70 protein-coding genes and 1 riboswitch are annotated in these 55399 nt (G+C 38.3%); of the genes, 63 read left to right on the forward strand and 7 right to left on the reverse strand.

All coding sequences use genetic code 11. The annotated features are described in order from the left end of the window. Nucleotides 1-400 precede the first annotated feature (400 nt). The 4 genes from CWR48_RS15455 to CWR48_RS15470 all read left to right on the forward strand — a co-directional run bounded on the left by CWR48_RS15455 (nt 401) and on the right by CWR48_RS15470 (nt 3127). Nucleotides 401-1570 carry an MDR family MFS transporter gene (locus CWR48_RS15455; protein WP_115774220.1) on the forward strand — a complete coding sequence of 390 codons (1170 nt, stop codon included), beginning with the start codon at nt 401-403 and terminating at the stop codon, nt 1568-1570. A gap of 20 nt (nt 1571-1590) precedes the next feature. After that, nucleotides 1591-2322, forward strand: coding sequence for a Cof-type HAD-IIB family hydrolase (locus CWR48_RS15460; protein ID WP_115774221.1), 732 nt, complete (start codon nt 1591-1593; stop codon nt 2320-2322). 145 nt (nt 2323-2467) lie between these two features. Next, entirely contained in the window at nt 2468-2782 is a 315-nt protein-coding gene (locus CWR48_RS15465; protein WP_115774222.1) for a LysR substrate-binding domain-containing protein, read from the forward strand. Nucleotides 2783-2944: 162 nt separating this feature from the next. Then, nucleotides 2945-3127: a cold-shock protein gene (locus CWR48_RS15470; protein ID WP_115774223.1), complete on the forward strand. Its 183-nt coding sequence runs from the start codon at nt 2945-2947 to the stop codon at nt 3125-3127. A gap of 201 nt (nt 3128-3328) precedes the next feature. On the opposite strand, the gene pflA is transcribed toward CWR48_RS15470, so the two are convergent. Next, complete coding sequence (pflA, locus tag CWR48_RS15475) at nt 3329-4081, reverse strand: pyruvate formate-lyase-activating protein (protein WP_115774224.1); 753 nt, start codon at nt 4079-4081, stop codon at nt 3329-3331. A 52-nt stretch (nt 4082-4133) separates the two neighbouring features. Continuing rightward, complete coding sequence (pflB, locus tag CWR48_RS15480; RefSeq protein WP_115774225.1) at nt 4134-6377, reverse strand: formate C-acetyltransferase; 2244 nt, start codon at nt 6375-6377, stop codon at nt 4134-4136. Nucleotides 6378-6650: 273 nt separating this feature from the next. On the opposite strand from pflB, the gene CWR48_RS15485 reads away from it, so the two are divergent. The 6 genes from CWR48_RS15485 (at nt 6651) to CWR48_RS15510 (ending at nt 11824) form a co-directional block, all read left to right on the forward strand. After that, a complete protein-coding gene (locus CWR48_RS15485; RefSeq protein ID WP_115774226.1) occupies nt 6651-7691 on the forward strand; it encodes an AAA family ATPase in 1041 nt (346 codons plus the stop codon). Between the two features lie 293 nt (nt 7692-7984). Continuing rightward, complete coding sequence (locus CWR48_RS15490; RefSeq protein ID WP_115774227.1) at nt 7985-8431, forward strand: IDEAL domain-containing protein; 447 nt, start codon at nt 7985-7987, stop codon at nt 8429-8431. 305 nt (nt 8432-8736) lie between these two features. Then, nucleotides 8737-9339 (forward strand): ECF transporter S component, encoded by a 603-nt coding sequence (locus CWR48_RS15495; protein ID WP_115774228.1) that lies wholly within the window; start codon nt 8737-8739, stop codon nt 9337-9339. 78 nt (nt 9340-9417) lie between these two features. Next, entirely contained in the window at nt 9418-10185 is a 768-nt protein-coding gene (locus CWR48_RS15500) for an energy-coupling factor transporter transmembrane component T family protein (protein ID WP_115774229.1), read from the forward strand. After that, entirely contained in the window at nt 10182-11012 is an 831-nt protein-coding gene (locus CWR48_RS15505) for an energy-coupling factor ABC transporter ATP-binding protein (protein WP_115774230.1), read from the forward strand. Before CWR48_RS15500 ends, CWR48_RS15505 begins: the two co-directional genes overlap by 4 nt. Beyond that, nucleotides 11009-11824 (forward strand): energy-coupling factor ABC transporter ATP-binding protein, encoded by an 816-nt coding sequence (locus CWR48_RS15510; RefSeq protein WP_170140779.1) that lies wholly within the window; start codon nt 11009-11011, stop codon nt 11822-11824. Before CWR48_RS15505 ends, CWR48_RS15510 begins: the two co-directional genes overlap by 4 nt. A gap of 228 nt (nt 11825-12052) precedes the next feature. On the opposite strand, the gene CWR48_RS15515 is transcribed toward CWR48_RS15510, so the two are convergent. Continuing rightward, nucleotides 12053-14059, reverse strand: a complete 2007-nt coding sequence (locus tag CWR48_RS15515; RefSeq protein WP_115774232.1) for a penicillin-binding transpeptidase domain-containing protein — start codon at nt 14057-14059, stop codon at nt 12053-12055. 178 nt (nt 14060-14237) lie between these two features. After that, nucleotides 14238-15182 carry an LCP family glycopolymer transferase gene (locus CWR48_RS15520; protein ID WP_115774233.1) on the reverse strand — a complete coding sequence of 315 codons (945 nt, stop codon included), beginning with the start codon at nt 15180-15182 and terminating at the stop codon, nt 14238-14240. A 741-nt stretch (nt 15183-15923) separates the two neighbouring features. Further along, nucleotides 15924-16007: riboswitch (cyclic di-GMP riboswitch) on the forward strand. Nucleotides 16008-16028: 21 nt separating this feature from the next. Between CWR48_RS15520 and CWR48_RS15525 the strand changes: the two genes are divergently transcribed. From CWR48_RS15525 to CWR48_RS20475, 4 genes are all read left to right on the forward strand, one after another. Further along, a complete protein-coding gene (locus CWR48_RS15525) occupies nt 16029-16157 on the forward strand; it encodes an anti-repressor SinI family protein (protein WP_115774234.1) in 129 nt (42 codons plus the stop codon). A gap of 80 nt (nt 16158-16237) precedes the next feature. Beyond that, nucleotides 16238-16567, forward strand: a complete 330-nt coding sequence (locus CWR48_RS15530; protein ID WP_115774235.1) for a helix-turn-helix domain-containing protein — start codon at nt 16238-16240, stop codon at nt 16565-16567. Between the two features lie 191 nt (nt 16568-16758). Then, the gene (locus CWR48_RS15535) at nt 16759-17259 is read left to right on the forward strand and encodes a VanZ family protein (RefSeq protein ID WP_115774236.1); all 501 of its coding nucleotides are present in this window, start codon (nt 16759-16761) and stop codon (nt 17257-17259) included. 195 nt (nt 17260-17454) lie between these two features. Continuing rightward, nucleotides 17455-17610: a hypothetical protein gene (locus CWR48_RS20475; RefSeq protein ID WP_170140780.1), complete on the forward strand. Its 156-nt coding sequence runs from the start codon at nt 17455-17457 to the stop codon at nt 17608-17610. Between the two features lie 45 nt (nt 17611-17655). Here CWR48_RS20475 and CWR48_RS15540 read toward each other — a convergent pair whose 3' ends face one another. Next, on the reverse strand, nt 17656-18312 hold the full coding sequence (locus CWR48_RS15540) for a YigZ family protein (protein ID WP_115774237.1): 657 nt from the start codon (nt 18310-18312) through the stop codon (nt 17656-17658). 165 nt (nt 18313-18477) lie between these two features. On the opposite strand from CWR48_RS15540, the gene CWR48_RS15545 reads away from it, so the two are divergent. The 4 genes from CWR48_RS15545 to CWR48_RS15560 all read left to right on the forward strand — a co-directional run bounded on the left by CWR48_RS15545 (nt 18478) and on the right by CWR48_RS15560 (nt 22387). Then, nucleotides 18478-19617, forward strand: coding sequence for a sensor histidine kinase (locus tag CWR48_RS15545; protein ID WP_115774238.1), 1140 nt, complete (start codon nt 18478-18480; stop codon nt 19615-19617). Between the two features lie 114 nt (nt 19618-19731). Continuing rightward, nucleotides 19732-20427 carry a response regulator gene (locus CWR48_RS15550; RefSeq protein WP_115774239.1) on the forward strand — a complete coding sequence of 232 codons (696 nt, stop codon included), beginning with the start codon at nt 19732-19734 and terminating at the stop codon, nt 20425-20427. Between the two features lie 188 nt (nt 20428-20615). After that, nucleotides 20616-21458, forward strand: coding sequence for a DegV family protein (locus CWR48_RS15555; RefSeq protein ID WP_115774240.1), 843 nt, complete (start codon nt 20616-20618; stop codon nt 21456-21458). A 470-nt stretch (nt 21459-21928) separates the two neighbouring features. Further along, a complete protein-coding gene (locus CWR48_RS15560) occupies nt 21929-22387 on the forward strand; it encodes a hypothetical protein (protein ID WP_115774241.1) in 459 nt (152 codons plus the stop codon). Nucleotides 22388-22418: 31 nt separating this feature from the next. On the opposite strand, the gene CWR48_RS15565 is transcribed toward CWR48_RS15560, so the two are convergent. Both CWR48_RS15565 and CWR48_RS15570 read right to left on the reverse strand, forming a co-directional pair. Further along, the gene (locus CWR48_RS15565; RefSeq protein ID WP_115774242.1) at nt 22419-23771 is read right to left on the reverse strand and encodes a recombinase family protein; all 1353 of its coding nucleotides are present in this window, start codon (nt 23769-23771) and stop codon (nt 22419-22421) included. 13 nt (nt 23772-23784) lie between these two features. After that, nucleotides 23785-24414 carry a helix-turn-helix domain-containing protein gene (locus tag CWR48_RS15570; protein WP_115774243.1) on the reverse strand — a complete coding sequence of 210 codons (630 nt, stop codon included), beginning with the start codon at nt 24412-24414 and terminating at the stop codon, nt 23785-23787. Between the two features lie 609 nt (nt 24415-25023). Here CWR48_RS15570 and CWR48_RS15585 point away from each other — a divergent pair. The 45 genes from CWR48_RS15585 to CWR48_RS15790 all read left to right on the forward strand — a co-directional run. Next, nucleotides 25024-25296 (forward strand): hypothetical protein, encoded by a 273-nt coding sequence (locus CWR48_RS15585; RefSeq protein WP_115774246.1) that lies wholly within the window; start codon nt 25024-25026, stop codon nt 25294-25296. Between the two features lie 108 nt (nt 25297-25404). Next, on the forward strand, nt 25405-25791 hold the full coding sequence (locus tag CWR48_RS15590; protein WP_115774247.1) for a DUF3797 domain-containing protein: 387 nt from the start codon (nt 25405-25407) through the stop codon (nt 25789-25791). Nucleotides 25792-25830: 39 nt separating this feature from the next. Further along, the gene (locus CWR48_RS15595; RefSeq protein ID WP_115774248.1) at nt 25831-26052 is read left to right on the forward strand and encodes a hypothetical protein; all 222 of its coding nucleotides are present in this window, start codon (nt 25831-25833) and stop codon (nt 26050-26052) included. Between the two features lie 158 nt (nt 26053-26210). Then, entirely contained in the window at nt 26211-26675 is a 465-nt protein-coding gene (locus CWR48_RS15600; RefSeq protein ID WP_115774249.1) for a hypothetical protein, read from the forward strand. Next, nucleotides 26672-27847 (forward strand): DUF2800 domain-containing protein, encoded by a 1176-nt coding sequence (locus CWR48_RS15605; protein ID WP_115774250.1) that lies wholly within the window; start codon nt 26672-26674, stop codon nt 27845-27847. Before CWR48_RS15600 ends, CWR48_RS15605 begins: the two co-directional genes overlap by 4 nt. Next, on the forward strand, nt 27847-28101 hold the full coding sequence (locus CWR48_RS15610; RefSeq protein ID WP_115774251.1) for a hypothetical protein: 255 nt from the start codon (nt 27847-27849) through the stop codon (nt 28099-28101). Before CWR48_RS15605 ends, CWR48_RS15610 begins: the two co-directional genes overlap by 1 nt. After that, the gene (locus tag CWR48_RS21035; protein ID WP_115774252.1) at nt 28077-28889 is read left to right on the forward strand and encodes a DUF2815 family protein; all 813 of its coding nucleotides are present in this window, start codon (nt 28077-28079) and stop codon (nt 28887-28889) included. Before CWR48_RS15610 ends, CWR48_RS21035 begins: the two co-directional genes overlap by 25 nt. After that, nucleotides 28889-30856: a DNA polymerase gene (locus CWR48_RS15620; RefSeq protein ID WP_115774292.1), complete on the forward strand. Its 1968-nt coding sequence runs from the start codon at nt 28889-28891 to the stop codon at nt 30854-30856. Before CWR48_RS21035 ends, CWR48_RS15620 begins: the two co-directional genes overlap by 1 nt. Before the next feature lie 12 nt (nt 30857-30868). Beyond that, a complete protein-coding gene (locus CWR48_RS20480; RefSeq protein ID WP_170140781.1) occupies nt 30869-31033 on the forward strand; it encodes a hypothetical protein in 165 nt (54 codons plus the stop codon). Next, nucleotides 31033-31275 (forward strand): DNA-entry nuclease, encoded by a 243-nt coding sequence (locus CWR48_RS15625; RefSeq protein WP_115774253.1) that lies wholly within the window; start codon nt 31033-31035, stop codon nt 31273-31275. The genes CWR48_RS20480 and CWR48_RS15625 overlap by 1 nt, the downstream gene beginning before the upstream one ends. Nucleotides 31276-31291: 16 nt before the next feature. Further along, complete coding sequence (locus tag CWR48_RS20485) at nt 31292-31438, forward strand: hypothetical protein (RefSeq protein WP_170140782.1); 147 nt, start codon at nt 31292-31294, stop codon at nt 31436-31438. Further along, nucleotides 31435-31671, forward strand: a complete 237-nt coding sequence (locus CWR48_RS15630) for a hypothetical protein (RefSeq protein WP_115774254.1) — start codon at nt 31435-31437, stop codon at nt 31669-31671. Before CWR48_RS20485 ends, CWR48_RS15630 begins: the two co-directional genes overlap by 4 nt. Further along, complete coding sequence (locus CWR48_RS15635; protein ID WP_115774255.1) at nt 31671-32471, forward strand: HNH endonuclease signature motif containing protein; 801 nt, start codon at nt 31671-31673, stop codon at nt 32469-32471. Before CWR48_RS15630 ends, CWR48_RS15635 begins: the two co-directional genes overlap by 1 nt. Then, nucleotides 32468-32764, forward strand: a complete 297-nt coding sequence (locus tag CWR48_RS15640; protein WP_211316762.1) for a MazG-like family protein — start codon at nt 32468-32470, stop codon at nt 32762-32764. Before CWR48_RS15635 ends, CWR48_RS15640 begins: the two co-directional genes overlap by 4 nt. Beyond that, entirely contained in the window at nt 32757-33386 is a 630-nt protein-coding gene (locus CWR48_RS15645) for a hypothetical protein (RefSeq protein ID WP_115774256.1), read from the forward strand. The genes CWR48_RS15640 and CWR48_RS15645 overlap by 8 nt, the downstream gene beginning before the upstream one ends. After that, a complete protein-coding gene (locus tag CWR48_RS15650) occupies nt 33379-33687 on the forward strand; it encodes a hypothetical protein (RefSeq protein ID WP_115774257.1) in 309 nt (102 codons plus the stop codon). The genes CWR48_RS15645 and CWR48_RS15650 overlap by 8 nt, the downstream gene beginning before the upstream one ends. Continuing rightward, on the forward strand, nt 33680-34252 hold the full coding sequence (locus tag CWR48_RS15655) for a hypothetical protein (RefSeq protein WP_115774258.1): 573 nt from the start codon (nt 33680-33682) through the stop codon (nt 34250-34252). The genes CWR48_RS15650 and CWR48_RS15655 overlap by 8 nt, the downstream gene beginning before the upstream one ends. Nucleotide 34253: 1 nt before the next feature. After that, nucleotides 34254-34661 (forward strand): hypothetical protein, encoded by a 408-nt coding sequence (locus tag CWR48_RS15660; protein WP_115774259.1) that lies wholly within the window; start codon nt 34254-34256, stop codon nt 34659-34661. Nucleotides 34662-34794: 133 nt separating this feature from the next. After that, complete coding sequence (locus tag CWR48_RS15665) at nt 34795-35748, forward strand: AAA family ATPase (RefSeq protein ID WP_115774260.1); 954 nt, start codon at nt 34795-34797, stop codon at nt 35746-35748. A gap of 38 nt (nt 35749-35786) precedes the next feature. Beyond that, complete coding sequence (locus CWR48_RS15670) at nt 35787-38228, forward strand: virulence-associated E family protein (protein WP_245976834.1); 2442 nt, start codon at nt 35787-35789, stop codon at nt 38226-38228. 316 nt (nt 38229-38544) lie between these two features. Then, nucleotides 38545-38856: a PDDEXK family nuclease gene (locus CWR48_RS15675; protein ID WP_115774261.1), complete on the forward strand. Its 312-nt coding sequence runs from the start codon at nt 38545-38547 to the stop codon at nt 38854-38856. Continuing rightward, nucleotides 38853-40229, forward strand: a complete 1377-nt coding sequence (locus tag CWR48_RS15680; RefSeq protein WP_115774262.1) for a DEAD/DEAH box helicase — start codon at nt 38853-38855, stop codon at nt 40227-40229. The genes CWR48_RS15675 and CWR48_RS15680 overlap by 4 nt, the downstream gene beginning before the upstream one ends. 4 nt (nt 40230-40233) lie before the next feature. Next, nucleotides 40234-40674 (forward strand): transcriptional regulator, encoded by a 441-nt coding sequence (locus tag CWR48_RS15685; protein WP_115774263.1) that lies wholly within the window; start codon nt 40234-40236, stop codon nt 40672-40674. Between the two features lie 182 nt (nt 40675-40856). After that, the gene (locus CWR48_RS15690; protein ID WP_170140783.1) at nt 40857-41222 is read left to right on the forward strand and encodes a PH domain-containing protein; all 366 of its coding nucleotides are present in this window, start codon (nt 40857-40859) and stop codon (nt 41220-41222) included. Nucleotides 41223-41289: 67 nt separating this feature from the next. Beyond that, a complete protein-coding gene (locus CWR48_RS15695) occupies nt 41290-41877 on the forward strand; it encodes a helix-turn-helix domain-containing protein (RefSeq protein WP_115774265.1) in 588 nt (195 codons plus the stop codon). Beyond that, nucleotides 41870-43267: a phage terminase large subunit gene (gene terL, locus CWR48_RS15700; RefSeq protein WP_115774266.1), complete on the forward strand. Its 1398-nt coding sequence runs from the start codon at nt 41870-41872 to the stop codon at nt 43265-43267. Before CWR48_RS15695 ends, terL begins: the two co-directional genes overlap by 8 nt. After that, on the forward strand, nt 43268-44770 hold the full coding sequence (locus CWR48_RS15705) for a phage portal protein (protein ID WP_115774267.1): 1503 nt from the start codon (nt 43268-43270) through the stop codon (nt 44768-44770). A 2-nt stretch (nt 44771-44772) separates the two neighbouring features. Beyond that, complete coding sequence (locus tag CWR48_RS15710) at nt 44773-45063, forward strand: hypothetical protein (RefSeq protein ID WP_211316759.1); 291 nt, start codon at nt 44773-44775, stop codon at nt 45061-45063. Beyond that, on the forward strand, nt 45053-45289 hold the full coding sequence (locus CWR48_RS15715; RefSeq protein ID WP_115774268.1) for a hypothetical protein: 237 nt from the start codon (nt 45053-45055) through the stop codon (nt 45287-45289). The genes CWR48_RS15710 and CWR48_RS15715 overlap by 11 nt, the downstream gene beginning before the upstream one ends. Beyond that, a complete protein-coding gene (locus CWR48_RS15720; protein ID WP_115774269.1) occupies nt 45289-46188 on the forward strand; it encodes a minor capsid protein in 900 nt (299 codons plus the stop codon). The genes CWR48_RS15715 and CWR48_RS15720 overlap by 1 nt, the downstream gene beginning before the upstream one ends. 11 nt (nt 46189-46199) lie before the next feature. Then, complete coding sequence (locus CWR48_RS20490; protein ID WP_170140784.1) at nt 46200-46355, forward strand: hypothetical protein; 156 nt, start codon at nt 46200-46202, stop codon at nt 46353-46355. A 71-nt stretch (nt 46356-46426) separates the two neighbouring features. Continuing rightward, nucleotides 46427-46678 carry a hypothetical protein gene (locus CWR48_RS15725; protein WP_115774270.1) on the forward strand — a complete coding sequence of 84 codons (252 nt, stop codon included), beginning with the start codon at nt 46427-46429 and terminating at the stop codon, nt 46676-46678. 132 nt (nt 46679-46810) lie between these two features. After that, nucleotides 46811-47446 (forward strand): DUF4355 domain-containing protein, encoded by a 636-nt coding sequence (locus CWR48_RS20610; RefSeq protein ID WP_115774271.1) that lies wholly within the window; start codon nt 46811-46813, stop codon nt 47444-47446. Between the two features lie 17 nt (nt 47447-47463). Continuing rightward, nucleotides 47464-48333 (forward strand): hypothetical protein, encoded by an 870-nt coding sequence (locus CWR48_RS15735; RefSeq protein ID WP_115774272.1) that lies wholly within the window; start codon nt 47464-47466, stop codon nt 48331-48333. Nucleotides 48334-48357: 24 nt separating this feature from the next. After that, a complete protein-coding gene (locus CWR48_RS15740; protein ID WP_115774273.1) occupies nt 48358-48654 on the forward strand; it encodes a hypothetical protein in 297 nt (98 codons plus the stop codon). Nucleotides 48655-48656: 2 nt separating this feature from the next. Beyond that, on the forward strand, nt 48657-48983 hold the full coding sequence (locus tag CWR48_RS15745; RefSeq protein WP_115774274.1) for a phage head-tail connector protein: 327 nt from the start codon (nt 48657-48659) through the stop codon (nt 48981-48983). Beyond that, entirely contained in the window at nt 48980-49300 is a 321-nt protein-coding gene (locus CWR48_RS15750; RefSeq protein ID WP_115774275.1) for a hypothetical protein, read from the forward strand. Before CWR48_RS15745 ends, CWR48_RS15750 begins: the two co-directional genes overlap by 4 nt. Continuing rightward, complete coding sequence (locus CWR48_RS15755) at nt 49297-49644, forward strand: HK97 gp10 family phage protein (protein ID WP_115774276.1); 348 nt, start codon at nt 49297-49299, stop codon at nt 49642-49644. Before CWR48_RS15750 ends, CWR48_RS15755 begins: the two co-directional genes overlap by 4 nt. Nucleotides 49645-49650: 6 nt before the next feature. After that, nucleotides 49651-50058: a tail completion protein gp17 gene (gp17, locus tag CWR48_RS15760; protein WP_115774277.1), complete on the forward strand. Its 408-nt coding sequence runs from the start codon at nt 49651-49653 to the stop codon at nt 50056-50058. A 12-nt stretch (nt 50059-50070) separates the two neighbouring features. Continuing rightward, nucleotides 50071-50547, forward strand: coding sequence for a phage major tail protein, TP901-1 family (locus tag CWR48_RS15765; protein WP_115774278.1), 477 nt, complete (start codon nt 50071-50073; stop codon nt 50545-50547). A 24-nt stretch (nt 50548-50571) separates the two neighbouring features. After that, a complete protein-coding gene (locus CWR48_RS15770; protein WP_115774279.1) occupies nt 50572-50874 on the forward strand; it encodes a segregation and condensation protein B in 303 nt (100 codons plus the stop codon). Between the two features lie 71 nt (nt 50875-50945). Beyond that, nucleotides 50946-51302 carry a phenylalanine racemase gene (locus tag CWR48_RS15775; protein WP_170140785.1) on the forward strand — a complete coding sequence of 119 codons (357 nt, stop codon included), beginning with the start codon at nt 50946-50948 and terminating at the stop codon, nt 51300-51302. Nucleotides 51303-51305: 3 nt separating this feature from the next. Beyond that, complete coding sequence (locus CWR48_RS15780) at nt 51306-54206, forward strand: tape measure protein (RefSeq protein ID WP_115774280.1); 2901 nt, start codon at nt 51306-51308, stop codon at nt 54204-54206. Beyond that, nucleotides 54206-55012 carry a phage tail domain-containing protein gene (locus tag CWR48_RS15785; protein WP_115774281.1) on the forward strand — a complete coding sequence of 269 codons (807 nt, stop codon included), beginning with the start codon at nt 54206-54208 and terminating at the stop codon, nt 55010-55012. The genes CWR48_RS15780 and CWR48_RS15785 overlap by 1 nt, the downstream gene beginning before the upstream one ends. A gap of 18 nt (nt 55013-55030) precedes the next feature. Continuing rightward, nucleotides 55031-55399, forward strand: a 369-nt coding sequence (locus CWR48_RS15790) for a hypothetical protein (RefSeq protein WP_147294894.1), incomplete at its 3' end; no start/stop codon positions are given.

Consider the following 55399-nt stretch of genomic DNA (forward strand, 5'->3'; position numbering starts at 1 on the left):
AAGAAAATGATAAAATTAATAACTGCACAATCCCAGCGGAAGAAATACACGGAGACTTCTGAGGGAAGAAGAGCCTAGGTGAGACTACGAAACGCGATAGCGTGAGTAGGCTCACCAGCTCCCCGCGAAAAGCGTAGTGTATTTCTGGAGCGACCAGCCTGAGAGCCTTAGGCACTAAACTAGTCCGCACTTTATATCAATCGAAACAAACCATACGAAATGAGCCTTTTTGTAAACAGTGCATTAGGATAAAATAAAGGGTTCGATATATATGGCTCAATGGGAACGTTATTGATTCTTAGGTCGTATTCATTTAAAATAGCTTAGTATGTCATTGAGTGAGAACGCGCGATCTAATCGGAATAATTAGTAGTAACTTAGGTAAAGAGAGATGATGTAGATGCCAAGGCAAATTTGGCTATTGGTAATAGCAACAACGATTAATGTAACTGGCGGTTCTTTTCTATGGCCGCTGAATACGATTTATATGCATAATGAGCTTGGTAAAAGCTTGGCTTTTGCTGGGTTCATTTTAATGTTTAATACGGCAGCAAATATTGCTGGAAATTTACTCGGTGGGGCGTTATTTGACCGATATAGCGCATATAAGACGGTACTTTATGGAACCCTTTTAGCAACACTCGCAACAATTGGTATTTCACTTTATCATAGTGTTGTACCATATACGATATTCCTTATTATCATTGGATTTGGAAATGGGATTACATGGCCGGTAATTATGGCGATGGCTGGTTCGGTATGGCCTGAAGGTGGTCGTCGTGCCTTTAATGCTGTTTATGTTGCGCAGAATCTAGGAGTTGCTCTTGGTGCGACATTGGGCGGATATATTGCCAGTATTTCTTTCAATTATATTTTCTGGGCAAATGCAATATTGTTTATCGTTTTTTTCTTTATTGTTTTATTTACGTTTAAAGAAATGGATCAATCACAGAATCCGCAAATGCATACATCTGTTATCGAACAAAGTGGGAAAATTAATGATAAAACAGCATTTCGTTCATTGTTAATATTATGTAGTGGATTTTTGATTACGTGGATCGCATATAGCCAGTGGCAGTCCACGATTGCATCGCATACACAGGACATTGGAATTCCACTTGAACAATATAGCTCGCTATGGGCGATAAATGGTTTTCTTATCGTTTTTGCACAACCTTTGGTAAAATGGGTAACAGAGAAGATTACTTCTCCAAGAACCCATATTTATATCGGGGTCATCATTATGATTGTTTCCTATTTTATCGCTATGATTGCAGCAGATTTTACGATGTTTGCAATCGCCATGGTGATATTAACGATGGGGGAAGTATTAATGTGGCCAGCATTTCCAACACTGGCAAATGTTCTCGCACCAAAAGGCAGAAAAGGATTCTATCAGGGCTTGGTGAACAGTATTGGGGCAACAGGAAGAATGATTGGACCAGTCGTCGGTGGGTTTATTGTCGATATGTATAATATTGAGCTCTTATTCTATATTTTAATCGTAATTTTATTTATCCCATTCGCGACGACGAAATTTTATGATCGAACATTAAAAGCAAAAAAATAATCAATAGAAGGAGTTTTATCATGGCAGAAATTAAACTGATTGCACTGGATATGGATGGAACATTATTAAACACGGATCAAGAAGTCTCGGCTCGTACGGAAGAGGCAATTACGAAGGCTCTGGCAAAGGATATTCATGTCGTTCTAAGTACAGGACGAGGGTTCAGAGCTTGCTATCCATATGCAGAACAATTGAAATTAACATCCTATCTTATTACAACGAATGGTGGGGAAATTTGGACAGTAGGAAAAGAATTGCTAGACCAACATTTACATGATACAGCAACGATCGAGAAGCTCTATAATTTAGGCTTAGAAGTCGGTGTAAACATGTGGATGATCTCAACTGAAGGGGTATTCCGTAATGAAGCTCCCGAGGATTTCTATGATTATAAGTGGCTCAAGTTTGGATGTGAGTCAACAGACCAGGATAAGCTCGATATCATGATTAAAGAGATTTCTCATTATGAAGGACTAGAACTAACCAATTCCCTACCAACGAACGTAGAAGTAAATCCTCCGGGCGTAAGCAAAGCAATGGCACTCCATTTTGTATGTGATAAAATTGGCATCACGATGGATAATGTAATGGCTTGTGGTGATAGTTTGAATGATATTAAAATGATTCAAGAAGCCGGCATCGGTGTTGCAATGGGCAATGCACAAGAAGCGATTAAAAAGGTGGCAGACTTCGTCACAGATTCAAATAATGATGATGGTGTCGCGAAGGCAATCGGGAAATTTGTATTATAATGTAGAGCTCCACTTAGGTGGGGCTTTTATTTTTCTTTGAGCCGGTGTTTAGAAAATTGGAAAACATTATGAAATTGACATTGGATTAATTGAGGGACATTTCATACATCCGAAAATTTTGTCTTAGAAGTTTTCAACGGATAAAATGTATATCATTACAGGTGCTCGGCAATCCTTAAAGGGAAAGGCGACTATATCTGAAGAATTAGAGAAGCAGACATGGATTATGCGTGAACAGGGATCTGGAACAAGAGAGATGTTAGAAGATTTTTTTCAAAAAAATCATATTCATCCAAAACGTGTCATAATATTAGGTAGTACGCAAACAATTAAAGAAGGGATTGAAGCTGGACTTGGTATAAGCCTGCTTTTTGATTTATCCTTAAAGAAGGAGCTACACTTACATACGATTGAAAAACCTGAGGTGAAGGGAACGCCAATTCAGCGTGGTTTTCGGTAATAAAAAATCACCAGGAGTTTCAACCGAGGGCATTCTAAATATTTGAAGTATTAGTAAAGGGCCAGCGTCTGGAATAGCTAAATTGAGTGCATTTTCAGAGCCCTTACATTGTTCACAAAAGTAGAGTATAATAGAGGTAGAAGGAAGAAAGGGGATGCTTTCATGTCATTTTCTCGCGGGCCAAAAGAGCCGGTTCCAGAAGTAGAAACAAATGTGTGGTCATGTACAAGTGATAATTGTCAGGGCTGGATGAGAGAATCGTACAGTTTTGAAGAAGAACCATTATGTCCACTATGTCAATCAACAATGGAACATGAAATACGTGTACTGCCAGAAATGAAATAGATTTAGTATCTCCAAATAGGTTAAAGTTATATATTCTTTATTATTTTCTTAGTGGTGTCTGAATTCCGGACGCCACATTTTTTGGTAGGTAAGAAAGCATAACGACTTTCTTAACGAAAGAGGGAGGAAACCAAGGTTCCTCCCATCATTTATCTCATATTTATTGACAGTAAGACCACCACTGATTGAAATTGCCCTTTATTACGCTTCTATTCTTGTTTCTTCCAACGCTCTACCTAATATCCGAGCCGCATTGGCAACACGATCCTCTGTTGGTGGTTCGACATCTTTAAGTACATAGTCAAGACCTAATGCCTCCCATTTATAGACACCTAACTTATGGTATGGCAGCACATCAATTTTTTCTACATTTGGCATCGTACGAATAAATTCAGATAAACCAATTAAATCTTCATCAATATCGCTTATTCCCGGTATTAATACGTGACGAATCCATACTGGAACATGTTTCTCAGTTAGGTGATGTGCGAACTGTAAAATCTTTTCGTTTGATAAACCAGTTAGCTTTCGGTGCTTCTCTGGATCAATTTGTTTAATATCAAGTAACACCAGATCCGTCAATAAGAGGAGCTCGTCAAGCGATGCTAGGAAAGCAGGAGAGGTTGAAAAACAACCCCCTGCAGTATCGATTGCGGTATGGATTCCATGCTTCTTTAGCTTTTTAAATAGTTCGATGATAAATTTCATTTGTAGTAGCGGCTCGCCACCACTAACCGTAACTCCACCACCAGATGCTTGAAAGAAGGGGAGGTACGTAATAATATCTGCGTAAAGCTCATCAACGGACATTACTTTACCATCGCCCATTTTCCATGTATCTGGATTATGGCAAAATTGACAACGAAGGGGACAGCCTTGCGTAAAGATGATATAGCGGAGACCTGGCCCGTCGACAGTCCCACATGTTTCTACAGAGTGAATACGACCTTTCATTTAGAAAACCTCCTCTTAATCTTACATCATGATTTGCGAGTGAATCAATCAACTAAATACTGTCGTGGAATGTACGATTGATAACATCAATTTGTTGTTCCCTCGTTAATTTGATAAAGTTTACAGCATAACCAGACACTCTGATTGTAAGCTGTGGATATTGTTCTGGATGATCCATAGCATCAAGTAAAGTTTCACGGTCAAATACGTTAACATTTAAATGATGACCACCTTTTAATGTATAACCATCTAACATTCCAACTAGATTATTCTTTCTTACTTCCTCTTCCTTACCTAATGCTCTTGGTACGATCGAGAATGTATTACTAATTCCATCTAATGCATCAGCATATGGCAATTTTGCTACAGAGCTAAGGGATGCTAATGCACCTTTCTTATCTCGACCATGGGATGGGTTTGCTCCAGGTGCAAATGGTTCGCCGTCTTTTCTGCCATCTGGTGTGTTCCCCGTCTTCTTTCCGTAAACAACATTGGATGTGATGGTTAATACGGACAATGTAGGTACGGCATTCCGGTAGGTTTTATGCTGCTTGATTTTATTCATAAAGGCTTTCACGAGATTGACGGCAATGTCATCGACACGATCATCGTTATTTCCGTATTTTGGATAGTCGCCTTCCACTTCATAATCAATCGCAAGCCCGTCTTCATTGCGCAATACTTTTACTTTTGCATATTTGATTGCACTTAAGGAATCTGCTGCAACGGATAAACCTGCAATACCAGTTGCCATTGTGCGCAGTATTTTCTTATCATGTAACGCCATCTCGATTCGTTCATAGCTGTACTTATCATGCATGTAGTGAATGACATTCAATGTGTTGACATATAATCCAGCAAGCCAATCAAGCATTTGATCATATTTTTCCATTACTGCATCATAATCAAGGTAATCGGAAGTGATTGCTTCATACTTTGGTGCAACTTGGAAAAATTGTTTTTCATCGATGCCACCGTTAATTGCGTATAAGAGTGCCTTGGCAAGGTTCGCACGAGCACCAAAAAATTGCATTTGTTTGCCAATTTCCATTGCCGATACACAGCAGGCAATCCCGTAATCATCGCCAAACGCTTCACGCATTAAATCGTCGTTTTCATACTGAATGGAACTTGTTTTAATTGACATGCTCGCACAGTAACGCTTGAAGCTATCGGGCAATTTAGAGGACCATAAAACAGTTAAGTTAGGCTCCGGTGCCGGCCCGAGATTATCCAATGTATGCAAGAAGCGATAAGAGTTCTTCGTAACTAGTGCTCTGCCATCTTTTGCAATTCCGCCAATCGATTCCGTTACCCATGTTGGATCACCACTGAAAAGTTCATTGTAATCGGGTGTTCGGGCAAATTTCACTAATCTAAGTTTCATCACAAAATGGTCGACAAGCTCTTGTGCATCTTGTTCTGTCATCACTCCAGCCGCGATATCACGTTCAATGTAAATATCTAAGAATGTTGACACTCTACCAAGACTCATTGCTGCACCATTTTGTTCTTTAATTGCAGCTAAATAGCCGAAATAGAGCCATTGGAATGCTTCAACAGCATTTTTTGCAGGTTTGGAAATATCGAAGCCATAGGACTCACCTAATTGTATCAATTCATGTAATGCACGAATTTGCTCCGAGATTTCTTCGCGTTCACGAATAATATCTTCGAACATGACGCCATCTGTACCAATAGATGCAAGTTGTTTTGTTTTATCTTCAATTAATCGATCTACCCCATATAACGCGACGCGGCGATAATCGCCGATAATTCGACCGCGACCATATGCATCCGGTAATCCAGTAATAATACCTGCCCGGCGAGCATTCCTCATTTCCGGTGTATAGGCATCAAATACGCCTTGGTTATGTGTCTTACGGAATTCAGTAAATACATGCTCAATTTCTTCGTCCACTTCATAGCCATAGGCTTTCGCTGCATCGATTGCCATACGAATCCCACCAAATGGTTGTAGTGATCGTTTAAAGGGCTTATCTGTCTGTACACCGACAATTTTTTCCTTTTCCTTATCTAAATAACCTGGTCCATGGGAGGTGATGGTAGATACAATCGATGTATCCATATCAAGAACCCCGCCATTTTCTCGTTCTTTACTTGTTAATTCCATCACATACTTCCAAAGGTCAGTTGTTGCATTTGTTGGCCCAACTAAAAAGCTTTCATCTCCATTGTATGGTGATACATTTTGCATAATAAAATCCCGAACATCAATATTATCCTGCCATTTACCGAATTTGAATCCCAATTTATCCTGAGTAGTTAAAGTCATTTTGTAACCCTCCTAGAGAATTAGTGTAAATCTATTCGAAAAGATTTTGTGAAATATTGAGCATTTGAATCTGTCTTCATTATAACACAGGAAATATTGAAACAGAAAAAGAGAATGTGAATTATATGTGACAATAGTGAAGGGAGAGATAATTTTGCCGGATGTTCTGATTTATCCATACATATACTAATCAAGTACAAGAATTTGAACAATTCACCAATAAAGGTAAACAATCATAAAATACCATTAGCCCAATAAAAAGGATGTGTCACAATGTCCAAAAAACGATATTATTATGTCACTGGAAATACTGCTGAAGGTTTCAAGAATTACTTGCAAACAAACATGGAGCATTTGACCCAAGTTTTCATTTTAAAGCATGATTCAAACACTTTAAAGACAGCAGTAATAAAGAAGTTAATCGATACTTATTCGTCAGATCATGATATAGAAATATTAAAGAGCCCTTTAGGTGGTGAATATCTGGACGGGATGATTATCCGTGAAAAATCAATCGGTATTATCATTGATAATATTGTCACATCAACGCTTGCAAATGCAATCGAAATTAATTTACATGCAGCATTTGTAAATAGTCCCTCTATCGATGATACAAAGGAAAAATTTCATACATTAACGAAGGATGCACATGATCATTTCAGAACAGGTCTTAAAATCCATGATGACCTCGAAGCAATTTATATTAAAGAAATGAACTTCAATCTTGGTGATCAATTAACGGAAGAGCTAATTGAAAAGCTGATGCAAAATCAACCCATACAGAACAGACAAGCACATACGTATCACCGCTTGTTTGGCACGAATACGGCGGATGGTGTTGTTAATGAGGTGCCACATTTAACGAGCAATATAAAAAATGTAACCTACATTAAGGGACGCGCTGGCACAGGGAAATCGACCCTTATGAAGAAAATCGCAAATGCCTGCCAGCAAAAAGGATTTGATGTTGAATTATACCATTGCAGCTTTGACCCAAATAGTTTGGATATGGTGCTTGTTCGCGAATTGGATTTCTGTATATTTGATAGCACGGATCCACATGAATTCTTCCCGAGCAGAGAAGGAGAAACGATACTAGACTTATACAAAGAAACTGTGACACCAGGAACAGATGAAAGGTTTGCAACAGAAATTCATGAGGTTAATCAGCATTATAAATCATTTATGAAAAAAGGAATCGACAAACTAAAAGAGGCAGGGGAATATCTAGATGTACTTGAAAGCCAATGGTCCTTTACTGAAAAGGATATTGAAGAAGCAGTAGAAGCAATACTAGAAAAAGCCGGAAAGTAATCGAAGGGTAGATCTTAATCAAAGGATCTGCCCCTACATATTTTTAGATTTTCTCCCGAATTAACTAGCTGTAAGACCCCCATTTCAAGAATTTAAGAAAAATCAAGAATTGTAAGTGGGGTATCAACAGAAAGTCAAAATCGCTATTCTGTTCAATTAACATAAAGTGGGGGCGGATATTACCCCCACTTTATGAAGTTTCACTTTATACTTGTAATTTTTATCATTATCATGTAGAATTAGTTAACTGAAAATTAAAATAGATAATTTTCATAAAAAGGGTGGTGGATTGGATGGTAACCGTAAAAATGCTTAAACCATATTACATTAAAGCAGATGAAAATTATGTTCGCATAATGCTTGCGTATCAGTATTTTTCTATTGTAATGGATGAATTGGTTTATCAATTTATCCCCGTTGAAGCAAATGAAATTAAGATCAACCGTAAAACGAAAAAGGTAGAAAATATTGATGCAAGGTTTGCTTTCCAAAATGAGAAGAAAGTTGTCTATGTCACCATGGCCAAATTATTGACACTCCCTGATTTTCAAAAACAACTTGATTCGATTGCCGAATCGTACTACTTTAAGCAAGAAGAAGACGTGGAAAAGGCAAAACAGGAAAATGAAACCGCTTTAATTATTGCGGAATTAGAGAAAGCGAACATAATAAGAATGATTGACCGGGCTTTAGATGAGCGAGATGAAGCAGCATTTAATGAATTGGTAAAATTACTATAATATATTGCTTCGTTGTGATTATCCATTCTCATCACTGCATAGAATAAGTTATCGACCGTTTTATATAGAAAAGAAGTGTCTTTGTTAAGATTGGATATCATTCTAAATGGAGGGAGCAAAGGGTTGAATGCTTTCTCTTTTTTATCTTGATATATTGTTCTAGTAAAATTATAAAAATTTCGATATTATATATATAATGAATTTTGCGAAGGGGGATATTAAGGGTAGAAAGTGCTATATATTAGTTTGTAATGTGAATTAATTCACAAGTTTTTAGTTACTATTAAATAGGGGGAATTAGGATTATGAAGAATAAAGGAATTTGGTCGTTAAATTTTTCAACTATTGTTATTGCATTGATTCCAATTGCAGTAGCTATTAATTATCTTGGCAAGGTTATTATTGAGACATTAAAGCTGCCGCTGTGGCTTGATTCTATCGGGACAGTAATTTCTAGTATGCTAGCAGGACCATTAATTGGTGCATTTACTGGACTCATAAATAATATTATTTATGGATTTACCCTAAGCCCCATTTCGTTTGTCTATGCGGTTACAAGTGTTGTTATTGGTTTAGGGGTAGGGATTATGGCGCATAAAGGGTGGATTGCTTCCATTGGTAAGGCAATTGTAATTGGTTTAGTTGTTGGATTGCTTGCTGCTATTGTATCGACACCATTAAATATGATGTTTTGGGAAGGTACAACCGGCAACATCTGGGGCGATGCCTTTTACCTATATTTAGCTAGCATTGGAATGCCACAATGGATTGCCTCATTTGGTGACAGTGTTGTTGTCGATGTTCCGGATAAAGTGATTACCGTACTTATTGGCTATTTGATTTATCGAAGCTTACCAAAAAACTTAATTCATTTATTTAAAAATAATAATGAAATAGAGAAATTATAAATTCAACCGAAATTCCGTGGGATACTTCTTTCTTTCACGGAATTTGTCGGCGAATTCGTTTGAAATGAGGGACTCTTTTTGGAACCGATTCACTTATATACGCAAAGAAAATCATGGATCAGTCAAATTGATCCATTATCGAAGTTGTTATTTGCTTTTGTGTCTATTTTTATGACGTATTTATTTTCATCTATTACGATTACATGTTTCGTTTTATTAATAAGCATCGTATTGCTAATGGTTGCTCGGGTATTAAAAAAAATTGTGCCATTACTAGCCATTAGTTTCACACTATTGTTATCAATCATTATTGTGCAAGGCCTAACCCATCCAACCAACGAAACGCCATTGCTAACAATTGGATCGATTGTTTTTTATCAAGAGGGACTTACCTTCGCATTTTTAATTACATTACGTGTGTTTAATATGCTTGCTGCTTTTGGTGTGCTAATTTTGACAACAAAACCTGACGATTTAATGGAATCCCTAATGAAGCAAGGAATGTCGCCTAAAATCAGTTACGTATTTCTTTCTGTATTTCAGCTCATCCCACAAATGCGTGCAACTTTAGGGAAAATCACGGATGCACAGCGTTCACGGGGAATGGAAACGGAAGGAAGCCTTATGATAAGAATAAAGGCATTCTTCCCATTAATTGGTCCTGTTGTGCTAAGTTCATTAAATATGACGAAGGAAAGAGCGATTGCTCTTGAAGTAAGAGGGTTTAGTTCAAAAGGAAAGAAGACTTTTTTAATTGAGGAAAAATCGTATTTCTACCCGAAATTTATTAAGTGTGTACTTGTAACCCTATTGATTGCTGCAATTGTTTGGAGGATTGTTGGATGAGTAAAATTCGTGTAGAGGGTTTGAAATATCGTTATCCAGATATGGATAAATTGGTACTGGATAATTTAAACTTTGAAGTGGAAAAGGGAGCGTTTATTGGAATTATCGGTGAGAATACTGCTGGAAAATCAACCCTTTGCTATGCATTAACAGGGCTTGTACCCAATTTCTTTAAGGGCGCATATGGTGGCACTATCTTAATTGATGATTTAGATGAAATTAGTGATGTGACCAGAAAAGTGGGACTCGTATTCGATCAGCCATTCTCGCAAATGACAGGATCGAAAACGACAGTATATGAGGAAATCGCCTTTGGATTAGAGAATTCTGGAGTAGAACGTGAAGAAATGCGGATTCGTATAGATGAAAGTTTACGATTGATGGACATTGAGCATTTGCAAAATAAAAATCCCTATGATTTATCTGGTGGGCAAATGCAACGAGTCGCAATTGCTAGTGTACTTGCAATGAAACCAGATGTAATCGTCTTGGATGAACCAACATCACAGCTTGATCCAAAGGGGTCTGACGAAGTCTTTCAGGTCATTACAAAACTTGCAAAATCGGGGATTACCATCATAATGGCGGAACATAAATTGGAGAAACTTGCAGAGTATGCCTCGAAAATTTTATTGTTACATAAAGGGAAACAGATAGCCTTTGGTTCTCCCGAGGAAGTATTTTCCCGGGATGATATTCTAGAGTATGGCATCGCACCACCTGTTTATACCAGAATTGCTAAAGCGGTAAAACCGAAAACTCAAGCAGGGTTTTATCCAGTAACAATGAAAGATCTAATGCAACAATGGAATGTGGGTGATAAATGATGGCGGAAATTAATGTGCGTGGACTCCATTTTGGCTATCATCAAAACCAGAAAATATTAAAGCAGATTGATCTCCATTTTAAGGGAAAATCCACAGCGATTATTGGTCAAAATGGAGCAGGAAAGACAACTTTAGTAAAGCTATTTAAAGGATTATTAAAACCGGTAAAAGGGGATATTTTAATAAACTCTATCAATACAAAGGAAATAACAGCAGCAAAACTAGCAAATCAGATTGGACTCGTATTTCAAAATCCAAACGACCAGATTTTTAAAAGCAATGTAATGGATGAAGTGAAATATGGTCCATTAATGATTGGCTTTACGGAGAAAGAGGCAAATATTCAGGCAGATTTAGCACTTGAAGCGGTAGGTTTAAAAGGATTGGAACAAGTGAATCCCTACGATTTAAATTTATACGAACGAAAGATGATTAGCATTGCTTCCATCCTCGCGATGGATACGCCGATTGTTATTTTTGATGAACCGACAATGGGTCAGGATTACCAAGGGAAAGAAAGAATAAAAGCGATAATCAATCATTTACGTGCACAAGGAAAGTTAGTTCTTTCGATTCTCCATGATATGGACTTCGTTGCAGAGGTGTTTGAACGGACTATTGTAATGAAAGAAGGGCAAATCTTATTAGATGGTGAAACGAGAGAAGTATTTGCTGAAGCGGAATTATTAAAAGAAGCTTATTTAGAACAGCCCCATGTGACACAAATTGGCAGAGGACTCGGTGCTGAACAGGTGTTTTTAAATGAAAGAGAATTAATCGATTGGCTGAAAAACAAGCGTGCGATGCTTTAATAAGGTTGCAATCATCTAACGCTAGCATCATTAGATGAGGAATATCTTTGCATAAAAGAGGGTAGTACATTAGTAAGAGGCTCAACTCCAGGGTGGATGATTACCGGAAGTGCTATCTACTAAAGAAAAATCCGAACGAATCCAAATTCTAACGGAAGGATTTGGAATCATCGTTCGGATTCTTTTTGGACTAAAACACTTTTGTCCCATTCATCTTTTTCTAATTAGTTATTTTATTTCCGTTAAAAGATTCTTCATTTTTTCAACGATATAGCTGCTTCCTTTTTCCTGGGTTTCTTCAATCATCATTGCGACCAATATTTCTTGTGAATCATAAGGGTAGGCTACGAACCAGCTATTCTCTGGACCACCTTGCTCGCTCGTTAGCTTCAATTCAGCTGTTCCTGTTTTTCCGGCGATAGGAAAGTCTGCATCATTTGCTTTATGTGCTGTCCCATTAGGTTCAGTTACAACTGCTCGTAATGCTTCTTGGATTACGTTTGCTTGATCTGCTGTAATTAAACCTTTCTGCCAAATTTGTCCTGTTTCCTCGGTTGTTAAAAGCGTTGGTTTGATCATATTTCCAACATTTAAAAATGTTGTATAGGTGGAAGCAATATGAAGGGCGCTTACTTCTAACTGTCCTTGTCCATAGCCTGAATTTGCGAGCTGTACCTCATCCTCTATGGTTCCACTTGTAGATACAGATGAAGCGGTAATCGGATACTCATAAGGTAATGGATCGCTAAAACCGAATTGCTCCATCCCTGCCACAAATGCATCGCTTCCCATCTCGATTGCTTTCATTGCATAATAAATATTATCGGATCGAACGAGAGAGTCCTGTAAATCGACAGGTCCATTTGAAGTAGAAACTCTTCGCACCTTATAATCTCCCCATCCTGAGCCATTACTCCATGTTAATCCGTTAATTTCAATTCCTTCATCAGGTATAATCGTGCCATTTTGCAGGCCGATACTAGCGGTTACCGGTTTAATTACTGAACCAGGGGCATAAGTTGCCGAGAAACGATTGAGTAATGGATTTTTTGGGTCGTTTTGTAATGTTTCCCACATGTTGCTAGTTGTGCCATATAGGATTTCATTCGGATCAAAGGAAGGACTGCTTACCAGTGCCAATGTTTCTCCCGTTTTTGGATTAATTGCTGCAGTTGTGCCGGAATCGCCATCATAACTTGCATACACTTTTTCTTGGGTATTAATATCGATGGTGACAGAAACATTCTCCCCATTTTTTACGGGCTTTTCTGCTAGAATGGTATCTTCTTCATTCTCTTTAGAAATCGTAATCTGTACTCCTGATTCTCCCTTAAGACGGTCTTCGTATAACTGCTCCAATCCACGTTTCCCAATCACATCATTTGCACTATACACTCCCGGTTCATGCTTTTCCAAATCCTCAGCCGTTACTTGACCGACGTAACCAACTAAATGTGCGGCAGCTTCACCTGCAGGGTAGACACGCCCAGAAACTTCCTGGCTGCTAATCCCATCTATTTGCAATAATTGGGGTAATAAATCCTTATCATAAATCCGTTTGATTGGAACAAATAAATTCGCTTCAACCCATCCAGCACTTAATGCTTTATCAATCGATTCCATCGATATGTTCAATGCTTTAGCGATTTTTTCTTTATTCGCTTCTGGATTTTCGCCAAGTCTCTCAGGAACGATGCCGACCTCATAAACAATATCATTCAATGCTAGTGGCATTTGATTTCGATCAAGGATTTCGCCGCGAACCGGTGTTGTCGTGTGAAAGTTAATCTCACCACCATCTTTTAAATCAGGAAAAATGAAGCCAGCATCCCATTGTACAAACCAGTTTTTCTCCTCTTCGCCTTCTTGTACAAGGGTTGCATCATAATCAAATGAAATTGGTCCTGCAACGGTTTCCATTTTAACCGTAAATGGTATAGTGGCTTTTCCCTCGTCCATTGCTATTTTCAGATTCTTCTCATCCAATGCCTCATAGGATACGGCAATATCGGATACTTGAAGATCATCGTATATTTTTTGTTGGCGCTCAACAGATTGTTCTGAAGGATATGCTTCCTTTGCTTCAGCTGAGAAAAGGTTATACATTTCTTTCATATCAAGCACATTCCAATTCGCTACATATGCTTCAAAACGTTCATTTGGTGTCACTTGCTCCTTTGAACATCCAACTAAAACAAATAAAAGTAGAATAAATAATACGAGCCATTTTTTCATCTAATTACCCCCAGTCTTGTCCCATATATTATATCATTTTCCAATAATAATATAATGTTTTGGATACGATAGTAATATTTTATCTTTGAAAATTCATCCCATCTTAAAATCCGACCTAATGATAAAAACAGTCACACCATTTTGTTAAATAGTGTGACTGTGTCAAGTTGTTCGTATTTTAGTTTGCCTCCATATGTGCAGCTACTTCATCATGGATTCGAGTAAATTCTGAATCAGGTACAACATAATACCAAACGCCATTCATAGTTTGACCTGCACCGTTAATTTCTAAAGTGGTTACGTTACTGCCGGTGTTACGGTAACTAGTGAACAAGGTTTGTATCTTTTCCATGTCTAAGTCTGTTTGTACATTTCCGCCTAGGATGTTTAGAATCTCACCAATTTTAGTGATACTGCTGAAGCTTGCTCCTTCTTTCATTGCTGCGGTAATCACATTTCTTTGTCGTTCATTTCTACCTAGGTCACCGCGGGGATCCTCTTTACGCATCCGAATATAATCGAGTGCTTCTTCCCCATTTAATCGAATTTCTCCTTCAGGGAAGGCTGATGTTCCTTGAGAAAATGCTAGGCTATTGTTTACAGTAATTCCACCTAGTGCGTCAACCCCTTGTTGGAATCCTTCCATATTAACGCGGGCATATACATGGACAGGAAGATCAAATGCTTCCTCGACAGTTTGAACGGATAATTCTGTTCCGCCAAATGCATAGGCATGATTAATCTTATCCATACCACGACCTGGAATATTTACATAAGTATCTCTCGGGATGCTAAGCATCGTCATCGAATTTGTCTTCGGATTTAGTGATAATAGTATCATAGTATCCGAGCGTCCTCTATCACCAGACCGTTCATCAACACCAAGAAGCAATACGTTGACGGATTCGTTATCCTTAAAAATCGATTGGATTTGTTTTTGTCTTTCCGGATCATCATCTCTTGTTAATGGGCTGTGCATCGTTTCAATTGTATTTCCAAGTTCATTCCAAATGTAAGCAGCGAAGCCTCCACCGATTAATAATATTGCCAGAATAATTCCACCGACCCAATAGGGCCATTTGCGCTTTTTCTTATTATGTCTTTTATCTGCTCTAGAAACCACATGAATTCTCCTCTATAGTTACTCATCGCCTTAAAAATAGGGCGAATTGTGGATGATAATAGCTAACCATGGCTAAATTATAGCTGAATTAAGCACAATAGTCTATCAAATTTTGTGAAATGTAAGGTTGAATTGTCAGATTTATTTATGTGCCAACGGTTGATTAATCCACAATAACAGAACCAAAAAAATGTTTAAAAGAATATAGAATTTCCAGATATTAGAAGAAAAGGAACGTAAATTAAAGTAAACGAGTCTTATTATTATCTTTATGGCTGTTTTTAAGGTTTCCTAATTTGGGAAAAATAGCATATACTTATCTAAAATGTTCTTTATAACGAATATTAAGGAACTTAATAAGAACATTTGGGCGAATATGTATTTTCAGAAGGTAAATTGGATAATCATTTAGGGGGGATTATTTCTTTAAGAACAGTATTTTTCATTGGTAGGTAAGAAAGTATAACGACTTTCTCACTACATAAGTGCAACTAAGGCTGTCACCAAAAGGCTTGGTGACAACCAAGTTTTCTAAAAATGGCAACTTGAAATAAGATTTCACATCCAAAGATAACCACCAATATCAGTAATTGCACCCTGAATATAGGTAGACGAATGCTTTTATCATAAAAAGGGAAAAAAGACCCAGAACGAACTACAAAACTAGTTAATATGCGACAAAACTAGTCAGACATTAGAACTGCTTATTATAGTATAATAGTCTTAAGATAATAAGAAACATTCAGTTAAAGGCAAACCGATTGAAAAATTGGGACGCAAAATCACAGATCTAAAGCGAAGTGCTATGGTGGCTGGATTGTCTGAAAGATAATTGGGGGATGGAATGTGGTGAATACAATAGAGGATATTGTGTTAGATTATGAATGGATTTCACTTATTCAAGAAGCAAAAGTGTTGGGCATAACCATTGAAGAAATTCGCCTCTTTCTAGATGATGACAGAGAAAAAGCATGATATTACAAATTTGTAATGTTATTTTTAGAATTACCCACTTATTTTATGGTATAATTCGCAATGAGAGTGGGTGAGACGATTTGATAGGTGAAAAAATCAAAAAATTACGCCAAGAAAAAAAACTATCAATATCTGAACTTGCTGAACGAGCTGGTGTAGCAAAATCATATTTAAGTTCAATTGAGCGAAACCTCCAATCAAATCCATCGATCCAATTTATCGAGAAGATTAGTAGTGTGTTAGGTGTATCTGTAAACGACTTAATTAATGATAATGATTCTACAGATTCGGCAGAGTTAGATGATGAATGGTTAAAAATCGTGAAAGATGCAATGAAATCTGGGGTTACAAAAGAGCAATTTAAAGAGTACTTAGAATTCAATAAATGGCGAAAAAATCATGATAATTAACGAATAATGATAATTATAAGCCGCCGAGGCATGAGGTTCCGGCGGCTTTTGACTGTATGTGAATACTGCATGTAGGGTTACTATCTTATTCTAAGTAGTTAAGAAAGTATAATGACTTTCTTACTACATAAGTGCAACCAAGTTTTCTAAAAAGATAGTTACGATAAAATTTATAAAAAGATTGGTGTAAGATGCGAAAATATTGGTACTGGCTATTGCCTTTAGGTTGGATGAGTGTCATTTATTACTCGTCGGGAACACCTTATGAAAATCAGGATATCAAACCTTTATTAGGAAATTTTTTGGATCTTTCCTTTTTACAGCCGATACTCGGTTGGATAAGCTTCACATATCATAATAGTCTCGTAAGTGTTGATGTGCTGGGCGTGGATGGATTCATCGAATTCTTTATTCGGAAAGGTGCGCATGTCACAGTATTTTTCCTATTGGTATGCTTATTTTACCTTGCAATTAGGAAAACGATTGGACTTGTATTTCATTGGCAAATGATGTATTCATTTCTGTTAACAGTTGCATATGCTATCCTAGATGAAATTCATCAAGGTTTTACACCGAATCGAACATCATATGCTGGTGACGTTGTAATTGATAGTATCGGCGCGGCATTTGCTGTTCTGCTTATAGTTGCAATTCGATGGTGGAGAAGGAGAAAATCGCAGAAAGCGACATAAAAACAGATAGGGTAACGAAAGTTTTGATAGAATATAAATATATAATATAAAATGGATAGTTTCGATAAATTTCGACAACGTGATCTATCATTTTGTGCTATAATCACATGCATTGATGCACTTCAATGGCTTGGAAGCAGTTACGTTTACTAATTTTTTGCTTTGGATGTAAACTATGGTGGAGGCGGGGACCTAATGGGGGAACAGGAAGCATATAAACGACTATTAAAGAAAGTTATTGATGAGACGGAAAATGACAAAATTAAGTCTACTGAAGAATTAATTCAGAAGCTTATCTCGGAACTTACGACGAATAGCGCGTTACGAGGTCATGTGCAGTCTCAATCATGAATTAAAGTGAAAGCCCAATTTCGAATATAATGGGCTTTCTAACATTTACTCTATTTCTTCTTCAGTTGATTCAACTTCAATCTCGATGTATTTTCCTTCAGTCGCTGCGATAATTGCTTGATCATTCGTAAGGTCAACGATCCAATCTTGGAAGCCTTGATCTTCACCCTCTTTAACAAATACAATAAATTCCACATTTTCGAGATAATGAATATCTTCAAGAATAAATTCAGAATTACGTAACACATTTTCTAACTTTCCCAGTAGTCCATAATCGACCGTTATCGAGTACCCTCGCATTCTTTGACGTTTCACAATGCCTGTTGTTTTTATTGCGAGCGAGGTTGTTCCACCGTAAGCGCGGATTAATCCTCCAGCGCCAAGTTTAATACCACCGAAATACCTAGTTATCACGACGGCGGTATCCTTTAAATGCTGCTTCTTCAATACTTCTAAGATTGGCACTCCAGCAGTTCCGCTAGGTTCACCGTCATCATTTGCTTTTTGAATTTGATCATGCTCACCGATAATGTAGGCAGAGCAATTGTGGGTGGCGTCATGATGTTTCTTCTTTATTTCCTGAATGAAATCCTGTGCAGCCTCTTCCGTTTCCACTCGTTTGACATAACCGATAAAACGGGACTTCCGAATCATTTGCTCGTCGTTACCTTCCTTTTTTACAGTAAAGTAAGCAGATAACATCTTGATTTTCTCCTCCTAATCGGACATGATAATTGGTGTAATCTAGTTTTCTAACACTGAAACAATATTTTCGATAATAAGGGTAGAATTTCCTAGAAAAGGGTAAAGACCCTACAAAAGTAGATAAAATATACGTATAATTATAACATAGGTTGGTGGGATATGATGGCTGTTAAAACTAGTGAGAAAGCATTAGACCATGTCATTGAAGAAATGATCGATGTTGTTGAAAATAGTAAAGATGAGATATTCTACATAAGCGAAGGAGCTCGTAAAGAACATGAACAGCTTGTGGCAGAGCTAAAAGTAACAAAAGAGAAAGTACTAAGACATATTGAAAATGGCGATCAGCTTGAGCAGAAAGTCTACTTTTCAAGGCAACGGTTAGCAGAAGTGAGCAAGTACTTTGATCGATATACCGAGGATCAGATTCGCGATGTATACGAGAAAACACATAAGATGCAAACAAAGCTAGCAATGCTGCGTCAGGAAGAACAAATCTTACGCGAAAAACGCGATGACTTGGAACGCAGACTCATTAATCTATCAAAGACAATTGAACGAGCGGAGAGTTTAGCGAGTAAGGTTTCTGTTATCTTAACCTATTTACAGGATGATTTTAAACAAGTAAATGAAATGATTGAAAATGCGAAGGAAAAACAGGCATTTGGTTTGGAAATTATCGAGGCCCAGGAAGAAGAACGGCGGAAGATTTCTAGAGAAATTCATGATGGTCCGGCGCAAATGCTCGCGAATATCTTGCTTCGCTCTGAGCTCATTGAGCGGTCTTATCGTAAAGGCGACGCTGAAGAAGCGTTAGCCGAAATAAAAAGTATTCGTAAGATGATTCGTTCGTCATTATATGAAGTAAGAAGAATTATTTATGATTTAAGACCAATGGCACTTGATGATCTCGGGCTTGTACCGACAATTAAGAAATATATTGCGAACACTGCCGATTATAACAATTTAAAAATTGATTTTGTTGTAATTGGCGAAGAAACAAGATTAAATCAAAAGTACGAAATCGCCTTCTTTCGACTCGTTCAGGAATCCGTTCAGAATGCAATTAAGCATGCAGAAGCAGGATTGATTCAAGTAAAATTGGAAATCCGAAGAAATAGCCTGACAATGTTAATTAAGGATAATGGAAAAGGGTTTGATCCAAAAATAAAGAATGAAAAATCATTTGGATTAATTGGCATGAAGGAACGGGTGGAAATGTTGGATGGCAGTCTATCAATCGATTCCGTCATTGGAAAAGGGACGACAATTAAAATTCAAGTTCCATATAAGCCAGTATAACGTGTATAATAAAAAATAGATGCATGTATATTAATGATTTAGTTTCGAACAATCTTCATCACTGTATATAAAATAGAGAATATATAATGAAAAGAACCAGGGAGGAATAAAGCAATGAATGAAGAAAAACGTATTCGCGTTGTTTTAATTGATGATCATAAATTGTTTCGTGAAGGGGTAAAACGCATACTAGAGTTCGAACCTACTTTTGATGTAGTTGCAGAAGGGGAAGATGGGACAGAGGCTTCCAAATTAGTAAAAGAAAATAACCCAGATGTTGTGTTAATGGATATTAATATGCCGAATATGAATGGTGTGCAAGCAACTGCAGATCTTGTTCGGTATTTCCCTAATACTAAAGTGATTATCTTATCGATCCATGATGATGAAAGTTATGTGACACATGCACTAAAAACAGGTGCACAGGGCTATCTTTTAAAAGAAATGGATTCCGATTCATTGATTGAAGCAATTAAAGTAGTGAGTGAGGGCGGCTCATATTTACATCCGAAAGTAACACATAATCTCGTTCAAGAATATCGCCGTCTTGCAAAAGAAAGTGCAATGAATAATAGTGTCGACCATGGTATCGAATACCGCAAGCCACTGCACTTACTGACAAAACGCGAATGCCAAGTGCTTCAACTACTTGCAGATGGTAAGAGTAACCGTGCAGTCGCAGAAACATTATATATAAGTGAAAAAACGGTGAAAAACCATGTAAGTAATATTTTACAAAAAATGAATGTTAATGACCGTACACAAGCGGTTGTCTCAGCGATTAAAAAGGGTTGGGTAGAGGTTATCTAAAACTTAAATTCGACTAATATTAAATTACTTCAATAGCTTTGATAGTATTGGAGTAATTTTTTTTTTGTAAACGAAATTACCTAGGAATGCTTTTTTTGGCATTATCATGTAAAATATAGGCGAACTAATATATTCCCTTAATAATAAGTAAAAAGGGCAATTTTTACGTAGAGGAGTGAAGGTATTCGATGAAAATTGCTGTGATGACAGATAGTACGGCCTATCTTCCAGTCGATATAATGGAAGAGCTCAATATTCATATGGTTCCACTAAGCGTTGTGTTCGAAGGCACATCTTATGAAGAAGAAATTGATATTAAGTATGAAGAATTTTATCAAAAGATTAAAGAAGTGAAGGAATTGCCAACGACTTCACAACCATCCATAGGGCTAATAACAACAAAGCTTGAAGCGCTTGCGACAGATTATGATGCAGTAATTGCCATTCATATTTCCAGTGGGATCAGTGGTACATATCAAGCAGTTATTACTGCTGGAAGCATGGTAGAAGGCATTAAGGTGTATCCCTATGATTCTGAACTTAGCTGCATGGGACTAGGATTCTACGTACTTGAAGCTGCAAAAATGGCAAAGGAAAATAAAACTTCCGAAGAAATTCTTGCAAGACTTGATGAAATGAAACAGAGTATGCGCGCATACTTTATGGTTGAGGACCTTAGCAATCTTCATCGCGGTGGTCGACTCAATGGTGCGCAAGCAATTGTTGGAAGTCTTTTGCAAGTAAAACCAATCCTGCATTTTGTTGATAAAGTAATTGTTCCATTTGAAAAAATCCGCACAACGAAAAAGGCCCTGAATAGAATCATGGGCATGCTTGAGGAAGACGCAGCAAAAGGAAACGAGTTAAGTGTATCATTTATCCACGCCAATAATAAGCAAGGTGCCATAGAGTTACGTGATGCGTTTATCGAAAAGTACCCTAAGAGTGACACGTCAATCAACTACTTTGGCCCAGTCATCGGAACCCATTTAGGGGAAGGCTCACTCGGAGTCGTATGGTATCAAAAGTAGAACAATATTTATATGACACCTTCAATGCATGGATGTAGTTACCTAGTTCTTGTTATGTAGCGTAGTTTTTTTGAAATAGATAATAGTGATAAGTTGATGTAAAGTGCGGACTAGTGACAATTGTAATTTTAGATTTTGCCAACAGTTACTATTCGTACGAGGGTCTCCAGTATTTTGCTACAATCGACGTCGATAGTCAGTGGTTTTGTCATTCTTTTGACGCTAGATTCTGCACTACCCCCAGCGGAAAAAATACACGAAGACTCCTGCGGGAAGAAGAGCCTAGGTGAGACTCTGAAGTGCGATAGCACAAAGAGGCTCACCAGCTCCCCGCGGAAAGCGAAGTGTATTTTTGGAGCGGTGGATTAGGTAGCAAAATATCATCCTAAGTTAGTCCGCACTTTATCTAAATAGGTAACATGCAACTAGCAATTAAAAATAAGTCTAATAAATAGAATGGAAGTGACAAGATGTATGGAAACCAACCACTTCCTGAAAACCTTCAACTAGATAAACTCTCCTTTTTATTTTCAGGAAAACTCCTCTTACGGAAAGAAATCCCACTCCAGGATGATTATTTTCAACAGCTGCTTGAAGCAAAACTATTCATCCCAGTCAAATCAATTATTAAGAAAAACTTTTCGCATCTATGTATGCGCTGTGGTAATCAGAAGTCAAGTTTATTTGCACCGATTCCATGCTACCAATGTAAGAAAACCCATCTCTATTGTCGTAAATGTATCGAAATGGGACGCATACTTGAATGTGAACCACTCTTTGAATGGAATGGCCCAAAAGCCCCGTGGATACAACATGAAACACCGAGCACTTGGGAAGGAGAACTGACTGTTGCACAACAAAAAGCAGCTACACGAATGGTGCAGGCGATAATGAATCAGGAGGATGAACTCCTTACGTGGGCCGTTTGAATAGCCAAACATGAATACGTAGAAAGAAGCATTAAAAATTCCAGGAAATATCTATATCTTCCCCGTTGATACTAATCTGTTTCACAAGTTTCTGAATAGCAGCTCGTTTTGTAGGAAAATCAGATTTTGTTAAATTGGTTACAAGATTATCTATTTCTTCATCTGAAATTACATTTTGCGCGGCGGAGTTTTCTTTTTGCCTTTTTAATATTTCATCTTTCTCTGTGTTGTAAATTTCAATTTGCTTATCGAGAGTCTGTTTCGGGATAGTTCCTTCCGCATATAATCCAAGTACACGTTCGATCTTTTCGGTAACTTTTTTAATTTGAACTTCGTAATTTACTTTTTTTATTTTAGGTGTCCCGTTTTTCTTACCTATTGACAAAAATTGTATTTCTTTAATAATAATTTCTTCAAGCTTTTTTGAATTCCAGTTTTTATTTGTGCATTTATGACCGTATTCGATTGGGAATCTTCTGGCTTTGCATAGGTAATATCTATATTTATAAACTTTATCTTTCCGCCTATCAGTTGTAGTATATGTAACAAATTTCTCACCACAGCAACTACAAGTGATAAGGCCTGCCAGTAGGCTTTCTTTCGCTTTTTGGGCATTGGCTCCTTTATGCATTTCCAATAACGCTTGTACTCGATCATATTGTTCTTCAGCTATAAACGCTTCATGCCTGCCTTTGTAGTGTTCACCAGCGAAGCTTACATACCCTACATATAATCTATTAGCCAATATATCCCTGTATCGTCTAAACCGCCACACATTGTACCCTAGTAATTTTAATTCTTTTTGTACCTTAGTAATAGAGTGATATCGTTCGTACAGGTCAAAAGCAAGCTGCACGTGCTTTTTTTCATCTGGTTTTGTTACTAGTTCCCCATCTACCCTAGCGTAGCCAGCAGGGTCGTAATCGCCGCCCATACCCCTATATCCATCTTCTGCTCGTTTAATGTGCCCGTTTCTCATACGTTCAGCAATGTTTTCACGTTCCAGTTGCGCAAATACTGACAGAATACCTATCATCGCTCGCCCAAATGGGGATGATGTGTCCAGTGTTTCTGTTAAGGAGACGAACTCAACATTATTTTTAAGAAACGTATCCTCTATTAATTCTAGCGTATCTTTTTGAGATCTTGATAGTCTGTCTAATTTATACACCATAACTACGTCGATTTCTTTAATATCGCTTATCATTCTTTGTAGGTCCGGACGATCTGTATTGGATCCACTGAAACCTCCATCTATGTAAAAATCGTATATTTCCCATCCTTTTGATTTACAATAAGCTTCAAGTTTTTCTTTTTGCGATGGGATACTATAATTTTCAATTTGTTCACGGGTAGAAACCCTTATGTAAAGCGCTGCTTTCATTTTTACTCCCTCCTTAGTATTGTTTAAATGCGCCGATAACTTTACCGATAATCGTTACTTCTGTTTTTTCTAAGTTAATTATTTCGGGATAATAAGATTCGTCAGTACTCATCGGTATTAAAGTTAATAAGTTGTCTTTGACGTTTATTTTTTTAACTGTTGCTTCGTCTCCGTTTACCAATACCGCTGCAATGTCTCCATTTTCAGCTTCTACATCGCGATCAATTAACACAAAGCTTTCATTCGCAAATTCACGATTCATGCTTTCGCCCTTTACTTTCAAATAAAACACGTTTCTATCAGCTAAACTCATCATTGGTAAACCTGGAGCATACCCTAATAGGTTTTCTTCAGCAAAAATCGGCGTGCCTGCTGCGATAGTACCTACTATAGGAATTAAATCGGTAGGAATATGTATTTCTTCATTTACGTTTAATCCTAACAAATCGTCTAAAGACACTTCAAAGTATGAGGCCAAAACATTTGCAGAAACATTCGTCGCAGTTTTGCCGTTTTCGTATTTTGAAAGCATGCCCTTACTAAATTTAGTATCATATTTTAAATTAATATCCTTTGCCAATTCTTCCAGAGACATATTTTTAGACTTTCTTAACCTCTTTAAATTTGAACTGAAATCGCCCACTTCTATCTATCTCCCTCTACCAAAAATAATATTTTATAACGCTATTATATAGGAAGTGTTTCTATATAGCAACAACTATTGTTAAAAAGACGATAAAAGTTGTTGACTTAGAAACTTAGTTGCTCTATTATAAGAGTACACCAAGGGTTTCTAATTAGAAACTAACAGAAGAAAGAAGGTGAGAAATTGCCTGGATATAACAAGTTTAAAGGGTACCTAGTCGAAAAAGGTATTAAGCAACAAGAGATTGCTGACCTATTAGAAATGGATAGGAATAGATTCAATTTAATCCTAAATGGACAACGAGAAAAAGATTTTAAGGTCCAAGAGATTATTAAGATTTGTAACCATCTAAGTATCAGCGCAGAAAAGTTTTTTTTTAATCAAAAGGTTTCTAAGTAGAAACTATATGAGGTGGTGAAGTGAATTTAAAAATAACAAGCATTAGCTTGGAAGGTCATGAAATCAAAGTACCAGAAGGTCTAAGCGAGTTACTTAATAACGGTAACGGGTGGGGGATTAGAGATAAAGAACTGAATACTCAGTACACCCGTGAGGTCATTAAACAAGGAGGTAACCTCGTTACAAAATTGAGAAGGAGGTATCCCAATGACTAAGTTAACAATGTTTCTTGAAAAGGATCAGGAACAAGCCAAATCAGAATTAGATAAATACGATGCTAACTTTATTAGCGCTTTGAATCTTGTCGCTCAGGGAGAATTTGGAGAAGCAGCCGATCAACATCGTAAGGTTGCTCAAAGCTTAGAAAAATTGGAGAAGTTGAAAGCTACTAAGGAGCTATGCGACACTGCCTGGTTGATTCTCAAACAAATTGAGGGTAGGCAGAAGCAGGACGAACTGTTGGAAAGGCTAAGGCGATGAAACGTATTGCCGAGTCGAATTGGTTTTATATAGTGCTAGCAGTTGTGTTTGTTTATGCATTTCCGATTGTTGCTTTGATTGTTACGAAGTAAAGAAAGGGGATTGGCAATGAATGTATATGAGTCAATGGAACTAACGAAAAAATATGGAGTTTGTCCTGAATGTGGGAATGACAAAGTGGGTGGCGAACCCTCACAAGGCGCATTAATTATTCAAGATGAAGTGTTTACTCGTAGTTGTAAATGTGGTTGGAAGGTCGTTATTGACCGCAGAATCAAGTGTTGTGCTTACATGACCAACAAGCGAAAAGGCAAAACAACAGGTATCTACGAGGTATCTATTCATGGTCAAGGGCATAAATACTTGCCTCTAAATGATCTTAAAGAATTAGCAGGAGTAAAACGTGTCAATCAAACAGCAAAAATTGAAGATTGGTTAAATACAACTGAAGGTCGTAAGTGGGCTTTAGAGGTAAAACCAGCAAGCATTTATTAGTTCGCAGTTTGACTAAGCCTTTTAAGGAGGTGAGAAAAGATGGATAAAAAACTCTACTACTTCACATTTGGAGCAGGGCAACCGTTAGATGGTCATTGCCAACCGATTTTAGCAAAAGATTTGGTCGAAGCTAGAGAAACGATGTTCATGAATTACGGTAACAAATGGTCGTTCCAGTATACGGAAGAAGAGTGGGACAAGCACAAAGCACATGGTTTCTTCAGAGGAACAATATTGCTTGATCCAATTGAATCAATTTAAGGAGGTGGGAAACGATTGACCAAAGGAAGCTTCATTGGTGCACTAATCATCGCATCATTAATTGTACTAGTCATCAATATGTAAAAAGACCACTTTGCAGAGTGGCCCGTCAGGAATGTATGTAAATTCAGTATATCACGAGAGGGGAAATATAAAAAATGGAAATTACATTAAAAATAGAAGCACCAGGTCTAGAAGGTGCTATTCATACACTTGCCCAGGTTTTAGCAAATTACGAAATGCCAGTAAATATTGATGGAGGACAAGCTGCAGCAATTATAGAAGCGCAACCTGCTCAGCAAGCACCAGTTCAACAAGCGCCGCAACAACCGGTTCAACAGCAAGCACCAGTACAGCAACCTGAGCCGATTCAACAAACACCAGTGCAACATCCGGTACCTGTAGCTCAACAAGCTCCAGTACAACAGGCGGTACCTACTACCAATCCTGTTTATACAATAGATCAGCTTGCAGTTGCTGCTACTCAATTAATGGATGCTGGTAAGCGTGATGAATTAATTGGTCTACTTGGTCAATTCAATGTACAGGCACTTACTGCATTACCGCAGGAGCAATTTGGGGCATTCGCTACTAGATTACGAGAATTAGGTGCAAAGCTATGACCGAAGCAATAAATCATGCAGAAAGGTCGCACGCACTTCTTTCGGCTAGTGCTTCTAGTAGATGGCTTGCTTGTACTCCATCTGCAAGGCTAGAAGAACAGTTTCCTGATTCAACTTCAGTCTTTGCTGAGGAAGGTACTCTTGCACACGAAATTGCAGAGTTAAAGCTGCGTAAGCATTTTACAGAGCCTTTGACGCAACGAACTTTTAATACTCGTTTGAACAAGCTAAAAAAGAAAGAGCTCTTCCAGGAGGAAATGCTAAAGCATACCGAGACATATCTGGACTATTTAAAAGAAATCACGCTTGGCATGAAAACCACTCCTTATGTAGCTGTTGAAAAGCGTGTTGATTTTACAGCTTATGTTCCTGAAGGGTTTGGTACAGCTGACTGCATTATCATCGGCGGAGATACGTTGTATGTAAATGATTTAAAATATGGAAAAGGTGTTGCCGTTTCAGCGGAGGACAACCCTCAAATGAAATTATATGCGTTGGGTGCATATTTAGAATATGGATTCTTGTATTCTTTCAAAAAGGTTCATCTATCAATCGTACAACCTAGACTTGATAGTATTTCAGAATTCGAGATTAGCCTTGATGATCTCCTTGCTTGGGGAGAATCAGTTAAACCTTTAGCAGAGCAAGCATTTAAAGGTGAGGGCGAATTTGTTCCAGGAGAACATTGTAAGTTCTGTAAAGCAAAAGCAACCTGCAGAGCTAGAGCAGATCAGTACACAGCACTCGATGATTTTAAGCAGATGAAACCGCCTCTTATCAGTAACGATGAAGTAGGGGCGATTCTTGAAAAGGGACTTGCTATTGAATCCTGGGTAAAAGCTTTGAAAGATTACGCGCTAACAGAAAGTTTGAAAGGTAATGATATAGCAGGATGGAAAGCAGTTGAGGGAAGAGGTTCACGGAATTACACAGATATTGATAAAGCTTTTGAACATTTAAAAGCCAATAACATCGATGAAGCTGTTCTGTATGAAAGAGTTCCATTAACTGTTCCTAAACTAGAAAAAGAATTAGGTAAAGCAGAGTACAGAACGTTGCTTGAAGAGCCAGGGCTTGTTGTAAAGACTACAGGGAAACCAACGCTTGCAAAAGCATCGGACAAGCGTAAAGCAGTTACAAATGAAGTCAGTGCAGAGGATGATTTTAAATAATGATCAAATCACCTAACTATCAAATTTTTGTACAGTTTTTATTCGATGAGAGCATTATAGATTGGAATCCAGCAGAGCATGATGACTGGGAACTTCCACCTTCTGAATGCCTAAAATGGTTTTGGGATTTGTTCCCTTTAGATAAAGAGAGCGAAGTAGTGGATTTCATAAATAAAACAACTAGAAAAATAATTTTAAATTACTTTAATCAAAAAGGAGAGATTTATCAATGGAAAATAATACTCGTATCGTAACAGGGGAAGTTCGTTTCAGTTTTGTAAGTTTGTTAAAACCTCGTGAGGATCAATTCGGTAATGAAAAATACAGTGCAACTATTCTAGTACCAAAAACAGATGTTCAAACAAAGCAACGCATTGATGCAGCTATTGAAGCAGCGAAACAAAAAGGTAAATCTGGTAATTGGAACGGTATCATTCCTCCGGTTGTAGCAATTCCAGTACATGATGGGGATGGCGTGAAACCTTCCGATGGTACTGAATTTGGACCAGAGTGCAAAGGTCATTGGGTGTTTACTGCAACAACTGGGTTAGATTACCCGCCGAAAGTTGTTGATGCAAACCTTAATCCGATTATTGATCCGACGGAAGTTTATAGTGGCATGTACGGAAAAATCGCAGTCAACTTTAATCCTTATTCGTTCTCAGGTAAAAAGGGTGTTGGTGTTTATATTAGCACGAATGTACAGAAAACACGCGATGGCGAGCCATTAGGTGCTAGTGCTCCAGCTGCCGATTCAGACTTCGGTCCAGCACAACCGCAACAAGGTTATGGTCAACCTGCACCTCAGCAACCGCAATATCAACAAGTACCGCCAGCGCAACAACCGAATTATGGCCAACAACCTAACTATGGACAACAGCCACCGGTGCAACAACCGCAATACCAACAAGCGCCGCCTGCACAACCAGGTAATCCTTGGGAAGGTACTCCATTAGGAGCTCAACCACAAGGGCAACCGCAGCAACAACAATTTGACCCAATTACAGGTGCCCCAATCAATGGCGGCGTGTATGGTTTATGATTCGGTCATTAAATATCGATATTGAAACTTATTCATCTGTAAACCTATTAAAGTCGGGACTGTATAAATATGTACAGTCTCCGGACTTTGAAATTTTACTGTTTGCCTACTCGGTAAATAATGGACCAACTGAAATTATTGATTTGGCTCAAGGTGAAGAACTTCCTTTAAAAATAATATATGCCTTGTCCGATCCGAATATAACCAAGCACGCTTATAATGCTGCTTTTGAATGGTTTTCCTTAAGTAAATTTTATAACACTCCCCTATCATCTTGGAGAGATACGATGCTTCATGGAATGTATTGCGGTTATACTGCTGGGCTAGGTCCAACTGCCAATGCAATAGGATTACCACAGGATAAACGTAAAATGACAGTCGGTAAATCATTAATCAAGCTGTTCTGTACGCCTACCAATCCAACAAAGAAAAACGGCAACCGTACAAGAACACTTCCACATCATGAACCGGAGAAGTGGGAAGTTTTCAAAGAGTATTGCATCCAGGACGTTGAAGTAGAAAAAGAAATTGAAAATAAATTATCTAGTTTTCCAGTTCCTGAAAGTGAACAAAAGCTTTGGGAGCTTGACCAACAAATTAATGCTTACGGCGTAAAAGTAGATCGGGAGTTAATTGACGGGGCGCTTTACATAAATGATATTTCATCTGCTCAATTAACAGAAGAAGCTATTAAAATAACTGGTCTTGAAAATCCTAACAGCGCAGCTCAATTAAGAGATTGGTTGGCTAAGCAAGGTGTAGAAGTCGATAACATGCAGAAAGCAACCGTGGAAGCTCTTGTCGCTGAAACAGAGGGCGAGGTTAAGCGGGCGCTTGAAATAAGGCTGGAACTTTCAAAAACAAGTATCAAGAAGTATGTAGCGATGGAAGAAGCAGTGGGCGAGGATAACCGAGTGAGAGGGTTATTACAGTTTTACGGGGCTAATCGTACTGGGAGATGGGCAGGTCGTTTGGTTCAAGTTCAAAATCTTCCGAGAAATTACCTAGATACTCTAGGACTCGCTAGAGAACTTGTACGTGAGAAGAAAGCAGACGCTTTGAAGTTTGTCTATGGTAACGTGCCGGATACTTTATCTCAGCTAATCAGAACGGCTTTTATTCCAAGTGAAGGGAATCTGTTACTGATATCCGACTTTTCAGCTATTGAAGCAAGAGTAATCGCTTGGCTTTCAGGAGAACAATGGCGACTGGATGTATTCAAGACTCACGGGAAAATTTATGAAGCTTCTGCATCTCAAATGTTTGGTGTTCCAATTGAACTGATTAAGAAAGGTAACCCGGAATACGAGTTAAGGCAGAAAGGTAAAGTGTCGGAACTTGCTTTAGGATACCAGGGCGGAAGTGGTGCATTAATATCCATGGGAGCTTTAAACATGGGTTTAACAGAGGAAGAACTTCCGGATATCGTGAAGCGTTGGCGATCTGCTAATAAGCGAATTGTGGACCTTTGGTATTCATTAGAAAACGCTGCGCTATCCGTCATGAGAACAGGGCAACCTACAGGTATAAAAGGTTTAATCATCGCTAGAGAAAGTGATATCAGTAAAGGCTTAGATTTCCTCACGATTACATTGCCTAGTGGTCGGAAGTTGTATTACGTAAAACCATTTCTTGCAGAGAATGACTTTGGAAAAGAAGCAATCTATTACTGGGGCATGAACCAGACTACCAGGAAGTTTGAAAAGATATCTTCCTACGGCGGTAAGTTTACGGAGAACGTTGTACAAGCCATTGCCAGGGATTGTTTAGCTGTCAGTTTAGAGCGAATAGCAAAAGCAGGATATCAAACGATTATGCACATCCATGATGAAGTTGTGCTGGACGTACCAAGGGATAAAGCAGACTTAGAAAGAGTTTACGAAATTATGGGCGCTCCAATTGATTGGGCTCCTGGATTACCTTTAGCTGCAGACGGATTTGTATCGGATTACTATATGAAGGACTAGGAGGGGCTAGGGATGAAAGCAAAAGATACCATTCAAGACCTCATGAATAATAACATCATCGCTCGTTTAAAAGAGCTGGGTTACACGAAAGTAGAAGGTAAATCACAGCGTGAATTAATTGTCGCTTTAGCAACTTTGAACGTAGAAGTAGAGAATCCGGGGCAAGGGTGGTCCTAATGCATCCGATTGAGTACGACGATGATGGAAGAATAAATTATAACCCAGATTTTCATTTTGCTCATGGCAAGTTATGGGCAGAAGAAGAATTGGAGTATCTTTGTAAATTTATTGATTACGATGGCGCACGTTCTATGCAATATTCCTTGGGAAAAACCGAAAAGACCATTCGAAATAAAATAAATGATCTACGAAAGAATGGCAAGTTTTGGTATTACAAGAATTTGAATCGTCATTGGTAATTAGAGAGGTGAAAGGGTGGAATTTGAAAAGTTGATACTAAAATTGGCTGCAACTGTTGACCGTCAACAGCAGGAAATCAAGTTGCTGAAAGAAGATTTAAGGAAAGAGCAACAGCTTGTTAACTTTTGGAGGAAGAAAGCAAAGGAGGGTATCAAAGAATGAAAAATACTCTTGGTGATTTAAATAATCATCTATTCGCTCAGCTCGAGCGTTTAGGCGAAGAAGATTTAAAAGGTGAAAAATTAGCTGAAGAAATCAATCGTTCAAAAGCGGTAATGGGAATTGCGAAAAATATTATTGAGACTGGATCTCTTGTGCTCGAGGGCCAGAAGTTCCTCGATGATAAAATAAATGCAGATTCGAAGCTTCCAAAAATGCTCGAGGGTGATAAGTAATGTCTCGTAGATACAGTTATTCAAAAGAGGAGATCGATTTCGTTCGCAGCGTTGCACCAGGAAAATACAATGACGAAATTGCAGCACTTTTCACTGAAATGTTTGGGTCCCAAGTCACAGCTGGCCAGATGAAAGGTCTTAAATCTAACCATAAAATAAAAAGCTATGTCCCTACCAGAAGGGTGACTGAAGACGATGGTCTTTTCAATAAAGAACAACAGGAGTTCATTAAAGAGAATGTAAAAGGTTTACTCAATCAAGACTTGGCCAATCTTGTCAATGAGAAATTTGACTTATCGATTACGGCGCAACAAGTGAAAGCATGGAAGAATCGACGCCATATTTCAAGCGGACTTAAAGGGTCTGAAGGAATGGACCCTCCTAACAAGGGCACGAAAGGGCTATACAACGTGGGCGGAAATAAAACTTCATTCAAACCCGGTCAAAAACCGGTCAACTATAAGCCTGTTGGTTCCGAAAGAATTGATAGTAAAGACGGTTACACCTTAGTTAAGGTTCAGGACAATGGCGATTGGCACGAACGGTGGAGACACAAACATGTTGTCTTATGGGAAAAAGAAAATGGCCCAGTGCCGGAAGGTCATGCGGTATTATTCGCTGATCAAAATAAGCAGAATATAACTTTAGAAAACTTGATTCTCGTAAGCCGGAGACAGTTGGCCATTATTAATAAAAATGATCTGGCTTTTAATGACGCAGAATCAACAAAGCTTGGACTCACTATGGCAGACATTCATTTAAAAATAGGTGAACGGAAAAGAAAGGATGAGGCACAGTGAAAAATATTCTTAACATTGACGGACTAAATAAGCGTACGGTTGTCTTAAATGCCATTCATAAAGAACGTGAACGACAGATTGCTAAATGGGGTAAGCAAGTACACGATTATCCTTATTGGTACGCTATTTTAGGAGAAGAATTTGGAGAAGTTGGCCAAGCCATTCAGAAAGGTTCTGCGGCCCATAAGTCTACGGACGCCAGTGATTTATACACAGAACTGATACAAGTAGCAGCAGTTGCTACCGCAATCGCTGAACAAGTCCTCGAGGATAGAGGTGCAGCAGATGAGTGAAAAAGTAAAGGTTACTAAAGAACAGGCGGAAGCGATAAAGAAAGCTGTTGAATTACATGGTGAAGATTACGTAGTAGATACTCATTGCTTAAAACAGAAGAATCGTTCGCTTTGGACTCATTACTTAGCGCTGAATGATATGGAGATGTGGAAGTTGGCAAGAGCAGTTTACAGAGGCTATGAAGTAGAACCGGAGTTTAAAGTTGGTGACAAAATTATTGATTCGTTAGTTGATAATTGTCCCATCATTGAAGTCACAGAAATAGAAAAATATTATCTTATTGGTTTTTGGCTAACAGATATTGGGTCTAAAGTTACGACTTCTGTAAAAAGGCATCGCGCTCGCCACGCCACGCCATCCGAAATCGCACAAGAAAAAGAGCGTAGATGGTGGGCTAGTCATGGTAGGGAAGTGTGGGAGTTGCGAAGAGGTGATTTATTAATAAGTAGCACAGATCAATTCTCTTGCGATGTGAAGTTTGTGGAAGAAAGCGATGAAACAGGAACTCTTTTGGTTAACGGTGTGAAGGATGAATTCTTAGAGGACATGGATGACGTGATAAACAAATATATTATCCTTGCATTCGTTGAAAACCGATTGGATGGTGCAGGAGATGAGTGAACGCGGATACCATTTAGAGCGCACGAAGCATTTATTCGGAAAAGTAGCAGACAGCCAAGAAGATAAAGGCATCGCTAAATACGGTAAGCCCTTGGATCCGATGGATAATTACGATTGGCTTCAAATGGCATTAGAGGAACAAGTGGACGGTACAAAATATTTAATCGCTGAAATGGAAAAGCGCAGAAATATTATAAATGAAATCCGTTTACTTGTAGCCGATAATTGTAGCTCATTCGCAGCATTTCAAGAGATAAAGCAACTGCTTGATAGGTTGGAAGGAGTGAATCGTGATGCTTGAAAAGCTTCTCGATAAACATGCGAAGAACTTCGTAACAAATGAAAGGCAAGATGGCAAATTGGAAGGAATTCATTATCACGAGAATGGTTCTATCTATGTAACGGATGCCCATAAGCTACTTGTTTTCCATGATGCGCATCAGGAAGAAGCCCACACAGTTCACTATAAGACAGGGAAACAGATGGATATTAAGTATCCGGAAGTTGCTAGATTGTTAGACTCGGATTACCAGGACAGCCTTACTATCCAAATGAAAGATATTAACAGTTACATTGATCTGATTAAGGTCGCGACTAACATCGACTTAGTAGGCGACCTTATCCTAAAAGATGGCCAATTCAAACTGGAAATCAAGTATACCAATGAATCTTTTAATCTACTAATCGGAGAAACTAAATCTGAGTTCAAAGTATGTTTAAACATCTTGTACTTCTATCATATGCTTCACTTTTTCAAAGATGCCAAAGTGGACGAGATTATTTTCTCTTGGTCTCATCCTATGCGCCCGTTGTCTTTCCGCTCGGGAAATTACGAGATACTGGTAGTTCCAGTTAGGAGGTATTAATATGGACCCTTTAAAACAATTAATAGCTGATAAAAAGGAACAGTTAAAACCGGTGATTGGTGAAATCAGAGAACTTAAAAAGATTAAAACAGAAAATGGCATTTACGATAAAATAACCAAACTTGAGAAGATGCGAAGCGAACTGGAAGGCTCCATCAAGCGTTTCGGTCCATCTAAAATGCAACCTATGCAAGTAGGCATTATTGTAATCAATTATAAACTATATACCCAGTTTATCAAAAAGTTAAAAGGCTTCGTCATTACAGAGGAAATATTAGAAGATAAACTGGTCATCAAGTATTACAAAGGAAACATTAAAGGTGAACTGCAGCTTAACGATCTATCTCCTGTTTTTCCGGAAGGCAGCGTATTTCCAGAAGGTAAGCTTCAGGAGACTTCGATTTTATGAGCCGGCGGAAATGGACGTTGCTGTTTCGGCGAGAAGGGGTGCATAAGGTTTATCTTTATGAACCTTTACGTTCGGGTGAGCTTAATCGGAAACTAAATAAAGGGTGGAAGGTAATCGAAAGGAAGGGTTAAAATTGGCGATTGCTGCGCTGAAACAGCTGGGTGAACTACCTGGCATGATAAATGTAAAGATGCAAGTTGAACAGATTATTCAATTAAAGAAGATTTCAAAATTACGGGAGCAGCACGGATTAAAAAATCAATCGCAATCAAACCATTTAGTTTTCACCGGTAACCCTGGTACAGGGAAAACTACTGCTGCCAGATTGATAGGTGAGGCTTTCGCTGCATTAGGTATTTTAAAATCAAGTGATCTTGATGATTCCGATGACCTTCCCTTCGTGGAAATCCACCATGCTGACGTTATATCAAAATACGTAGGGGATTCTGAAAAAACGATAAAAGCTAAATTCAATCAGGCTAGAGGTGGAGTACTATTCATCGATGAAGCTTACGCTTTTGTTGGTGGTGATCAGACTCATAAAACAGGAGAAAAAGTTATCGCTTCGATTGTGCAGTTGATGGAAGATTTACGGGACGAAGTGATGGTGATTGCTGCAGGCTATTCCAGGGAGATGGATGATTTTCTAGATTCTAATCCGGGTTTGCGTTCCCGTTTCTCAAATACGGTAAATTTCCCAGATTACTCTGTTCCGGACATGATCCAGATAGCGCAGAAGATGCTTTTTGATCAAGAGTACCAGGCAGATAACGATTATATGAATTCCTTGGCCAATCGGTTATGGCTGGAAAAGGACAAGAAAGGCTTCGGTAATGCTCGTACTGTCAGGAACATAATTGAGGAATCGATTCGCATGCATTCTGTTCGGATATCTCAGCTTGATGCGCCGACAAGAGAAGATTTAATTCTTCTTATGGGAATCGACTTACAGTTAAATGTGCAAGATACGCTTTCTGAAAAAGAAAAATTACAAAAGGCGATGAGCCAAATTCAAGCTAGATTATTAGAGTTTGAACTTAGGGAAATTGTTACAAAGAGCAGTAACCGAACATTTTCAGGATCCTAAGTGATTTATTGTCCGGGAATTGAAAGCAGGTGAATTAATTGGCATTACAGTATGACAGACAAATAACAATAGCATCTGGTAATAGCAGGAAAGCTACCCAGTGGCCTGCTCAAGTATTATATTGGTCGGAAATGGTAGAGAAGTTACGTACTGCGGTTCGTGGCAAGGAGACTTTGCAGGAGTATCTCAAACTACCAAAACGTGAACAGGATGAATTAAAAGACGTTGGGGGCTTTGTCGGCGGGGAGTTAATCAATAACCGCCGGAAAGCTTCAAACGTAAAATCTAGAGATATTTTAACGCTTGATCTAGACAATATTCCTGCAGGTGGAACAGCTGATGTATTACGTCGGTTAGAAGGGCTTGGTTGCGCTTATGCAACTTACAGTACACGTAAGCATGAAGAGAACAAACCTCGCTTACGTGTACTTGTCCCTTTAAGTAGAACAGCAACACCAGATGAGTATGAGCCGTTAGCAAGGAAGCTTGCTTCTATTATAGGAATCAGTTTTGCAGACCCTACTACTTTCGAAGCTTCAAGGTTGATGTACTGGCCAAGTTGTTCAGCCGATAGCCAATATGTATTTACGTTTGGTGATAAACCTTTTCTTGATGCAGATGGGTTACTTGCAACATATGGCGATTGGAGAAATATCCAAGAGTGGCCAGAGGTACCAGGGGCAAATCAATCGCATGTAAGGCTTGCAGCTAAACAAGGGAATCCAACAGAAAAGCGAGGAGTTGTTGGCGCCTTTTGTCGCCAGTACGATATCCATTCAGCTATTGAAACTTTTTTACCTGGAGTTTATTTACCTACTGATGATGGAAGATACACATTTGTTGACGGTTCAACCGTTGGCGGTGCGGTTATTTATGATGATGGGCTTTTCTTATACTCCCATCATGCAACGGATCCGTGTAGCGGGCGTTTAGTAAATGCATTTGACTTGGTACGGTTGCATAAGTTCGGCGACGAGGACGACGATGCAAAGGCAGATACTCCAGTAAATAAGCTCCCTTCATTCGTTCAAATGAGCGCTTTTGCTTTAAATGATGCTGGGGTTGCAGGGATTATCAACCAAGAAAGATATGAGGCTGCAATTGAGGACTTTGGAGCTCCGGCTTCACAAGATGGCACTGGAGATAACAATAATCCGGCAACTAAAGAAGATTATAACTGGATTCAGCAGTTAAAAATAAGCCCTACGACAGGGCAACCATTAAAAACAAGTGAGAACATTTTAATCACACTTGAAGGAGAAGCAAACTTAAAAGGAAGAATTAAGCTAGATGAGTTCGCAGATGCTTTAGTTGGTGTTTCTCCTCTTCCCTGGGCTCCACGAGACGAGGAAAAAGGAGATTTCATATGGTCGGAGAAAGATGATTCCGGATTAGCTATTTACCTTGAAAAAATATTGGGGTTTCAGTCCAGGGAAAAACTAGGCCATGCGCTTAATCAGTGTTCCGCAAAGAACCGGTTCAATCCAGTTGCGGATTACTTGAATGGTTTAACGTGGGATGGAGTAAAAAGGCTTGAGACTCTGTTTATTGAATACTTGGGTGCAGCTGATACCCCTTATACTAGAGCCGTTACTCGTAAGTCATTGACTGCAGCAGTAGCACGTGCAATGGGGCCAGGAATTAAATACGATACCATGCCAGTGCTTACTGGGGCTCAGGGATTAGGGAAAACAACCTTGATACAAAAGCTAGGTAAATCTTGGTTTTCAAATAGTCTTGAATCGTTTGAAGGAAAAGAAGCTGCAGAACTATTACAGGGGCAATGGATTATTGAGATAGGTGAAATGAGTGCCTATAATAAATCGGATTTAAACACGATTAAAGGTTTTTTAAGTAGAACAGAAGATCAATATCGTGCAGCCTATGCACGTAAAACAGAGAAGCATCCTAGACGATGCGTATTCTTTGGTACTTCTAATAGAAGTGATTATTTAAAGGATTCAACTGGGGGTAGGCGTTTTTGGCCAATAGATTGCGGTGTTCAGGAACTAACGAAAAATGTTTTTAAAGACTTAGATGCAGAAGTGGAACAATTATGGGCTGAGGCAGTTATGCATTGGCGACTAGGCGAGTCGTTGATTCTGAACGGCGACCTTGCAGAAGAGGCAAAACGGCAGCAGGAAGGTCATGCAGAACAAGATCCAAGAGAAAGCCTTATTCGGGAGTTTGTGGAAAGAAGGGTTCCAATTGACTGGAATAAAAAAGATATGAGCGCCAGAAGTCTTTATTGGTCCGGAGAGTTTGGGAATTCTCCTGTTGAAACGGAAGAAAGAGATCGCGTTTGTGCAGCTGAAATATGGGTGGAGTGTTTTAACGATAAAGTCCATCGTATGAGGCGGTCAGATACAATGGCGATTAATGATGTACTTGAAAACATTGAGGGATGGGAAAAACAGAAAAACCCTTCAAGATACGGACCATATGGGAAGGTGAAAGGCGGATATATAAGAAAAAAATAGAACGGATGTGCGTCTACTTTGTCCCTTAAAAATGTCTACTTTGCCCCTATTATGTCTACTTTGTAAAAAAATGATTTGTCTACCTTGTCTACTTTGAAATTGGACAAAGTAGACACCAAAGTAGACAGGAAAACCGTTGGTATAACAGCGTTTATTATACAATGTCTACTTTGTCTACCTTTATCTATATAAAGTATATAAATAGGTAGTATAGAGGATTTATGCGAATTACGTATATACCTAAATAGCCTAATTATGAACTATACGTGTATGCGAGAGAGAAAGTAGTCAGTAGTTTTGAGAGGATGGTTTGAGCATGAGAGAAAAAGATATCGAAGAATACCTAAGAAAAAAAGTTAAAGCTGCAGGAGGTAAAGCTTATAAATTTGAGTCTCCTGGAAACGATGGTGTGCCAGACAGAATAGTTATTTTCCCAGGAAACAATATTTATTTCATAGAGTTAAAAGCGCCAGGTAAAAAACCAAGACCTTTACAAATTAAGCAAATGCGAGATTTAAAGAATTTTAATTGCAGCGTAAGCGTAATGGACAGTAAAGAGCAGGTAGATAAATTTATAGAATTTATAAACAGAACAGTGTATGGCTTAGAAGAGAGCGATGGAGAATGAAGTTCGTCCCGCACAGCTATCAAAGATATAACATCAATCGAATATTAGCTTCTCCCAATTTAGCCCTGTGGCTTGATATGGGATTAGGAAAAACTGTAATCACGTTAACAGCAATAAACGATTTGAAATATAACCGGTTTGCAGTCAATAAGGTTCTTATCATCGCACCGAAGAAGGTTGCACAAGGAACCTGGACCAACGAAGCTAAGAAGTGGGATCATTTAAACCTATTACGGTTTTCCATCGTGCTAGGTACTCAAGCAAAGCGAATCAAGGCTTTAAATACGCCTGCAGACATTTACATTATCAATCGTGAAAACGTAGTTTGGTTGGTTGATTATTATCGGAATTCATGGCCATTCGATATGGTGGTCATCGATGAATCTAGTAGCTTTAAAAACCATCAGGCAAAACGATTTAAAGCGTTAAAAGGGATTCGGCCACATATCAAAAGACAGATTCAGTTGACTGGAACCCCTTCACCAAATGGGCTAATTGATATATGGTCGCAGATTTATTTATTAGATGGCGGCCAACGATTAGGGAAAACGATCGGAGGATTCCGAGAAAGGTATTTTGAACCGGATCAACGTAATCGAGAAAGAGTATTTACCTATGCACCAAAGGATGGGGCAGATGAAAAGATACGGAGCTTGATTGGGGATATCGTTGTCAGCATGAAAGCGGAAGACTATATCGAGCTTCCGCCGGTTACTTACAATACGATTCCCGTTGTCCTAGATGATAAAGCCAAAAAATCATATGAAAAGCTAGAACGTGAAATGCTTCTTGAAATAGATGAATCAACCATTAATGCGGGTTCGGCGGCAGTGTTAGGGAATAAGCTTCTGCAGTTAGGGAACGGTGCCGTATACGACGAAGACAGAAATGTAGTGGAGATACACAATAACAAGATTGAGGCTTTCCAAGAACTTGTTGAAGCATTAAACGGATCCCCTGCATTAGTCTTTTATAATTTCCAGCATGATAAGATTCGAATTCAGAAAGCTTTATCCAAGACAAATTTAAGAGTGAGAGAGCTTAAAACAGCCCAGGACGAGAATGATTGGAACAATAAAGAAATTGATATCTTACTAGCGCATCCGGCCTCAGCAGGATATGGATTGAACTTACAACAAGGTGGAAATCATGTTATCTGGTTCGGGTTAACCTGGAACTTAGAATTGTATCAGCAAGCAAACGCAAGGCTGCATCGTCAAGGACAGAAAGAAAAAGTATTTATCCATAAGTTGGCCGTCGCAGGAAGCATGGATGATAAGGTTGCAGATGCGTTAGAAGATAAGGCAACAACACAAGAGGATTTAATGCAAGCCCTTAAAGCAAGAATTGAGAAAGTGAAAGAGGAGGGTTAATTACATGACAACAGCAATCAAACCAACTAAGATCACATTTAAAAAAACAGAAGCCGAATGGTACAACTATCACCACACATTGAAAGAAATTGCTAGATTACGTGAAGAAATTACGAATCCATTTGACGAGGAAATTAATGACCCAACAATCGTGAAAGGTGCCAATTCTGTTCGCCAGCCGGGTGATCCGACAGGAAGAATGGCCACACGTTTAAACACAAGCAAGCAATTGAATTATCTAACAGAGATTGTGGGAGCTATCGAGCAAGTATATAACGCTTTGCCTGATAACTATAAAAGCCTAGTGCGAGTAAGATATTGGAATAAAACAAAAAAGCAAACATGGGTGGGCATATCGGGAGACTTAAAAGTGAGCGAAAGACAAGCAATGAGGTGGAGAAACGAAATTATTCAGGCTACTATCGAAGTGTTAGGGTGGAGATAATTTAAAATGTCACTATAATGTCAGTTTTGACCTCCAAAAATGGGTTATTATGGTAGTATGGATATGTAATACCACAAGATACTTGCCAGTTTCGTCGTGGAAAGCGAACTGGCTTTTTTTATATTATTAATTGCAATTGGCAAACAATTCCATCATACTAAGGTTAAAAAGGACTGATGGAGATGGCAGAGGAAACAATACTAGAATTTGAGACTTATATGTTTGGTCTGAAAGGCAACAAAGAAGGGTTTCTAAAAATACCTACGGAACATTATGAACTAACAAACGAGCGATTGAAGATTAATAAACAAGGCGTACTTTCTAAAACATTGAAAGATATTGAGCTTTATAAAATAAAAGATATTCAAGTAACCCAGAAATTGAAAGATAAAGTTTTGGGTGTTGGGGATATCGAAATAGTCGATGCAGATAACAATAAAACTAATTTGAACCGGATTAAGGAACCACACGAGATCAGGGAGAAAATAAGAAGCGCTGCTAAAGCTGCAAGAGAAGCCGAGGGAGTTTCATATAGAGTTGACTTATAAGAGCCTAGAACGGGCTCTTTTTTAATTTTACAAAATGCGATTAGCGTGAAAGTTGGTGGTAGATGAAATGGCTAGAGGAAAGTACCAGCAATGGTTGACTGAGGAAGGATTAACAAAATTAGAAGGTTGGGCAAGAGACGGTTTAACTGATGAGCAGATAGCTTCGAATATGGGAATTAGCCGTTCGACACTGAACGAATGGAAAAAGAAATATTCGGTCATATCGGACACCTTAAAGCGAGGTAAAGAGGTTGTTGATCGCCAAGTGGAAAACGCCCTACTTAAACGTGCATTAGGCTATGAATACACGGAAAAGAAGTATGAACAGGTTAAAATGTCCCAGGAAGAATATTATGCAAGGCAGCAAGTTTCTGTTAATCGCTTCAAGCTAGAAAATCCTGAAGCAACTTTAGAAGATATAAGAGTTGCTGAATTAAGTGTTTCACCGTATAAAAGTGTGCTTGTTGAGGAAAAGACAAAAGAAGTTTCCCCAGACACTACAGCACAAATTTTCTGGTTGAAGAATCGTAAGCCTACCGATTGGCGTGACAAGAAAGAAACTGAGCTATCAGGCAGCATGAATGTCAATAACCCATACGAAGGCCTAACAACAGAAGAATTGAGAAAAATAGCAAGAAGTGAGAAGCATGAATAAGGTCCAGCTAGGTGCAAAAATTGAATTAGCAAAACGTGATTTCTTTGAATACTGCCATTTAAAGTCTCCGGACTTTTATAAATACAAACGTGAATTTTTAATTGAGCTTGCAGATACTTTGCAGGCTTTTTCTAATTCAGATGATGATGTTCTAATCATCAATGTTCCGCCAAGGCATGGGAAGTCAAGAACGGCAGGTAACTTTGTAGAATGGCTGCTAGGTAATAACTCTAAATTAAAAATCATGACAGGATCATATAATGAAACACTGTCCACTACTTTTTCTAAATCGGTCCGTAACTCGATTATGGAAATAAAGGCAGATGAAAGTAAAGCAGTTTACAGTGATATTTTCCCTGGTGTAAAAATACAACATGGTGATGGTGCTATGAATCTATGGAGTTTAGAAGGACAGCACCAGAACTATCTAGCTACCTCACCCACAGGGACTGCTACAGGATTCGGTGCTGATTATATTATCATCGATGACTTAATTAAAAATGCCCTGGAAGCAAATAATGCTAATGTTCTTACTGGCCATTGGGAGTGGTTTACAAATACGATGCTTTCTCGTTTGGAATCTGGTGGGAAGATTATCTTAATCATGACTAGGTGGCATTCAAATGATCTAGCAGGAAAGGCTCTAGCTGAATTACCTAAGATTGGGTATGAAGTTAAGCATGTTAACATGAAAGCCCTACAGGATGACGGAACAATGCTTTCAGAGGAGATATTAAGCAGAGAAGAATATGAGCGTAAAACGAAAACAATGGGCGCTGATACCGCAGCTGCTAACTATCAGCAGGATCCGATTGATATCAGAGGTAAATTATACTCCGATTTCAAGGAATACAAGATAAATGATAAACCGACGTTTAAACGAATTGGATCGTATACAGATACTGCAGACCAAGGATCTGATTATTTGTCTTCGTACATTTATGGTGAAACATTCGACGATGATGCTTATGTCTTAGATGTTATTTATACCAAAGATGGTATGGAAATCACTGAGCCACTACTTGCTGAAAAGCTTTATGAGAATGAGGTTAACATTGCTCATATTGAATCGAATAATGGTGGTCGTGGTTATGCAAGAAGTGTGGAACGTATTCTGAAAGAAAAATATAAGTCTAATAAAACTAAAGTACATTGGTTCCATCAAAGTAAAAATAAACAGGCTCGCATACTTTCTAATGCCACTTGGGTAATGGACCACGTTTATTTCCCTGAGGGTTGGCGCAACAAATGGCCCGATTTATATACTGCGTTAACCACATATCAAAAAGAAGGTAAAAATGCCAATGACGATGCGCAGGATGCTATCACAGGTATTGGCGAAAAAATGGGGTCATCCATTCAAATCAAAACATTTAAAGGAGGGTTGTAGATGGTTTTCACTTTTCCACGAGAAGAAGAAATTACACCGGAAGTAGTAAACGACTTTATAAAACTTCACCAGGCAGAAGTGCCGCGATATAAAAGGCTTAAAAATCAATATGAGAGTAAAGCGCCTATTTTAGATCAAGAAGCTAAAGCTGAATATAAACCCGATAACCGTTTAGTGGTCAATTATGCCAAATACATAGTTGATACGTTTAACGGTTATTTTATTGGGATTCCTATCAAGGTAAGTCACGATGATTCAAAAGTTGATGAGCAAGTCGATACTTTTTTAAAAATAAATGACATGGATGATAACCAAGCGGAATTGTCTAAGATTTGTTCAATTTATGGGCACGGCTTTGAATTCCTGTACCAGAACGAAGAATCAGAAACGTGCTGCACTTATAATGATCCATTGGATATGTTTATCGTCTACGATGATACAATCGCACAGGAGCCTTTATTTGCGGTTAGGTATCAAAAGACAGATGATGGGATAAAAGGACAACTGTTTACAACATCTGAAGAAAAAGTTATTGCAGAAGGAAAAGACGGATTAATATTATCCGATGAAAAAACACACTTTTATGGCAACGTGCCGATTATCGAATACATCGAGAATGAAGAAAGACAATCTATCTTCGAATCTGTAGAATCATTAATCAATGCATTTAATAAAGCTATATCAGAAAAAGCGAATGACGTTGACTACTTTGCGGATGCTTATATGAAATTGCTGGGGATGGAATTAGACGAAGATGGAATGCGAAATATTAGAGATCATCGCATTATTAACTTATTTGGCAGCGAAGAAGTTTCAAAGTTGGTTGTAGAATTCATGGAAAAACCAAACGGTGATGCCAGCCAAGAGCATTTATTGGACCGTATAGAGCGACTAATTTATCAGATAAGTATGGTTGCAAATATTAACGATGAATCATTCGGAAATGCATCTGGAGTGTCGCTAGAATTTAAGCTGCAGCCAATGAAAAACCTCTCATCCATGAAAGAAAGAAAATTTACTAGCGGGATGAATAGACGCTTCAAAATGGTGTTTAATCTACCTACTAATATCGAAACTAGCAAGAAAGATGAATGGCGAAATCTTGTTTATAAGTTCACTCGAAACATCCCTAGAAATATATCGGATGAAGCTGACGTAGCCTCATCGTTAGCGGGAGTTGTTTCAAAGGAAACGCAGCTATCAGTCTTGTCTGTAGTGGATAATGTCAAAGATGAAATTAAGCGTATCGAGGAAGAAAAGCCTAAAGCTTACCCTACTAATCCTAGTGGGGATTTTTTAATAGAAGATAAAGTTGAGATAGGCAGTACTGGGCAAGCACCGCCAGAAGAAATCAAGGCTTTAAATGGTGCCCAAATAACCTCTGTGTTGTCTGTCTTAGAAAAGGTAAAACTAGGAGATATAACAAGGGAACAAGCCATCGCCATTATAGTTGACGGACTTAAATTGGATTCGGAAGTTGTACGTAAGATTGTAGGAGGTTGAAGTTGATGAAGTATCGTAAAAAGCCAGTTGTTATTGAAGCCTTTAAATTCTATGTTGATCCAATGCCCGATTGGTTTATGGATAAGGTTTCAGCAAATGAAGTTATCCTTATGAATTGTAATTATGATAGATACTCTATTGAAGAAGCATATTGCAAGATTGAAACGTTAGAAGGAACGATGGTTGGGAATGGTGGCGACTACATTATAAAAGGTGTTCAAGGCGAGATATATCCTTGTAAGCCAGGTATCTTCGAAAAAACTTATGAAGGAGCTGGGGATAATGGAGAATAATACTTATAGAGATGTGCTTAATGAGAGTGTAAAACAGCTTAGAGAAGCAGTACACGAATTTCTGAAAGCTGCTGAGGAAGTTTGGCAGGAAATCAAAGATTTTTTTGAATCTCATGATTTTGTTGAAACTCCAAAAGTTAAATACCACGTTCCTGTGAAAGTTTCAATGCAAGATCAAGTTCTCAATCGTAAACCTTTAATGGCGGTCGCTAGGAGTAGGTGTTAATGGCTAAAAGTAAATCCTACTGGGAAAAACGAATGGAACAGCTTTATACTTCCCAAGATAAACTGAATATCAATTTTGATAAGAAAATGCGTAAAGAATACCACCGTCTAGAAACTAATATCCAGAAGGAAATTGCCAGTTATTATAGCAGGTTTGGTAAAGATGATGTAATTCAATATCGTCAACTGGTACAGTCTTTATCTTCAAGCGAACGTGATCTTCTTTATAAAGATTATGAAGAATTTGCTCGTAGGAATCCGCAGTATATGCAGCTAATGCCTATTAGAGAATCTATTTATCAGTTAAATAGATTAGAAGGATTGCACTTATCCATTAGGATGCAGATGGTAGAGTTAGGAGCCTTTGAACAGGAAGGCTTTGACAAGTTGCTAAAGGAAGCATACGAAAGAGGATATCTATCATCAATGAAGGGGCTAGACAATGCTTCTTCATTTTTTAGTGTGAACAATATAGCCATGCAGCAAACATTAAATGAAAAATGGATAAACAGTGGCAACTTTTCAGACCGCATTTGGACCAATAAAGAAAAGCTGTTGAATACATTGAACAATGAAATACGTGACGGAATTATCCGAGGAGATACGTATCAGAAGATGGCCAGAACTATTGCCCACCGAATGGATGTCGGTGGAAATGAATCATTAAGGCTTATCGTAACAGAAAGCGCCTTTGTATTGAATCAAGCTAATAAACAGGCTTTTATGGATGCCTTGATTGAAAAGTACACGATCACAGCAGTAATGGATAGTAAGACAAGCCCTACATGCAGGCACTTGGATGGTGAAACATTTGAGTTTAAGGATGCTAAAGTAGGAGTGAATTACCCTCCATTTCATTCTTGGTGTAGAACTACCGTGGTTCCAGAAGAAAATGAATAGAGGTGACTGTTTTGAAATATAAAGAATTACAAATCATTAAGCACTCATTACAGCATTATATGAATAGACCAAATGCAACTGATAAAGAAATCGAGGAAGAAAGACGTTTATTGGAAAAAGTCACAGATAAAGTTGATGAATTGAAAGAAAAATATGAAATTAAATAAATGGAGGTGATCCAATATCTCCTAGTTACCAGGTGCGGTAACCAATTGTAAATCGTGAAGGTGGTGAGGATATGAGTTTAACTAAAGGGCAATTAATCGAGCAATTCGATAAAGCAAGAGAAGAAAATGCTCCATTTGTTTTTGTTGGCATTGAAGCAGAGGGAGTACAGGAAACTATTTGCATCCCACAACGTTCATTTGACGAAAAACAAGCATTTTATGAGCGTAGCTACACAGATGATTTAGTTCACGTTATGAATAAAAATGTGTTTATCAGAGGGTTGGCTCGAGGCGACTCTAAACAACTGGATATTATCGGTTAATTTTGCACTAAGCGGTCAATTGTTAGGTGCTTTTATTATGCTTTTTTATTATGTCCAAACCGTGTCTGATGACTTAAAAAGCTGCATGAGTAAACAGCCCACCAAGGCTATAAAGAGTGAAGGAGAATGATTATGGAACTTAAAAATAATAGATTTTTACCTTTAAACTTACAATTCTTTGCCGATCCAGACCCAGAGCCAACACCAGATCCGGAACCTATTCCCGATCCAGAGCCAACACCGGACCCAGAGCCTATTCCTGATCCAGAGCCATCAAAAGAGAAAACATACTCTCAAGAAGAGATGGAAGAAATCATCAAACAAAGAGTGGCCCGTGAAAAAAAGGCAGCAGAGAAAGCAGTTCAAGAAGCTGAGAAGCTAGCAAAAATGAACGAAGAGCAGAAAAGACAATATGAGTTTGAAAAGCTTCAAAAAGAATTAGAAGATTATAAGAAAAAAGACGCCTATAACACGATGTCCAAAGAAGCGTCTAAAATGCTAGTTGAACACGAGATTGTTGCAGATGAAAAGGTACTGTCATTCGTTGTTAAAGAAACAGCAGACGAAACGAAAGATATGGTTAACGCTTTTGTTGATCTAATCAAGGAAAAGGTGCAAGACGGCGTTAAAAAAGCATTAGCAGGCACATCGCCTAAAAAGAACAATACTACACCTGGAACAGCTACTTCAAAAGAAGAAATCATGAAAGAAAAAGATTCAATCAAGCGTCAAAAATTAATACAGGAGAACATTCACTTGTTCAAATAATAGGAGGAAAATAAATTATGGCAGCAGAACAAAATTTAACAGTTACAGGCGATCTAGCAATCGTACAATCAATCGACTTTGTGGAACGTTTCCAATCAAACTTATCGAAATTAGTAGAAGCATTGGGTGTTACTCGTAAAATGCCAGTTGCAAACGGGATGACGATTAAAACGTACACTTCGCAAGTGACAATGGCTACTGAAGATGAAGTGGGTGAAGGGGAAACAATTCCACTTTCTAAAGTTAAAACTGTACCTGGTCCATCAATCGAGCTATCATTCAAGAAATTCCGTAAAGCTGCATCGGTTGAATCCATTCAAAAACACGGATACGATCAAGCGATTATCGAGACTGACGACAAACTTTTAAAAGAAATCCAAAAGGGTATTCGTACTAGCTTCTTCGGTTTTTTAACAACTGGTACTGGAACTGCTTCAGCAACTACTTTACAAGAGGCGTTTGCGCAGGCATGGGGTAAAATTCAAGTTCTATTTGAAGATGATGCTGCACAAACTGTTGCGTTCGTTAACCCAATGGATATTGCTACCCATTTATCAAAAGCAGAACTTTCAACTCAAACTGCATTCGGTTTGCAATACGTTCAAAACTTCGCTGGTGTCGATTTAATAATTATTAACTCATCTGTACCACAAGGAACAGTATACGCTACAGCACCAGAAAACATCGTATTAGCATACGTACAAATCACAGGTGGAGAAATCAACAAGGCATTTGATTTTACAACTGACCAAACTGGATATATCGGTGTTACTCACGATATTCAAAAACAAAACTTAACAGCTGAAACTGTAGCTTTATCAGGTGTTAAATTATTTGCTGAACGCCTTGATGGAGTTGTTAAAGTAACGATTGCACCAGGAGTTTAATAAAAAATCGGGAGGTACTAAGAAATGGAATACGTAGTAATTGAAAACTTTATTGATTTAGAAGATAAAAATCGTCTTTACGAGGCAAAGCATCCTTACCCTCGTGAAGGCTTTACACCTACGAAAAAACGCTTTGAAGCTTTATCCACTAGCGATAATAAAAAAGGTAGACCCTTTATTAAAGCAGTAGAATCAGAAGATCCGGAAGATGAATTTCCTAAACACACAGGGGGAGGGTATTACGAACTTTCCAATGGTGAAAGGGTGCAGGGAAAAGATGCAGCTATTGAGGCGGAGAACGAACTGAAAAGTGGTGAATAACCATGGCTATAGAGACCAGGGTTAAAATTCGTAAGCCTGAAATCAAACAAGAATTATTAACAGAGTTAGTCAAAACCGCGACGGATCGAATCAATCTGAGGTTAGGGTTAACGATCCTACCCCCTGAATTAGAATCTGTTGCGGTTGAGGTTGTTTGTGCGATGTTCAATAAGTCCTATCATGAGGGCATCAAGTCGGAGAATGTGGACACGTTTAGCGTTTCCTTTGTGGATGATATTCTTAAAGAATATGAAGCAGACTTTACTAGATATTTAGAAATGAAAAACAAGCAGGATAATGCTAATAGAGGGGTGCTGAGATTCTTATGAGATTTCAGCCCCTCTTTTTATTTGAAAATCAAAAAACAGGCGAAGATGAGCTAGGGAATGAAATCAATCAGCTTGTACAATTCAAAGAATCTGATGGTCGCTTCTCCAGTTGGACAAGCGAAGAAATAGCCTTAGATGTGCGAAATGTTACGGTGAACAATCGTAAAATCATTACGCGCGAATCTAAGGCTAATTTATTGCTTGCTAACAAAGTTAAGTTTGATGGTAAGTATCACTCCATTTCGGATATTAAAGGCGACGATTATGACCGTTGGCGCGTCCTAGTCGTTAATCGATACGGGACTGAGAAAGCATGAAGATAACTTGGAAGGGCGTTGACCGTCTCCAAAAGAAGTTGATTCAAAAAAGTGCGACTGATTTTAGAGCCGTTGAAGAAAAGAACATTCGCGATATTTACACACGATCTCAAAAAGCAGGCGGAACTCCTGTTGGCGATTATACAGGCGGTGGACAACTTAGAAAGTCAGCTCAATATCGTAGTGATGAAATGGGTTATCTAGCTGAATATGGTCCTCATGTTGAGTATGGCCATCGAACAATCAATGGCGGGTATGTGCCGGGTCAATATTATCTAAAGCGTAATGTTGATACCCAGCGCCCGATTTATAAGCAAGATTTAAAAGATAAATTGAAAGAGTGATAGCTTATGATGCAGAAATTAAGCTTTACCGATGTATTGGCTTCCGTCATAAAAAAAGTACAAGCTAATACAGGTTTACGTTGCTATGATAGCGTACGGAAAGATGCACCAATGCCATATTACCACGCTGAGTTTTTAGGATCCATTCCAGAGAAAAGTAAGACTATGGAAAAAGATAGATATCAAGTTGTCATCCACGTTTTTACTGAAGGAGACGGATCAACAAAGGTATTTGAAGCTATCCACAAGTTAGAAGAAGCTTTGACAGAAGAAATTGAGCTACCAGGAGATTATGAGGTTACGCTTCAAGTGCCGAATGGAGTGTCTCAAATTCTTGATGAAGCTGACGAAACGAAGCATGCCGTTATTGGTTATGATTTCGTTGTTTTCTCGGGTTACAAAATGAAAATTTAAGGAGGAATATAAATGTCTACAGAATTACACACAGAACTGACAGGAAAGCTACAGAAAGCTATTGCTGGTAAAGATATCTTACTATCATTGTGGGATACAACCGGCAGTACATTACTAGCCGTTGCAGGTCAACAAGGTCTTACAATCAACCGTGATAAAGATACCATTGAAGTTACATCAAAAGATACTGAGGGCGGTTGGAAAGAATTTTTAGGTGGTCTTAAAGAGTGGTCAATCGATAATGATGGCGTTTATGTACGTGAACATGAATCTCATAAGCTATTAAAAACGCTTTATGAGGGAGATGATCCAGTATTAATTAAAGTAACCAATCAGAAAACGAAAACCGATATGTTCGGCGGACTTGCTATTTTAACAAGTTATCCAATCGAAGCACCTTATGATGATGCAGTAACATACACAATTGCATTACAAGGTACAGGCGCATTTGTAGATTTAGAAGATGAAGCAACACCACCAGCAGTCTAAAAATAGAATTGGAGAGTGAATTAAATGTTTGAAGTAAATGGAGTATCTTACACACTAAAATATAATCAAAAGAAATTAGAGACAATTGAAACAGTAGCCAAAACAAGCGTACTAGGAGAGATTTCAAAAGGGAACGGCTTCTTACCTTACAACGTATTGAAATACTTGTTCTCGCTAGCTCTAATCGAAGAAAACACTAATTCAGTTGTAAAGCAGAAAGAAGCTGCTGAAATGTTTGAAAAGATTATTGAAGAAAATGGATTGGCAACGGTGAATACAGTTATCGTTGAAAAATTACAAGAAGATTTGGGTTTTTTGTTCCGCTAGAACTGATCGAAAGTGACCTACCTAACGATTACGACCCAACACCTCATGATATTAGAATAGCGGAATTAGCTATGGACTTTTCTTACGAAAGGGACTTGGCTTTTTTTGTTGTTCAAATTGGCATTAGTAGAAGCGAATTCGATCTATTAACCGAAAAAGAAAAGTTATTCATTCGAAAAGAACATGAAAATAAATTCATTTCAGATACAACTTGGTTACGTAACGCTGTTCATAATGCGGAATTGAATGCCAATCGCAAAAAATCTAAGAAGTTTATTGACCTGTTTCCTAAGAAGCAAAAGGCTGATAAAGAATACAACAAAAATTCCATTAAGAACATCTTGGCTATGGAAGAAGAAAAAGGTAAAGGTTGGGTTGCTTTAATTTATAAGGCGAATGGAATGCCAACTCCTAAGAAGGGAGGTTAATGGATGGCAGATTATACATTAAGTGCAAAAATAACCGGTGATGCATCCGGTTTTACGAAAGCCTTTGGTGCTGCAGAGGAGAAATTGAAAGGCTTATCAGACAAGGTAAAAGGCATTGGAAAGAATATCAGTGGATTCGGAAGCTCATTAAGCAGTGTTGGTGATAAATTAACAAGTGGTATAACTACACCGGCAGTTGCTGCAGCTAGTGCACTAACTGGAATAACGCTTGTAAAAGGTTTTAATCGTTTAACTGGAATTGATAATGCACAGGCAAAATTAAAAGGTTTAGGCCACGATGCAAAAAGTGTAGAAGAAATCATGAATTCTGCATTGGAATCCGTTAAAGGTACATCATTTGGAATGGATGAAGCAGCGACAACAGCAGCAAGTGCGGTGGCAGCAGGAATTAAACCAGGAAAAGATTTAACAAGGTATCTGTCACTAACAGGAGACGCAGCAGCAATTGCGGGTTCATCCATGGCTGAAATGGGTTCTATTATTAACCAAGTACAGACTTCCCAAGTAGCGTACACAGATAATCTTAACCAACTAGCCGATAGGGGTATACCAATTTATCAATGGTTAGCAGATGAAGCAGGAGTTGCTGCATCTGAAGTAAAAGATATGGCTTCTGATGGTAAGATCTCTTCTGAAATGTTCTTAGCAGCAATCGAGAAGAATATAGGCGGTGCTGCTAAAACAATGGGTGAATCCTCATTTACTGCAGCAATTTCTAATATTGGAGCTTCCATATCACGAATAGGAGCGAACTTTTTAGATGCTGGAGGTGAAGCAGGTGGATTCTTTTCTACTGTTAAGCCATTGCTTACCGATTTCAATAATTCATTAGGGGTTGTGGAAGAAAAAGCAGCAGAATTAGGTGTGAAGTTTGGTCAGGCCTTTAATGACTTCCTAGATAAAGCAAGTGAATTGAAATCGAAGTTTGATGGTTTATCGCCGTCTATGCAAGGCATTATTTTAAAGACGGCTGCAATTGGCACAGCTATTGCAGTAGGGATTGGTCCGGCGTTAAAAATTATAGGTACTTTGACAACCGGATTCGGTGGTTTAGTATCAATTTTAGGATTTTTATTAAGTCCTATTGGATTGATAATGACTGCTATTGTTGGTTTAGCTGCTATATTTGGTTATCAAATGGCTACCAATGAAGAATTTAGGAGTAGTTTTATAACAACCTTTGAAAATATACGTGAAAAAGTCACTTCTATTGTAGATACTGTTATTTCGAAAGTACAGAGTATATGGTCAACAATACAGCCAGTGCTTTCGACAGTGGCTAGTACATTAAGTACAGCATTTTCAAATGCAGTCCCGGTCATTCAGTCAGCATTCAGTAATCTGGGACCTCAGGTTGTAACGGTATTTCAAACGATTTGGAGTATTATCCAATCAGTAATTCCAGTAATAACAACATTTGTAACTAGCATTGTTGAGGGTTTTAATGCAGCAGGTGGAGCTGGAAGTGAATTTGGTTTGCAACTATTAAATATTTTTATAGGGCTTAATCCAATTATAAAAGGTGCTATCCTGTTGTTCCAAAACTTCGGACCACAAATAATAGCAGCGTTTCAACAAATAGCGACAATGCTTATTCCCATAGTTACGACTATTGGTACAGCAATCGGTCAAATAGCGAGTGCGGTCATACCAATATTTATGAGTGTATTGGCTTCCTTAATTCCAATAGTAACGCAAGTAGGAACTATGCTCATGACGACACTAGGAACGATAATTCCAATTATCACTAATTTGTTTAACAACCTAGTGCCTATTATTATGATGGTAGTGCAACAGATAGCGCAGATCCTTGCGGTAGTCATTCCATTAGTTGCAAACCTTATAGGGGCTTTAATACCGGCTATATCTATGCTGATTCAAGGAATAATGAATATCGTAACTGCAGTAGCGCCAGCGTTTATTGCAATCATTCAAGCAATTGGTGCAGCAATTCAACTAATACTACCGATTATCAGTAGTATTCTGCAAACAGTGATCCATGTAATAACGAATATTATTTCAGTAGTAACGCCTATAATTGGCTTTATTGTCGGAGTTATTTCTACCATCATAGGTATAATTGCACCAATCGTAACATTTATTGCTGGAGTAATGACAAGCATATTTGCTTTGATACGCCCTATCGTTACGGTTGTAACTGGTGTATTTGATACCGTAACTCAGGTTATATCAAGTGTTTGGCAGGGCGTAATGCGCTTCACAGGTCAGGTATTCACATCGATAGGAACGGTAATAAGTGGGCTATCTGGAGTAGTGAGCGGCGTTTTCAATGCTATCAGTGGAACAGTCTCACGGGTAATGAATGGAGTGTCTAGCACTATAACTGGAGTATTTTCAGCGATTCAAGGTGCTTGGTCTGGATTAACCGGCTTTGTCGATGGTGTATTTGGAGGTATATCTACATCCGTTCAGAAATTAGTGGGACAAGTAAAAGGCTTTGTTAATGGTGTAATCGGTGGCGTAAATAGTGCAATCGGTATTATTAATAAAATCCCAGGGGTTAGCATCGGAAAAATCCCTATGTTAGCAAGAGGTACTGACAACTTTGGCGGTGGATTTGCTCGAATTAACGAAGGCGGTCGCGGTGAGCTTGTTATGATGCCTAGTGGTGCGCAAGTTATTCCTCATGATGTATCGATGAAATATGCTAGAGAATCAGCGAAAGCAGCCGGAACGAGAGAAACAAGACCAAGTGGAGAGAATATGGCATCTTCATTAAGAAACGCACTAGAAGGTTTAATTATCGATAACCGTATCTCAATCGGTGAAAAAGAATTTATTCAAGCAACAGGTAAACCTATGATGCGTTATATCGATAGTCAAACAAAAGACGCAGGACGTAGAGGGGGGCATAGAAGGTAATGCTTAGTATTGATGGTGTGCATATTACAAACGATTTAGGATTAAAACTATTACCAGATTCAAGCGAGCCTATGCTCCCCGAAACGAGAGATAGCTCAATAGTAATACCTGGAATGCATGGACAACATAGTTTTCAATCATACTTGGGGGCAAGAGTATTGACTCCAAGTATATTGATTCCTACACAAGCTATGTATCATGAAGTGCAGCGCATTGTACGTAATGTTTCCAAGTTGATTCTTGATGATTGGGGACGGCCAAAAGAAGTTGAACTAATTTATGATTATGAACCGGATATGTTTTATCGAGCAAAGTATAGCGGTAACATTGACGTTAATAGGATTTATAAACTTGGGATGTTTCCTATTCCGTTTGTTGCAGATAAACCTTGGGCAATCGCAACCGTTGAAAATCACGAAATCAATTGGGGTAGCGATAAAATAACTTTTAAAGCTCCCTATTCGTTTAGAACAGTAGCAATCAATGACGAGTTAATAACATCGCCAAAAACACTAGAAACTTATATAAATGGCTATGCTTTAAGACCAACAATAATAATAAGTGGTTCCGGTAATAACGTGACTTTCCGAGCAAATGGGAAGTCTTTTTCTTTGAAGAATTTTAGCAATTCATCATTTGTTATAAATGGTGAGAATTACACAATCCTTAAAAATGGTGCAAATGGATACGGAGAAAAGGTTGGTAAGAACTTCTTAGAACTGTTACCAGGGATGAATCAAGTACAGATAACAGGAGACAGCATGAACTTTAACTTAGCGATTATCGTTCGAGATCAATACATGTAGAAAAGGATGGTGGTGATTTTGGTACTAGAAAAGATAGATATTGAAGGTGGAGAAGATTTAGCTTCTGGAGCAGTTAAAATTAATAAAGCGATTGATGCATCGGATAAAGCACAGGGTGATGCATCTAACGCTCTCTCAAAATCAAGTGAAGCGATACAAACTGCAACAAAAACCTCAGAAGACATGCAAGCCATTATTAGGGAACAAACACAGAATGGTGATCTTGCTCCAGAGGTCGCACAAGCAAGAGATGGGTATGCAACTTTAGGGGATAATCTGAATTCAATACATCAGAATTTGGCACAAATGGCATCATTATCTTATGTCGATGCTATTTTAGCTAGTTTAGGAAATGGAGCGCCCAAAGAGGCGTTTTTTTCTTTACCT

Source organism: Oceanobacillus arenosus, assembly GCF_003369575.1.
Taxonomy (GTDB): domain Bacteria; phylum Bacillota; class Bacilli; order Bacillales; family Amphibacillaceae; genus Oceanobacillus; species Oceanobacillus arenosus.

Excerpts from the sequence above, each read along its gene's own strand:
- CWR48_RS15655 (WP_115774258.1), top strand. The coding sequence starts at position 33,680 with ATGCTTGAAAAGCTTCTCGATAAACATGCGAAGAACTTCGTAACAAAT.
- CWR48_RS15495 (WP_115774228.1), top strand. The coding sequence starts at position 8,737 with ATGAAGAATAAAGGAATTTGGTCGTTAAATTTTTCAACTATTGTTATT.
- pflA (WP_115774224.1), bottom strand. The coding sequence starts at position 4,081 with ATGAAAGGTCGTATTCACTCTGTAGAAACATGTGGGACTGTCGACGGG.
- terL (WP_115774266.1), top strand. The coding sequence starts at position 41,870 with ATGAATAAGGTCCAGCTAGGTGCAAAAATTGAATTAGCAAAACGTGAT.
- CWR48_RS15595 (WP_115774248.1), top strand. The coding sequence starts at position 25,831 with ATGGATAAAAAACTCTACTACTTCACATTTGGAGCAGGGCAACCGTTA.
- CWR48_RS15705 (WP_115774267.1), top strand. The coding sequence starts at position 43,268 with ATGGTTTTCACTTTTCCACGAGAAGAAGAAATTACACCGGAAGTAGTA.
- CWR48_RS15685 (WP_115774263.1), top strand. The coding sequence starts at position 40,234 with ATGACAACAGCAATCAAACCAACTAAGATCACATTTAAAAAAACAGAA.
- CWR48_RS15625 (WP_115774253.1), top strand. The coding sequence starts at position 31,033 with ATGCATCCGATTGAGTACGACGATGATGGAAGAATAAATTATAACCCA.
- CWR48_RS15740 (WP_115774273.1), top strand. The coding sequence starts at position 48,358 with ATGGAATACGTAGTAATTGAAAACTTTATTGATTTAGAAGATAAAAAT.
- CWR48_RS15675 (WP_115774261.1), top strand. The coding sequence starts at position 38,545 with ATGAGAGAAAAAGATATCGAAGAATACCTAAGAAAAAAAGTTAAAGCT.
- CWR48_RS15775 (WP_170140785.1), top strand. The coding sequence starts at position 50,946 with ATGGACTTTTCTTACGAAAGGGACTTGGCTTTTTTTGTTGTTCAAATT.
- CWR48_RS15555 (WP_115774240.1), top strand. The coding sequence starts at position 20,616 with ATGAAAATTGCTGTGATGACAGATAGTACGGCCTATCTTCCAGTCGAT.
- CWR48_RS15545 (WP_115774238.1), top strand. The coding sequence starts at position 18,478 with ATGGCTGTTAAAACTAGTGAGAAAGCATTAGACCATGTCATTGAAGAA.
- CWR48_RS15565 (WP_115774242.1), bottom strand. The coding sequence starts at position 23,771 with ATGAAAGCAGCGCTTTACATAAGGGTTTCTACCCGTGAACAAATTGAA.
- CWR48_RS15455 (WP_115774220.1), top strand. The coding sequence starts at position 401 with ATGCCAAGGCAAATTTGGCTATTGGTAATAGCAACAACGATTAATGTA.
- CWR48_RS15660 (WP_115774259.1), top strand. The coding sequence starts at position 34,254 with ATGGACCCTTTAAAACAATTAATAGCTGATAAAAAGGAACAGTTAAAA.
- CWR48_RS15780 (WP_115774280.1), top strand. The coding sequence starts at position 51,306 with ATGGCAGATTATACATTAAGTGCAAAAATAACCGGTGATGCATCCGGT.
- CWR48_RS15610 (WP_115774251.1), top strand. The coding sequence starts at position 27,847 with ATGATCAAATCACCTAACTATCAAATTTTTGTACAGTTTTTATTCGAT.
- CWR48_RS15560 (WP_115774241.1), top strand. The coding sequence starts at position 21,929 with ATGTATGGAAACCAACCACTTCCTGAAAACCTTCAACTAGATAAACTC.
- CWR48_RS15605 (WP_115774250.1), top strand. The coding sequence starts at position 26,672 with ATGACCGAAGCAATAAATCATGCAGAAAGGTCGCACGCACTTCTTTCG.
- CWR48_RS15550 (WP_115774239.1), top strand. The coding sequence starts at position 19,732 with ATGAATGAAGAAAAACGTATTCGCGTTGTTTTAATTGATGATCATAAA.
- CWR48_RS15725 (WP_115774270.1), top strand. The coding sequence starts at position 46,427 with ATGAGTTTAACTAAAGGGCAATTAATCGAGCAATTCGATAAAGCAAGA.
- CWR48_RS15505 (WP_115774230.1), top strand. The coding sequence starts at position 10,182 with ATGAGTAAAATTCGTGTAGAGGGTTTGAAATATCGTTATCCAGATATG.
- CWR48_RS15645 (WP_115774256.1), top strand. The coding sequence starts at position 32,757 with ATGAGTGAAAAAGTAAAGGTTACTAAAGAACAGGCGGAAGCGATAAAG.
- CWR48_RS15485 (WP_115774226.1), top strand. The coding sequence starts at position 6,651 with ATGTCCAAAAAACGATATTATTATGTCACTGGAAATACTGCTGAAGGT.
- CWR48_RS15510 (WP_170140779.1), top strand. The coding sequence starts at position 11,009 with ATGATGGCGGAAATTAATGTGCGTGGACTCCATTTTGGCTATCATCAA.
- CWR48_RS15515 (WP_115774232.1), bottom strand. The coding sequence starts at position 14,059 with ATGAAAAAATGGCTCGTATTATTTATTCTACTTTTATTTGTTTTAGTT.
- CWR48_RS15465 (WP_115774222.1), top strand. The coding sequence starts at position 2,468 with ATGTATATCATTACAGGTGCTCGGCAATCCTTAAAGGGAAAGGCGACT.
- CWR48_RS20480 (WP_170140781.1), top strand. The coding sequence starts at position 30,869 with ATGAAAGCAAAAGATACCATTCAAGACCTCATGAATAATAACATCATC.
- CWR48_RS15770 (WP_115774279.1), top strand. The coding sequence starts at position 50,572 with ATGTTTGAAGTAAATGGAGTATCTTACACACTAAAATATAATCAAAAG.
- CWR48_RS15695 (WP_115774265.1), top strand. The coding sequence starts at position 41,290 with ATGGCTAGAGGAAAGTACCAGCAATGGTTGACTGAGGAAGGATTAACA.
- pflB (WP_115774225.1), bottom strand. The coding sequence starts at position 6,377 with ATGACTTTAACTACTCAGGATAAATTGGGATTCAAATTCGGTAAATGG.
- CWR48_RS15650 (WP_115774257.1), top strand. The coding sequence starts at position 33,379 with ATGAGTGAACGCGGATACCATTTAGAGCGCACGAAGCATTTATTCGGA.
- CWR48_RS15745 (WP_115774274.1), top strand. The coding sequence starts at position 48,657 with ATGGCTATAGAGACCAGGGTTAAAATTCGTAAGCCTGAAATCAAACAA.
- CWR48_RS15590 (WP_115774247.1), top strand. The coding sequence starts at position 25,405 with ATGAATGTATATGAGTCAATGGAACTAACGAAAAAATATGGAGTTTGT.
- CWR48_RS15630 (WP_115774254.1), top strand. The coding sequence starts at position 31,435 with ATGAAAAATACTCTTGGTGATTTAAATAATCATCTATTCGCTCAGCTC.
- CWR48_RS15635 (WP_115774255.1), top strand. The coding sequence starts at position 31,671 with ATGTCTCGTAGATACAGTTATTCAAAAGAGGAGATCGATTTCGTTCGC.
- CWR48_RS15490 (WP_115774227.1), top strand. The coding sequence starts at position 7,985 with ATGGTAACCGTAAAAATGCTTAAACCATATTACATTAAAGCAGATGAA.
- CWR48_RS15750 (WP_115774275.1), top strand. The coding sequence starts at position 48,980 with ATGAGATTTCAGCCCCTCTTTTTATTTGAAAATCAAAAAACAGGCGAA.
- CWR48_RS15535 (WP_115774236.1), top strand. The coding sequence starts at position 16,759 with ATGCGAAAATATTGGTACTGGCTATTGCCTTTAGGTTGGATGAGTGTC.
- CWR48_RS15765 (WP_115774278.1), top strand. The coding sequence starts at position 50,071 with ATGTCTACAGAATTACACACAGAACTGACAGGAAAGCTACAGAAAGCT.
- CWR48_RS15460 (WP_115774221.1), top strand. The coding sequence starts at position 1,591 with ATGGCAGAAATTAAACTGATTGCACTGGATATGGATGGAACATTATTA.
- CWR48_RS15690 (WP_170140783.1), top strand. The coding sequence starts at position 40,857 with ATGGCAGAGGAAACAATACTAGAATTTGAGACTTATATGTTTGGTCTG.
- CWR48_RS15720 (WP_115774269.1), top strand. The coding sequence starts at position 45,289 with ATGGCTAAAAGTAAATCCTACTGGGAAAAACGAATGGAACAGCTTTAT.
- CWR48_RS15755 (WP_115774276.1), top strand. The coding sequence starts at position 49,297 with ATGAAGATAACTTGGAAGGGCGTTGACCGTCTCCAAAAGAAGTTGATT.
- CWR48_RS15540 (WP_115774237.1), bottom strand. The coding sequence starts at position 18,312 with ATGTTATCTGCTTACTTTACTGTAAAAAAGGAAGGTAACGACGAGCAA.
- CWR48_RS21035 (WP_115774252.1), top strand. The coding sequence starts at position 28,077 with ATGGAAAATAATACTCGTATCGTAACAGGGGAAGTTCGTTTCAGTTTT.
- gp17 (WP_115774277.1), top strand. The coding sequence starts at position 49,651 with ATGATGCAGAAATTAAGCTTTACCGATGTATTGGCTTCCGTCATAAAA.
- CWR48_RS15600 (WP_115774249.1), top strand. The coding sequence starts at position 26,211 with ATGGAAATTACATTAAAAATAGAAGCACCAGGTCTAGAAGGTGCTATT.
- CWR48_RS20475 (WP_170140780.1), top strand. The coding sequence starts at position 17,455 with ATGGGGGAACAGGAAGCATATAAACGACTATTAAAGAAAGTTATTGAT.
- CWR48_RS15470 (WP_115774223.1), top strand. The coding sequence starts at position 2,945 with ATGTCATTTTCTCGCGGGCCAAAAGAGCCGGTTCCAGAAGTAGAAACA.
- CWR48_RS20610 (WP_115774271.1), top strand. The coding sequence starts at position 46,811 with ATGGAACTTAAAAATAATAGATTTTTACCTTTAAACTTACAATTCTTT.
- CWR48_RS15680 (WP_115774262.1), top strand. The coding sequence starts at position 38,853 with ATGAAGTTCGTCCCGCACAGCTATCAAAGATATAACATCAATCGAATA.
- CWR48_RS15585 (WP_115774246.1), top strand. The coding sequence starts at position 25,024 with ATGACTAAGTTAACAATGTTTCTTGAAAAGGATCAGGAACAAGCCAAA.
- CWR48_RS15735 (WP_115774272.1), top strand. The coding sequence starts at position 47,464 with ATGGCAGCAGAACAAAATTTAACAGTTACAGGCGATCTAGCAATCGTA.
- CWR48_RS15715 (WP_115774268.1), top strand. The coding sequence starts at position 45,053 with ATGGAGAATAATACTTATAGAGATGTGCTTAATGAGAGTGTAAAACAG.
- CWR48_RS15785 (WP_115774281.1), top strand. The coding sequence starts at position 54,206 with ATGCTTAGTATTGATGGTGTGCATATTACAAACGATTTAGGATTAAAA.